The sequence below is a fragment of the Porticoccus sp. W117 genome (assembly GCF_030341905.1).
In the GTDB taxonomy this organism is placed as follows: domain Bacteria; phylum Pseudomonadota; class Gammaproteobacteria; order Pseudomonadales; family Porticoccaceae; genus SCSIO-12696.
In genome coordinates this window covers 115,343-164,929 of record NZ_JATAAF010000007.1, presented here as the reverse complement: position 1 = coordinate 164,929, position 49,587 = coordinate 115,343, and the positions used below count along the sequence as shown (strand labels likewise).

Below are 49,587 nucleotides of genomic sequence, written 5' to 3'. Positions count from 1 at the left end.
TGGTCGGCAGGAACTAGCTCGTCAATGCTGACGAACTCCATAGTGGACTGGGTTTGGGGGCGGTCTTTTAACATGCCCCATTATAAAAAGTCCCCGCACGAGGGCGAGGACTTTGTCAGCAGTCTGAGCGGAGCTCTATGCTCCGCTTTTTGATGCCGCCAGCGAGGTAAATTACATCATCGACTGCTGGTAATTCTGCAAGCCGACCCGGTCGATCAGCTCCAACTGGGTTTCCAGCCAATCCAGGTGCTCTTCCTCACTTTCCAAAATGCTTTCGAACAGTTCGCGGGAAACGTAATCGGAAACGGATTCGCAGTAAGCGATGGCTTCCCGCAACAGGGGGATAGCCAATTGCTCAATCTTCATATCCCCTTCAATCATTTCCTTGACGTCTTCGCCAATCATCAACTTGCCCAAATCCTGCAAGTTTGGCAGCCCTTCCAGGAACAGAATACGCTCGATCAGCTGATCGGCGTGCTTCATTTCATCGATGGACTCTTCGTATTCTTTCTCATTGAGCTTTTCCAGCCCCCAGTTTTTGTACATACGGGCGTGTAGAAAGTACTGATTGATGGCGGTCAGCTCGTTGGTCAATGCCTTGTTGAGGTATTCGATGACCTTTGCATCACCTTTCATGGGTGTCTCCTGAGTTTTTGGTTGTTGTTGCGCTGGAACTGATATCAGGCTCATTTGGCATTGATTATCAGCCACAAATAAGAAAAAATATCATTAAATATCAATAACTTGCGCAACAAACTATAGCAGAGAATTCACTCTGGGGTATAAAAAATCCGACATTTTTGCAAATGCCGGATTTTTTTGAATGGGGGTTGGGTATTCACCTTAAGCTGAAGGCTTTTTATCAGGCTGAGGGCTCTCTTTACGCTGAAGGCTCCCAGATAGCCGGGTCTTCCATGGGGCGGTTGGCAATGGCCTCGCGGATCACGCTGCGGGCGTGTTTGCTGCACTTGCCACATTGGGTGCCAACACCCAGGCGCTGCCCTACTTCGCGCATGGTAGAGGCGCCATGACTCACCTCTTGGCGAATCTGGTTATCGGTAACGGCACGGCAGATACAAACGTACATAAACTAACCCTTTGTTTAGCTGATGCGATTGTAAATCTAAATAAGAATTACTGTCAATTGCATTAGCACTCTCATTGGGGTGGTTTATCCTCTGTGATCAAACAGTTGTTTGCTGCAGCAAACGCCAGCAAGGCTGGCATGCGCTCTGAGGGAACACCAATAGCCATAACAACGTTCTTGCCATAGGCCACATTCTCCAAAACACCATTGTGCTGTTGCAGCCAATGGCGTACGGATTGTTCCCTGGAAAAATCGCATTCCAGTGTGGCGGCTGCCATCTCCCGCTGCTGCTGCACAGGCAGTATTTCCATTACCTGCTGTGTGGCTGTGGAATACGCCCTGACCAGGCCACCTGCTCCCAGCTTGATACCGCCAAAATAGCGCACAACCACCACCATCACATTGCCCACACCTTTGTGCTGCAGCACATTAAGAATTGGCTTGCCAGCCGTGCCGCTGGGCTCACCGTCATCAGACATGGCGGCACTCAAGGTGGATGGAGACTTTCCCAGCAAATAAGCCCAGCAATGGTGGCGGGCATCCGGGTATTGATCGCGCACTTGCTGCAAAAACGCCATGGCCTGTTCCCGGCTGCTGGCAGGCGCAGCGACAGCGATAAAGCGGCTTTTCTTGATTTCATAGGTGCATTCAGCGCGATCTGCCGGGGTAACAAACTCAGTCATTTCGAGTGTTCGGCTGAGCGCTGAAATCCGGCGCAGCATTCATATCCGCAGCAGACATTTTCGGCGGATGGCGGCGGTCTGACAGTTCTGCCACCAGCATGCCACCAATAATCAGGCCTGCTCCCAGCCAACCTGCTCCGCCCAGGCGTTCTCCCAATATCAAGGCAGCTGCGACATGGGTAAACAGCGGCTCAGTCGCAAAAATCAAACCCACTTTGTAAGGTTCCAGCAAGCGCTGAGATGCGGTTTGCGCCCAAAACGCCAGTGCAGTGGCCAATACGCCAGAGGTAATAATGGTGATCCAGACGATGGGGTGCTGGAATGCGGCCAGGGTGTTTTCCCCTATCGGCTCACTGACCACTGCAGCAATGGCGCTGTATAAACTGACCGCTGCCATCTGGATGGTGCACAGAGGGATCAGTGGCAAGTTGGGTGCCACTCGGCCTGTGACCACAATATGCAAAGCAAAGAAAACCGCTGCAATCAGCACCAGGCTGTCGCCGCGATTAAATGTCAGACTGTCCCCTACTGTCAGGAAATAAATCCCCACAGTGGTACAAAGCACGCCGAGCCAGGCAGCCGCTTTTACTTTTGCGCGAAACAGCAGCAACCCAATAATGGGTACCAGTGGCACGCACAAGCCGGTGATAAAGCCTGTGTTGGATACCGTGGTGTGCTGCATCCCCAAGGTCTGGGTGGCGAAACAGGTGAACATAATTAGTCCCAAACCCAACCCTGGCAGCAACAAGTCTTTTGACAGGCGAACGCCTTTCGCTTCTGGATCCAATTTCCACAAAGGCAGCAAGCAGAGGGCCGCAATGCCAAAACGGAAGGCGTGAAAGCTGTGTACGGGTAAGTGTTCGATGGTTTGGTCCACCAATACGAACATCAGCCCCCAAATCATGCAAACAAATATCAGTAGCCAAACGGCTTTTACGGGTGAGCTGATAGTCATACCACTTGCCCCGCTGCGTAACCGGACGCCCAGGCCCACTGAAAATTAAAGCCGCCCAGGTGACCGGTAACATCTACCACTTCACCGATAAAGTAGAGCCCCGACTGATGTTGGCTTTCCATGGTTTTGGATGACAGCCCGTCAGTACTGACACCGCCCATGGTCACCTCTGCTGTGCGATAGCCTTCGGTAGCTGCTGGTTTAAGCTGCCAGTTATTGAGTTTTTCGCCCATATTTTCTAACACCGAATCGGCCATTTCCGCCAAGGGTAATTGCGCCTGCGATTGCCACCAAAGGCATTCAAGTTGTTGTACCAGTTTGCGCGGTAAACGGTTAGCCAGCACCGTCCGCAACAGAGACTTGGGCTGCGCTTGCTTCTCATCCCGCAACCATTGGCTTGCATCGCAATCCGGCAGCAAATTGATGGCGATAGTATTGCCGGGCTGCCAATAACTGGATATTTGCAGAATCGCCGGCCCGCTTAACCCCCGATGGGTAAACAGAATATTTTCGCGAAAACTTTCACCATTGCAGCTGACGCCAGCATCTACCGACACCCCGGATAACTGCGTGCACAGTTCCTTGAGGCTATCGGTAAAGGTAAATGGCACCAGTGCCGCCTGCAGGGGCAATACCTTGTGGCCGTAATGGCGGGCAATATCGTAGCCCACACCGGAACCGCCCAATGTCGGGATCGACAAACCACCGGACGCCACCACCACAGAGCTGGCGGTGAACTCACCCATGCTGGTGCGGGCCACAAGACCATCACCGTCGGTATTTACAGCCTGCACATCACAGCTGGTTACCACTGTCACTCCCACTGTCGCACATTCATCCAGCAGCATTTGCACAATCTGTTTTGATGAACCATCGCAAAATAACTGCCCCAGGGTTTTCTCATGGTGGGCAATATCGTGTTTATTGACCAAATCGATAAAGTCCCACTGGGTGTAACGACTGAGAGCGGACTTGCAAAAATGTGGATTGGCGGACAGATAATTTTCCGGCTCCACATAGAGGTTGGTGAAGTTACAACGCCCACCTCCAGACATCAGAATTTTTTTGCCCACCTTGTTGGCGCGCTCCAACACAAGCACGGAACGCCCCCGCTGGCCAGCGGTAATGGCGCACATCAAACCGGCGGCACCGGCGCCGACCACAATAACGTCGTAATTTTTCAAATCAGCAATTCGCTCTATTCAGCGGAATGGTGGATGAGGCTTCGATAACCGGCTCTACGCTTGAGCCAGAGGTTGCTGGCAAAAACGGCACAGGTAGCGTGCACCTTTTCGCACAACCCTGTTATGGCGAATCAGTGACAGTTGATGTTGTCGGCACTGGCACCGATAGGCTACAGTCTTTACCTTGCGGCCAGGAATACCGGCCATATCAAACTGACAGGTGCGGGCACTGTCAGCGCCAAACAAATCCATCAGGTTCTTCCACTCCACCCCGTGAGGCTGCACTTTGCCAAACAACTGCTCAGCCACATAGTGCGCCACTTCATGGGGAATGGTGGTGGTGAAATTGTCATCCCAATACTTGGCAAACAACCAGGGGTTGTAGCGAATTACCCGCTGCACTTTTTTGCCCCGGCCAACCATGCGGTACATTCCCGCCACCTGCCCTTTTAAGTCGAACAAGACGGGAATGTCCTCAATAAGGCAATCCAGTTCGTGGTTAGCCAGCTGTATATAACGCTGGGTTTCGGTGACGACCTGGTGCTGCCGGGCGTCATCGATAGGGATAACAGGGTCGACGGGCATGCATTACCACATCAGGTCATCGGGGATTTCAAACTGGGCGTAATACTCGTCGTCAGAATCTGGTGAGGAAGTTTCTTCCTTGGGATTATTTAACAGAGCCACATAATCAGCATCCCGCTGGGCAACTTTCTCTGCCACCGGCGCGGCCACCAGTTCAAATTGATCGCCCAACACCACAACGGCCAGAATGCCCCGTTCCAGCTGCTTCTGCTGGCGGGCATCCACGTAGATTTTTTTGATTTTATTGTCGTGGGAGAAGCTGTAACCAATCTCGCCATTGCGCGGTTGGCGATTGCTTTCAATCAGCTGCTTGATCTGCGCGGCAATGGCTTTGTGCTCCGCTTCAGCCAAACGCTGACGATTCATCTCGCGGTCTTTATCGGCTTTTTCCCGTTGGGCTTGCTGCGCTGCCAACTTGGTTTCATCAACCGCTTGCACGCCGCTTTTGTGTTGCTGTTTGGTTTGTTTCTTTTTCTGACGCTGTACTTGCTTGGCTTTTTTGCTGTCTACCAAGCCTGCTTTCAGCAATTGATCCTGTAGAGAGTTTGCCACCTGAATTCCAACCCGCTGTAAAAAATGGCCATTATATCGCCTCAATCGTCTGAGGGCGTAGTTAAAGGAACCCCCATTTGGCTGCGAGGTGAACTGAATTGTGAGGCAGTTGCGCACTCCGCGACTTCCGACACTGGGGTCTTTTGGTGGCTGCACTGCAATTTATTCACTTGCCATAGCACCACAAGGAATGCGGCCGTTCCCCATACCAAGGCACCGGCCATCTCACCAGCGATAACACCCACAGCACCAAACCATTGGGAGCCTAGATACACCAGAGGTACCGTGCCTAAAAGCGCCCTAGCAAAGTTGAATACCGTAGCCTGGGTGGCTCGATTGAGATTGTTGGCGGCGGCATTGGCAATAAACAGTACACCGTTAAAGGCAAAGCCAATCACCAGCCAGGTGTTGTAAAAGCTGATCAGATAGGCCGCCTCGCCTTCTGCGCTGAACATACGAACAATGGAATCGCTGAGTAAAAACAGTACCGCCCACACCAACAGCACATAACCCAGGTTCACCATCATGGCGTTTAGCAGCGTTAGCCGCACTCGGTGGTACAAAGCAGCCCCCGCGTTCTGGCCAATAATGGGGCCGATGGCGCCGGACAACGCAAACACCAGTGCAAAGGCCACCGGCGTAATACGCCCAAGAATAGCCGCGCCAGCAACAGCGCTGTCGCCATAGGTAGCCATGGTTTTCAGCACATAACTGCCACCGATTGGGGTCGCCAGGTTAGTGAGCAATGCGGGCCCGGCAATAGGAATAATATTGCGCAGGTCAGCAACCATCTTGCTCCAACACAGCCCACAGCTGAGTTGGTGACGTTTGACCACGGCGTGCAAACCAATCATCAGTAGCGCCATTCGCGACAGCAGCGAGGCAACCGCTGCCCCCTCAATGCCCATTCCCAAAGCAAAGATAAAAATCGGGTCCAGCACCGCATTAACGATAGCCGCACCCATGGTGGTGTACATGGATCGGCGCGCATCCCCCACTGCCCGCAAGGCGGCGGCGCAGCACATCCCGCAAGCCAATATTGGCGTACTTGGCAGCAGAATATTGCTGTACTGCATGGCCAATTCCAGGGTCAAACCACTGGCGCCGAGAAAGACCAATAATTCTTCCAGAAAATACCAGGCGGGCAGCGTCACCAAGGCAGAGAACAGTGCACTGAACCACATCACACTGGCGCAATAGCGGCTCGCCAAATCGCGGTCGTGGCGCCCTTCGGCACGAGCTACCAAAGCCCCCATCGCAATCTGCAGGCCAATACCTACGGAGGTAAGAAAGAAGAGTAACGTGCCGGAAAAACCAATAGCCGCCGCTAACTCTTCCTGCCCCAACAGGCTGAGGAAATACATATCCACCAAGTCCACCAGAAACAGCGTCAGCAGCCCCACGGTACTGGCACCGGTCATTACCAGAATGTGGCGAAAGGTGGAGCCCTGAGTGAATACGGCGGTTTTAGACATGGTATGCCCGGTCAGGAAAACGCAACAGCATACTCCTGTTGGTTGGTGAGTAGATGGGGTTAACTTAACTTTACAGGGCCACTACGTCACCACGAGGTACAGGGCTTTTCAGACACGCTGTAAACACTTCCCTGTGCGCTCCTTGGCCGCTATCCCTGCGGCCAAAGGTCTGAAAAGCCCTGTACCTCATGGTGTAGAACCTTTGGCAGTAGCCCACTCAATATGTAAAAAATTTCAGATGGTGGATATGAAGGTCAAGAGCTGGTGGTGCTTTCCCAGACCTTCTGCGGCAAGGATGCCGCAGAGGAGCGTACAGGGATGTATTGACAGCGTGTCTGGGAAAGCACCACCAGCTCTTGACCGCCACCTCAATACAACAAATTCAACATCACCATCAGCACCACCAAAAACAGTACCGTCATGATGCCGCCGGCACGGACAAAATCAGCCACTTTATAACCCCCCGGCCCCATAATCAGAGCGTTCACCTGGTGGGTGGGGATCAGGAAGGAATTAGAGGTTGCCAGCGCAACGGTAAGTGCAAACACCGCTGGATTGGCACCGGCGGTTAACGCGATATTAATCGCCAGCGGGACGAGCAAAACTGTCGCCCCCACGTTGGACATAACCAGGGTAAACAGGGTTGCCAAAACCGCGATGGTCAACTGCAACACCCAGGGAGATGTTTCGCCGATAAACCCCAGCAGCCCATCTGCTATCCAGGCTGCCGTGCCGGTGGTTTCCACCGCTGCTCCTAAGGGAATCAGGCTGGCCAACAAGAACACCGTTTTCCAGCTCACCGAATGGTAGGCCTCCTCAGCACTGAGCACACCGCTGAGAATCATACCCAAGGCACCCACCAGCAGCGCCACTGACAGGCGCAAATCTGTGAACAACACCAGTGACAGCGCGATGGCAAGAAAAGCCAGTGCGTGGGTGGCCTTGTGGCTGCGCACTTCTTCGCGGGGGTAATAGCTGGTAACGATCATGTAGTTTTTATCTACATCCAAACGCTGCAAACTCTCCCAATCCGTGTACACCACCAAGGTATCGCCGGGCTCGAAGGGGCTATTGCGAACGTCTTCGCCTTCTCGCAGGGTGCCATCACTTCGGATAATGGCCAGGGTGGAAACGCCGTGTTCACTGCGCATACCCAAATCACGGGCAGATTGACCAACCATGGGTGAGGTGGGTGGAACCACCACTTCTGCAAGGCCAGCCTGACTGGGGGACAAGGCCTCGGCAAAGGACATCAGGCGGGGCCGCATCACCAGGTTCATTTCCTGGGCAAAATCGAACAGGGCTTTGGCGTCGCCAATCCAGGCAACCACATCGCCTTCTTCGATTTTCATATCCAGCAGCAAACCACCCTGCCCCATCCTCAGGCGTTTGCCAGAGGTTACCGCAATGGTTCTGACGCTATAGCGGGTTTCAAATTCATCCAGAGTAAGGCCAATCAACGGGCTGTTTGGTGGAACGCGCATTTCCCGGATGCTGTAATCAAGATCGTAGGTTTCCCTGAAATAACTGGCAGAGCGAGTGGCCTTGCGGCTCAGTTCCTTACCCGCAGGTAAAACATAGCGACCAAAAAACACAAAATACGCGATACCGGCAGCAATCATGGCAAGACCAATAGGCATCACGGAAAACAGTTCGAATGTCTCCATTTGCTGGTCTGCTGGCAGCTGCCGGTTTGAGTTATCAATCAGGTCATTGAGCAGGATCAGTGGGCTGGACCCAACCAACGTCAGCGTGCCACCGAGAATGGCGCAAAAGCCCATGGGCATCAGCAGGCGCGAAATGGGGATGGAAGAGCGGGAGGAAATACGCCCCACCGCTGGCAGGAACAGTGCCGCTGCCCCCACATTTTGCATAAACCCGGAAATCACCCCGACAGCGCCAGAGATCATCGGAATAATGCGTTTCTCAGTGCTGCCACCCAGCTTGAGCATGTGTTTGGCAGCAATATTCATAATGCCGGTTTTGTCCAGGCCAGCACCAATAATCATTACCGCAATAATGGACATCACCGCATTACTGGAAAAGCCCACAAACAGGTTGTTTATGTCTGTGAGCCCCGTAGATAGCCCCATCAATGGTGCAATCAGCGTGGTTAGCCCCAAAAACACCATCACCGTAATAGCGGCAATGTCGATGGGGATCACTTCAAAGGTAAACAGATAGACGGTAAGCAGCAGAATCGCCAGTACCCAGGCAATCTGAATGGTGGGGGCAACGCTGGCCAGATATAACCCCAGCAATGCAAATAACAGTGCCACAACACCCAGGGTTAGCGCGCGCTTTCTGGTTTCCACTCTACCTCCAATCCCAATGAACCACTCTGAACAACAAGACCGCAATAACCACACATAGTCTCAGGGTAACAGGCCGTTGTCGACATCGCATTAAGGGTATCAAGCGCCAATATGCACCAACACCTTGCGCCCGCCCGGCTGATGGCGGTGCTCCCACAGAAAGATGCCCTGCCAGGTTCCCAGTGCCAGCTGACCATTCATTATGGGTATCGACAGGCTGGTAGCCGTGAGTGCCGCTTTAATATGGGCGGGCATATCGTCCGGCCCTTCCATGGTGTGGGTGTAGAGCGGGTCGTTCTCGGGCACCAGGCGATTGAGCCAGTTTTCCAGGTCTACTCTGGCGGAAGGATCGTAATTTTCCTGAATCAACAAACTGGCAGAGGTGTGCTGGATGTACAGCGTACAAAGCCCCTCCGGCAATTCTGCGGAAGCTGCTGCGCGCTTTATATCAGGAGTAATATCGTGCAGCCCCTGACCGGAGACTGAAATCGCTACGGTTTTGATCATCTGCCGCCCTCAACTTTGGACCATGTACCTTACTGTATGCACCTTTACTGCATGCACCTTTATTAGATGGTGCCGTATAATGCCGCACCCCAGGCTCCCGTGCCAGACAAGAAAAAGTCATGCTAAACCATATTCATACCAGCCAATACCAGCAGCAGCTGGATGAGAAAATTGCCAGGCTCAGAGAAGACTTCTCTAATTTGGAACTGCCGGATGTGGCGGTGTACCCATCGCAGCCCAGCCACTTTCGCATGCGCGCCGAGTTCCGTATCTGGCACGAAGGCGAGCAATCCTTTTACGCCATGCACAAACCCGGTGGCAGCCGCCCTATTCCCATTGATGATTTCCCCATTGGCTCGGAAAAAATCAATCAATTGATGCCCGCCGTCATGGCGGGTATTCACGGCAATGAAGTGCTGCGCCGCAAACTCTACGTCGTGGAATTTCTCACCACCCTCAGTGGCGACGCGCTGGTTACACTGATCTATCACAAGCCTCTGGATGAGGCATGGCAAGCTGAGGCACGGCTACTCAGCGAAGCCATCGGAGCGCCCATCATTGGCCGCAGTAAAAAACAAAAAGTGGTGCTGGATCGCGACTATGTAACCGAAGAACTGACTGTGCTCGGCAGGCAATACAAATACAAACAGGTCGAAACTGGCTTTACCCAACCCAATGCCGGCGTGAACGAAAAAATGCTGGCATGGTCGGTAGGAAACAGCAAAGACAATGGCGGCGATTTGCTGGAGCTGTACTGTGGTAACGGCAACTTTACACTTCCCCTCGCGCAAAACTTCAATCGGGTGCTGGCGACGGAAATTTCAAAGGTATCGGTAAACTCGTCTCACTGGAGCATGGAGCAAAATGGCGTCAGTAATATTGATATTGTACGCATGTCCAGCGAAGATTTTACCGACGCCCTCAACAAGGTGCGCCCGTTTCGTCGCCTGAAAGACATCGATCTGGACAGCTACAGCTTTTCCACAGTATTTGTAGACCCGCCCCGTGCAGGGCTGGATGGCGGCGCCGTTGAGCTGGTGAAGCGCTTCGATCATATCCTCTATATTTCCTGCAATCCGGAAACACTGAAAAATAATCTGGAAGCATTGAGCGAAACCCACCGCATCGAAAAATTCGCCGCTTTCGATCAATTTCCCTACACCCACCATCTGGAGTGTGGGGCTTTGCTAACCAAAAAATAACCGGGCGTATAGGTGACAACAATGACAAAAACCCTGGCGGGCATTGTGGCAGCTGCCTTTACCCTGTTTGCCTTCGCAGACACGGACAAACACCTAACCACCGCTGAAGTGATGGCTTCGCTGAAACCGTCCGACTGGCGCGAACCAGACACTGCCAACCTGCTGTATATGCAAACCCGTAGCGGTGAAATCATTATTGAGCTGGCTCCTGGCTTTGCGCCCAAACACATCGCCAATATTCGCACTATGGTGAAAGAGCGTTACTTCGACGGCCTGGCGGTTATTCGCTCTCACGACAACTATGTGGCCCAATGGGGCGACCCAAATTTTGAAGATGCTGACAAAGCTAAAAGCCTGGGCACTGCAAAGACACCACTGAAAGCCGAAATATTTCAGCCCCTTTCAGACAACAACATTACCCCCATTGAGAGCCGAGATGCCTACGCTGACCATGTGGGGTTTAGTGAAGGATTCCCCGTCGGCCACGACGACACACAATTATGGATGTTGCATTGCTATGGAACAGTGGGTGTTGGCAGAGGCATGGATATCGACAGTGGCGATGGCTCATCACTGTATGCGGTCACCGGCCACGCTCCCCGCCATCTGGACAAAAACCTGACCGTTGTCGGGCGTGTTATCTGGGGCATGGAACACCTATCCAGCTTGCCCCGTGGCACGGGTAATTTGGGATTTTATGAAACTGCGGCAGAGCATGAACCGCTGTTGAGTGTTCGCCTGGGCAGCGAACTAAGCGATAAAGACAGAACCAGGCTGCGAGTGCTACGTACCGACACTCCAGCCTTCCAGCGCTGGGTACAGTCCTGCCGTTACCGCAACCATGAATTCTTTCACGACCCCACTGGCCGCATAGGGATTGGCAATATTATTCCGCCGGTGGAGAAGCTATAACGGGAGATGAAAGATGGGAGATGAGAGACGTAACCCGAGTTACGCTCTGACCTTCGTCTCACATCTCTCGTCTCACGTCTCCCTAAAAGCCCGCGCTGCGGGCTTTTTCACCCCAGCTTCTTCTCCCCAGCATCCACCGACTGCAGAATCAGGGTATTGATGGTCATCGGGCCAACACCGCCGGGCACTGGCGTGTAAGCCGCCACACGATCCACCAGCGGGCCCAGCTCAATATCACCGACACCGGGAGGGTGGTAACCCGCATCTACCACCACGGCACCGTCTTTAATCCACTCCGCCTTGATCAGCTCTGGTACACCCACGGCGCCAACAACAACATCCGCTTGCTTGACGTGTTCTGCCAGGTTCTGGGTGCGGGAATGGCAGATGGTTACCGTGGCGTTGGCGTTCAACAGCATAGCTGCCATGGGCTTGCCCAGGATCGGGCTACGCCCTACTACCACAGCGTGCTTGCCATTGAGGTCAATATCGTAGGCTGCCAGCAAGCGCATAATGCCTTGCGGAGTCGCAGAGCCGTAGGCTTCCTCGCCCATTGCCATGCGACCAAAGCCCAGGCACGTCACCCCATCCACATCTTTGTTCAGGGCAATGGCGTCAAAGCAGGTGCGCTCGTCAATTTGTGGCGGCACAGGGTGCTGCAGCAAAATGCCGTGGCAATTGGGGTTGTCGTTCAACTCGTGGATTGTTGCCAGCAGTTGCTCGGTGGTAGTTTCTTCCGGCAGCTCTACCGCAATGGATTCCATACCTACCCGCTTGCAGGCGTTTTGCTTCATGCGCACATAAGTCGCAGATGCCGGATCGGCACCCACCAGAATAGTGGCCAGTATGGGAGTGTCTCCACCTCTGGCTTTGAGTGCAGCAACCCGCTCACTGAGTTCAGCTTCGGTTTGCTTGGCAACGGCTTTACCGTCGAGAAGAATAGCGGTCATAGTGGCGTCCAGAATGTTACACAGGTGAATCGGACTGGCGATTTTCTCACGACAATCATGCCCTGTGAAGTAGCCGATTTGGTGCAACTTTGTGCCGTATAAAGGCCTGTTCTGGCCGTCAACTTCCTGTATAATTGCGCGCTATTTTGACCCGGGGCCAGCCTTTGTTACAGGTTCGGTCGCCCAACACAGTTTCATTAACAGCGCATTCGAGAATAGAAATGTCTGACTTATCCCTGTATCGCAACATCGGCATCTTCGCCCACGTAGACGCCGGTAAAACCACCACCACCGAGCGTATTCTCAAGCTCACCGGTAAAATCCACAAAACCGGTGAAGTACACGACGGTGCGGCCACCACTGACTTCATGGAGCAGGAAGCCGAGCGCGGTATTACCATCCAGTCCGCGGCTACCACCTGCTTCTGGAACGACCACCGCATGAACATCATCGACACCCCAGGGCACGTGGACTTCACCGTTGAGGTGTACCGTTCCTTGAAGGTTCTCGATGGTGGTGTTGGTGTTTTCTGTGGCTCCGGCGGTGTTGAGCCCCAGTCCGAAACCAACTGGCGCTACGCCAATGAATCCGAAGTGGCCCGTATTATCTTCGTGAACAAGCTGGACCGTATGGGTGCCGACTTCTACCGCGTTGTTGACCAGGTTAAGAAAGTACTGGGCGCCAACCCACTGGTAATGACCCTGCCTATCGGCATCGAAGACGACTTTAAAGGTGTTGTCGACGTACTGAGCCAGAAGGCCTACATCTGGGACGATTCCGGACAGCCTGAAAACTACGAAGTGACCGACATCCCTGCCGAAATGGTTGACGATGCCGCCATGTACCGCGAGCAGCTGATCGAAACTGCCGTGGAAATGGACGACGACCTGATGATGGCCTACATGGAAGGTGAAGAACCTTCCATCGACGACATCAAGCGCTGCATCCGCGAAGGCACCCGCACCCTGGCCTTCTTCCCAACTTACTGTGGTTCCGCCTTTAAAAACAAAGGCATACAGCTGGTTCTTGATGCAGTTGTTGACTATCTGCCAAGCCCCACCGAAGTAGACCCACAGCCTCTGACCGACGAAGAAGGCGAACCTACTGGTGAAGTGGCCCTGGTATCCAAGGAGGAGCCCCTGCGCGCCCTGGCGTTCAAAATTATGGACGACCGTTTCGGCGCCCTGACCTTTATCCGCATCTACTCCGGTGTGATGAACAAAGGCGACACCGTGCTGAACAGCTTCACCGGCAAAACCGAACGTATCGGCCGCATGGTGGAAATGCACGCCGACGACCGCACCGAACTGAGCACTGCTCAAGCCGGTGACATTATTGCCGTTGTGGGCATGAAGAACGTACAAACCGGCCACACCCTGTGTGACCCGAAAGCCCCTTGTACTCTGGAACCCATGGTATTCCCGGATCCGGTAATCTCCATCGCGGTATCTCCGAAAGACAAGAGCTCTACCGAGAAGATGGGCGTTGCCATCGGTAAAATGGTTGCCGAAGACCCCTCCTTCCAGGTTGAGACTGACGAAGATTCCGGTGAAACCATCCTGAAAGGTATGGGTGAACTGCACCTGGACATTAAAGTCGACATCCTCAAGCGCACTTACGGCGTTGAACTGGAAGTGGGTCAGCCACAGGTTGCCTACCGCGAAACCATCACCACCCCAATCGAAGACAGCTACACCCACAAGAAGCAGTCTGGTGGTTCTGGTCAGTTCGGTAAGATCGACTACCGCATCAAGCCCGGCGAGCCCGGTTCCGGCTTCAAGTTCGAATCCACTGTTGTGGGCGGTAACGTACCTAAGGAATTCTTCCCGGCCATTGAGAAAGGCTTTAAAGGCATGATGGAAACCGGCCCGCTGGCCAGCTTCCCGGTTCTGGACGTTGAAATCGAACTGTACGACGGTGGCTTCCACGCCGTTGACTCCTCGGCAGTTGCGTTCGAAATCGCCGCCAAAGGCGCTTTCCGCCAGTCCATGCCCAAAGCCGGCCCACAGCTGATCGAGCCGATCATGAAAGTGGACGTGTTCACTCCGGAAGATCACGTGGGTGACGTGATCGGTGACCTGAACCGTCGTCGCGGCATGATCAAAGACCAGGAGCCCGGCACCACCGGCGTTCGCATCAAAGCCGACGTACCTCTGGCGGAGATGTTTGGCTACATTGGCCACCTGCGCACCATGACCTCTGGCCGCGGCCAGTTCTCCATGGAATTCAGCCACTACCTGCCCTGCCCGCAGAACGTAGCTGAAGAAGTGATCGCCAAAGAGAAAGAGCGTCAGGAAGCCAAGAAGTAAACCTTCTTAAATCCTGAAACGCAAAACCCCGGCAGTGAAAGCTGCCGGGGTTTTTGTTTGCTTCTAAGAAACGCCAAATCTGCTGTGCCCTGTTTGACTCTATTGGATATAATGGCGGCAAATAATATTTCTGCATTTTCTCTTATCAGCACAATTTACAAGGAGGTAACTAAATGTCCGAACCTGACTATAACTTTGATCCTTTTAACGGATACTGGATAAAATTTGAATATGCCAAAGCATTTCTAAACTCTTTAAACGACTTGACCTGCCCATGCTGCAGATCAGCCAATATTGAGCCCATAGAAACGCGAACAAAAGTGCACATAGTCGATGGGGAGCATACACCTGAAATCAAGCATGCTGTTGTGGTACCCCTGCCAGAACACGCACCCATGACAGAAAGTTTTTTCCAGCTGCCATTCCTCTACACCATGCCAACAATCTGTAACAACTGCGGATATATGCCGTTATTTTCGTTAGGCAAAGTCTTGAATTTCATAAAGGGAGAGGTTGATAATGGACAGAAGTAACGTTGAGCGTGGCCCCTGGGAGGGGTCAGAGCCAATTAGCGGAGGCGAACCCCCAATGAGCACACTGGAACAACGAGTAGGTGAACTCGAAAAAACCGTTGCTGTGATGGACAATAAAATCGACAGCCTCACTAAACACTCCGCCACAAAGGAAGATATTGCCAAATTGGGCACAAAAATTTCAGATAGCAAAATCTGGATGTTTGCGGCTATAGGCGTTATGGCTGGCGTTATTAAAATACTGGATCAATTCTTTTGAGTCTCGCCAAAGAGAAAGAGCACCAGGAAGCCAAGAAATAAGCCTTCTTAAATCCTGAAACGCAAAGCCCCGGCAGTGAAAACTGTCGGGGTTTTTATTTGCTGACAGACTAGAGTCCAGGATTGTGATTCCTGTTGCCTGAACTAACTCGCCACGCGCTTTTCCTCCCAGCCGTAAACCACATTCAGTTGCTGATCCAGCCATTGCCGCAACCGCCAGGGCTCGCTGAGGCTACAGTTAATGTGGCCCATTTTTCGCCCTGGCTTTAAGGCTTTGTGGTAATCATACACATGCGCCCTTTCGCCCACTAAATGCACTTGCCCAGGGGTGACGCCCAGCAAGTTAACCATTGCTGTGGGAGCCAGTAGCTCTGTAGAACCAAGGGGCATGCCTGTAATGGCGCGCAGGTGATTTTCAAATTGGTTGGTGGCACTGCCCGTCAGCGTCCAGTGGCCACTGTTGTGTACTCGCGGCGCCAGTTCGTTGATCAGCAGGCCCTTGTCGGTGACAAAGCACTCCATGGCCATCACACCAACGTAATTACCGCTGGACATCAGCGCCCTGAGGTAATTCTGCGCATCCCCTGCCAATTTATCGGGCAATGCATTGATACCCACTTCGGAGCTGACCAAAACCCCGTTTTGGTGGTAATTTTCAGCCAGAGGATAAAAGCGAGTATCCCCATGGGCATTGCGCACACCGATCAGTGACACTTCCTTTTGAAAGCTCACTTGTTTTTCAACAATGGCTTCCGTTTTAACGATCTGCTCCCAGCACGACTCCAGGGTGTTCAAGTCATTTAAACGCCACTGGTTCTTGCCGTCGTAGCCGGATTCACAGCTTTTCGCGATCAGCGGGAATTTCAATGTTTCAGCCGCTTCAAACAACGAACGCCCATCGTCGCAGTAAAGATAATCCGCAGTCGGCAAGTTCAACTGGTGAGCCACCCAGTACTTTTCCTTCAGGCGATGCTGAGTCAGTTCAATAATTTCAGGAGCCGGGTCAACGGAGCAAAACGCCTGCAAAGATTTCAGCAAATCAATATCTACTGACTCACGGTCCACCGTAATAACATCGGGCCGCCCCAGGTCGCGATAAAGCCCCACTGCCGTGCGCGTGGGTGTGGCCGTCACTACACGGCCAAGCCCATCGACACTGGAATAATCATCGTCACCCAGCCTCAAGAACGACACATCCAGTTTTAACGAATGAGCGGCCAGTGCCATCAACCTTGCCAACTGACCGGTACCAACTATTGATATACGCATTACTCTACCTCCAGTTCTACAGAATCGGTTTGTGCCTGACGCCATGCCACAAGGCGGTCACGCAGCTGTGGATCTTCCAGTGCCAACATCTGGGCAGCCATCAAGCCCGCGTTAAAAGCACCGGACTCGCCAATGGCCATGGTCGCTGTGCTGACTCCTTTGGGCATTTGCACGATGGATAACAAACTGTCCAGGCCATTGAGGTGCCGACTCGCCACCGGCACGCCGATCACCGGCAGCCAGGTTTCTGCCGCCAACATGCCCGGCAAATGAGCGGCACCGCCGGCACCGGCAATAATGACTTTTGTGCCCTCGTCAGCGGCCTGGTTGGCAAACGCCACCAGCCGCGCCGGAGTTCGATGAGCCGACACCACGGATGCGTGAAAAGGCACCTGCAACACCTCCAATACCTCTGTGGCTTTGCGCATGGTGGGCCAGTCTGACTTTGAGCCCATCACAACGTTGACCGTTGAAAATTTCATGATTTTTCCTATGTAAGTCGTTGAGCCAATGCCAGGTAGACAGGGATACCAACCAGCACATTGAACGGAAAAGTAACCGCCAGGGATGCGGTCAACGGTAAACTGAGATTGGCCTGAGGCAGTGCCACACCCAGCGCAGCGGGTACCGCTATGTAAGAAGCACTGGCTCCCAGAGTCGCCAATAGCGCCACGCCACCAGCAGAAAGCCCCAGCAACAACGCCAAGGCACCACCAAACAGCGCACCAATCAATGGCATGGCAATAGCAAAGCTAACCAGAAACAGCCCCTGGCGACGCAGCTCGGAAAACTGCTCGGCAGCCAGACGCCCCATTTGCAACAGGAACAGCGCCAATACACCGTGAAATAACGTGGAGAACAACGGCATGATGTTGCGGGTGTTGTCCCCTGCCCACCAACCAATCAGCAAACCACCGAGTAACAGCACCACGCCCTGGTTGCCAAACAATTCGTGAAACAACTGGCGTCGGCTGGTGTTAGAGGCACGTTCGCCGCGTTTGGCCAGCCACAGTCCTACGGCAATAGCGGGCACCTCCAAAACCACCACAAACAACAGGAAGTACGGCTCGTAAAACAGGTTTTGCGCCTCTATCACCGCCACTGCCACTGCAAAAGTGGCCACGCTGACAGAGCCGTAGTGAGCCGCTGTGGATGCGGAATCCAGCCGCGACCAGCCACCAAAACGTTTGAGTAACGGGTAGGCAATCAGCGGTAAAATCAAACCCAGTGTCACTACCACCAAAGATTGCCCCAGCAACTCAATACCAATATGGTCGCCGAGGGCCATGCCCCCTTTCAGGCCAATAGCCAGCAGCAAAAACAACGTTAGAAACTGGTAAAGCCCTTTGGGAAAATCGATTTTTGTACCCAGCAAGGTGGCTACCATGCCGAGCACGAAAAAGGCGACAACAACGTCAATCTGCATGACGCTTATTTACTCTCGATCAGGTAAACAGGCATCTGTACCCGAACTGATGGATTGTTGATTCGCTGATAGCACCAGGCCACGCCATTGCAGACTGCTACCGTTGCACCCACCAAAGCAAGCGCCCAACCAATAATGCCTTGCTGCGCCAGCAACGCCGCCACGGCAGTAATTAACAAGCCGGCACAAACACCAAAGTAGATTTGAGACAGGTTCATTGACACCTCTGTGAGTTGAGAACTAGTTGGGCGCCATTCTGAACAAAACTTGACATAACTAAAAATAGATATTATCTAGTTAATACATTTATATTTATCTATGTATTTACTTATAGCTGGAAAGCCATGAAAACTCGCCTGCACGCCCATATCGGCACGTTGCGTCAGTTGGAAATACTGCTGGCCGTGGCCCACCACGGCAGCGTAACCGCTGCCGCCAAAGCGCTGCATCTGACCCAACCTACGGTATCGATGCAGCTGAAAAAACTCAGTGAAGCCATCGGCAGCCCACTTTTTTACCAAGTGGGCCGAGACTTAAAACTCACAGAAGTTGGCGAAGTCACCACGGAAAGCGCCCGCGAAGTACTGCTGTGCTTTGAGCGCCTGGATATGAAACTGACCAAACTGCGCGGGCTAACGTCAGGCACACTGCGGCTGGCAGTGGTGACCACGGCAAAGTATTTTATGCCCCACTTGCTGGGAGACTTCTGCCGGCAGTTTCCCGATATTGACGTAGATATGACCATTGGCAACCGGGCGCAGATCGTAAAGCGCCTGGCGGAAGGTGAAGACGACTTTTGTGTATTCAGCCACCCACCCACCAATGACGATTACCAATTAGCCGAATTCTTACCCAACAGGCTGGTGGCCATTGCCCATCAGGAACACCCCCTCTGCCAGCGCAAGCGCATCAGCCTGAAAGAATTTGCCAGTCAGCCCTACATCATGCGCGAAAATGGTTCCGGTACCCGCTACGCCATTGAACAACATATGACAAGGCACAACTGCGAACTGAATGTACGCATGACCATTGAAAGCAACGAAGCCATCAAACACATGGTGATGTCGGGAATGGGCGTGTCGATACTGTCTGAGCACACCCTCACCTTTGGCGGCAGTGCCGGGCTGTCTATACTCAACGTCGGCAAACTGCCGATCAAAACCAACTGGTACCTGGTGAGTTTGAAAAGCCGGCCTGCTTCGCCAATAGCAACGGCGTTGTTGGAGTTTGCGCAGAAGAATAACCGCTTGCAGTTGTTGGAGGATTTAGAGCGTTAAAATAAATTAATAATGGCTAGCATACCTGCTGGAATACTTTAAACTACGCGCCATTCTAGATATCGGATTACAGCCATGAACAGTGCTTTAATCGCTTTAGCGATTTTGGCTTTCTTGTTGATCGTCCTTGAAGATGTTATCCATCTCAATAAAGCTAAAACTACGTTGTTTTTGGGCACTTTGGCATGGCTGATGATTTTCCTGTTTCCCGAAGCCAATCAAACACAGCAAATGCTTCAGGGAGAGCTCAACGAAAACCTATTGGAAATCGCCAGTCTATGGCTTTTCCTTTTGGCAGCCATGACATTTGTGGCATTTCTTAATCATAAGGGTTTAATCAAGGCAATTATTTACCGAATTCTGCCTTCGCAGATTGGCGAGAAGCAGATGCTGTTTTTAGTGGCTATCTTCGCCTTTGTGTTTTCTTCGTTGTCAGACAACATCACCGCCACCCTGATATCTATTGCATTGGTGCTGTCACTAAAACTGCCAGCAGCCAAGACGCTGAAGTTTGCCGTTATTGTGGTGTTCGCAGTTAACTCCGGCGGTGTCTCGTTGATAACTGGTGATGTGACAACCCTGATGATATTTCTGGACGGTAAGGTAAATATTCAAAACCTTCTATGGTTGATAATTCCTTCCTTTGTTAGTGTAATGCTGCTAGCCGTACTACTATCGATTGGCTTGCGTGGCAAGATCGCTATTGCTGACGCCGAAAGCAGCTATGATCGGGTTGGTATTGTCGTATCGGTGATATTTCTTTGCACCATCCTCGCCACCATTGCATTCAATGTTATTGCCGGAGTGCCGCCAGTTTTGACGTTCCTGTTCGGCCTGTCAGTGATGTTCCTGATAGGACGTTTCTGTTATCGGGATGACAAACGGGAAAGTTTGCTGGACTATATTCGCGTTATTGAATTCGACACCTTGCTTTTTTTCCTGGGAATTCTTCTGCTGATGGGCATGTTGAAAGAAATTGGCGCTCTGGATAGCCTTACCGACATTTATCAGACCATGCACCCACTGGAAGCAAACTACGTAATGGGGTTGTTATCTTCGTTGGTAGACAACGTGCCCCTTACTGCTGCTCTGCTGAAAGCCGATCTGGAGATAACCTCCGCCAACTGGCTGTCACTGACTTATGGTGTTGGTGTAGGCGGGTCACTGCTGGTTATCGGTTCTGCGGCTGGTATTGTTGCTATGAGTAAAGTGAAAGAAATCACTTTTGTCAGCTATATGAAATACAGCCTCTTTCTGCTGCTTGCCTATACCGTTGGCTATGCCGGCAGTTACGGAGTTGGTCTGGTTTTATTCCGCTAACAGAAGGGATGCTATTTACAGGTAAGCATTACTCCGCGAGCTTATTAACAAGTTCTTTGATCTTGTTCGAATCAAAGTCGGTAATTTGAATAATGCCCTTCTCGTCTAACACAAAGAATGTCGGATACTTATTCACCGCCCATTCGGTCAGAATCGGGCTGTCCGGGCCTATATGCCAGTTTACCCAAGGCATGGGCTGTTCACTGTTTTCCTTGAAGGCAATGGCATCTTCCACTTCGTCGTCAACATTGATGGAAATGACCTCAAATGGCTTGCCCGCCAGTTCCTTTTTCAGTTGTGCGATTGCAGGAAAGGTAGCAATGCAGGGCCCGCACCATGTAGCCCAGAAGTCCACCAACACCACTTTTCCTCGGTAGTTGCTGAGTTGATCCAGCTTTCCTTTCAGAGTTTTTGCCTCAACATCGGGCAGCTCTTTACCAGCAACCAGAGCATCCAAAGCAAATAGCCTGCCTCCCATAATTTCTCTAGCCGTTTTACCGTTTCGCACCACCACATCGCCATACTCGTTAATAGACATATTCGAGTAAGTAGCAACATCTATTTTCGCCTGGCGCTTCAGTTCTTCTGGTAACCCCGAAATCTGGGTAAACTTGATGGCGTAATCTGCCATCAAATAAGCTGCGGTTCCCTTTACAGAGCGGTGCTCACTGCCTTCTATAATTTTGCTCCAAACAGACTTCTGGTAATCATAGACAGCCTCGATGTTATATGTCGGCAAACTTGTAAGATAAAAAGCTGGCCTGCCAACAACCTCAATCAGGTTCGGATTATCAATATGCTCGGACAATGCCTTATCAATCAGTCGGGTAAAGACCTCCCCCAATTGAACAGGATTCAGTGACGGCATATCTCCTTGGTTGCCGTTTGGAAGTATGGCGGGGTATTGCCTGCTAATTAATTTCATAGCAAGGAACCCTGCTTCACCGGAAGCGTCTTTATCCATCAGTTCGATGGCCTGCCAAACGTACCGAGGCATATCAAAAGCGTCGATCTCTGCATCCAGAGTCTTTTTTTGCGCCTTATATAATTTTGGGTATTTATTTCTTAAAACACTAATTGCCTTATACCGTGCCTTGAATACATCGGATAATACGAGGGCTTTTGCAACCTGTTGTTCAGCTATCTTGCGCTCCAAATCCGACGCCAGCACACTCAAAGACAGCCAGAAGCTCAGGCCAGCCACAAGTACTTTTCTCATCTCTCCTCCTATAAATACAACATGAGTCTCAAATGGAATATCTGTAAACTACAAATACAAAAATTAAAAGATACTACGCCGTCTCACATTATTGAGGCAGCACACTCTATATTCACTCGTTGCGTTTAAATAGTCAGACTCGACCAGATACAAAAAAGCAGACCCTTACAAAAAAACAGCAAAGGCCTGCCAAAGTTGTTTACATCAAGTTAAAACTCAAAGTCCTTACTCACGTCCAGGTAGATAACCCTGCCCCTAGCATTGTTGCGATTGGCCGCATAGCCAATTCCGTTATCAACAAAGCGGAATTCGGGTTTGAACAGGTTCTGCGCCCCCAGAGTGAACCTCATGCCTTGCAACCAGCCAGAGGCGTCTTGGGGCTGGTAGGCAAACTGCAAATCAACCGTGGTGGTAGAACCGGAACGCTCAATTTCGGGCTCATCAGCATTGGTGATCGCTGGGAACAGTACTCTGTGATCAGAGCTGTAATTGGCGGAAACAACCGCACTGTAATCACCGTAATTCCACAGAACTGACATATCTGCGCCCCACTTGCTGGGTCCAAATTCGCTGTCATTAAAACTGAACACCGGTGAGGCCGCAGTGAACTGTTCTTCAAGGCGCAGGCTTCGCTGGGCATTCAGCGTGACTCCCCAACTACCCAAATCCGTCTCAAAGTCATAATTCACCAGAATATCGACAGTTTCCGACAACCTGCTGGCAAGGTTGGCTGAACGTCGATCCACCAGCAGTATGGATCTGTCTGCATTGAAGGTAAAAATTTCGGGGAACGAGTCCGGGTCTGAAGCAAAAACCGCGAAGTCTCTGGAACGGGACCCAGGAGGCGAGCCAATAAAGTTCGCAAATTTTGCCCGACTGTAGGTGACAGACAGATTCAGGCCATCGACAGCACTGGGAGCGTAATCGAAGCCCCAGTTAAGAGTCCGGGCAATCTGGGGCTGTAAAGCCGGATTGCTGCCTGTAACACTGGCCGCACTAAGGCCGGCAAACTCCGGGCTGGTGCTTAATTCCGTGCCTTGGTAACCTTCACTAGGACGAACAAAAGGCGGAGCCCCTCTTATAGAAGCGGTATGGGCGTTCAGGAATATGGCTCCAAATTGCTGACCGGGGGTTGGTGCCTGAAACGACTCGCCCCATCTGCCGCGCAACTTAAACTCATCGTTCACCTGCCAACTGAGAGATACACTGGGGCTGGTATTGTCGAACTCAAACACTTCAGACCGTTCATTAAGATTGGGGCCTCCTGCCACTGGAAACTCAGTCAAGCCAATAACATCCACAGGGTCAAACTCACTCAAATCGATTTCTACAAAGCCAAAACTAGGGAAGAATACAAAATCTCGTGCAGTATTCTGTACTGTCAAATCGCCGTTCTGCTTAAAGCTCTCGCGACGCGTGGCCAGAGTCAGTGACATTTCCTGGATAAGGGGCAGGTCTTTCAGCAGGGGCACACCCAGCTCAACAAAGTACGCTTGCGCCTCCCGTTCAGCCTGCCAAACGATATCGGAAATTATCTGGCGAAACCGACTTTGGTCAATTTCATCTTCGCGTAACTGGAAGCCAACTGCCATCTGCACATTACCCGCTGGCAGGGCGAAAAGGTCGCCACTTATGGAGCCATCAAGGGATTTCAATTCGGATTCAAATTCACTGGAATCGGTATTAATTGTGGCCCTCAACAGCTCGGCATTGGCATCAATTACCGAGCTGTCACTGCCATCGGTAAACAGATTAAAGCCATTGAGTGCATCATTCAGCTCCGTTTCAAAACCTTCACCACGGAGGGCAAACTTGGTGTTCATTCCCGATGAGTCTTGCTTGCTGTAGCCATAGCTGACGTCGAAATCCCAGCCTTCCAGAAACGGCAAGTCACCCCTGAGTCCGATAGTCATCTGATCGGAACCTGTCTGACGGGCCTCACTGAATGAGATTTGCTGCAATTCACGGCGGAAGGTATATCCAACGGCAACCCCTTCACTAAACCCTGGGCCAGTGAATACCGCCGGAATATTAGGGTTTGAACTGGGCACAAAAGTCAGAGACCTTACTGCCGACAAACCAGATGAGCCACTCCAGGCATTGGGCGTATAGACCCGGCCATCATCCCGTCGGTTGGCAGAGGCATCCAGATAAGCCGTAACAGAGTCAGTCAGCTCCTGTTCTACACTAATACGCAAAGCGCGCCCCTCTTCCGCCGGCCCCAAATCTGATAATCGATAAAGGCTGGGCAGGTCGCCGGTGTAGAGAGAGCCATCCTGGTTAAACGGTGTATCAGAGACTAGTGGCAGACCATTTCGGGGATCCAACCCATCAACGCCAAAAACCAACGCCGGCTCACCGAGACCTAATGTACGAGTATTCGCCCCTCCAAGGTCTCTGAAGTCGCCCAACCCCTGGGGGCCAGCGGAACGTACAAATTTATCTCTGTTGGCGCTTTTTCTCTCATTCAGGTCAAGGCCCAGTGTCAGGCGACCTCCGTCCCAGGATGTGGTGTAACCGACACTGGCTCGCGACAGGTCGCCCCCTGCATTGGAACTTTCATGGCGCACGTCCAGCTGGAGCCCCTGATAGTCTTTGCGCAGGATAATGTTAACAACGCCACCTACTGCGTCGGCACCATAAATGGCAGAAGCGCCATCGTTCAGGATTTCGATACGCTCCACCTGTGACAGCGGAATATCAGAAATATCGGTAAAACTGCCGCCACCAATAGGAGACGTGGTGCGACGACGACCATCAACCAACACCAGTGTGGCGCCGACACCAAGACCCCGCAGGTTGATACCCGATGCCCCAAGCCCCCTCATCTCTATAGCTGGTATGTTGCCGAAATTGACGTTAAATTCTAGCTGTTCCGCATCCAAAGCCTCTCCCGTGGTAGAACTGAGGTTCTGTGGCAATCGGCGAAAAACATCTTCCAGGCTGGTGTAACCGCCTTTTTCCAGTTTATCTCGATCCAGGGAAATTACATGGGCGGCAGGGCTGTAACCTTTCAGGCGGGTGCCGGTAATCAGCACTTCTTCATCTGGCTCTCTGGTCTGATCTTTATTTGCTTGAGGTACTTCACTTGTAACCTCTTTTACAACAACAGAGTTATCCGAAACAAACTCATAGACGAGATTGGTTCCCTTAAGCAATATATTCAGCGCTTCATCGACTGAATATTCCCCTCTCAACTCAGACAGTTTTAAATCTTCACCAGCCTTTCCTTTCAGCACTATTTGGTAACCGGTTTGTGTTGCCAAATCCAGGATCGCTTTATTCGTCTGCTGCGCTTCAATATTGATGCTGACCCTTTCCATATCCGCCATGGCGCCCATAGAAAACAATACGGCGGCAACGCCCATAGCCAGTTTTTTTCGACCAAATTTTTGATTATTTCTCATGAAATCAACCCATCCCCGGAAAATATAATAGTTAGGTATTTGTTGCAGGTTTCTCTTGCACCTTAAACACACCTGACTACTTATTTACCCTCCGATCGATGGATAATTATTTGATTGAAGTCGTGAACGACTTCGATTGGAAGTGCATAAGACAGTATATTTAATGCATCACTTACATCGGAAACCACGACTGCAGCATTTACTTTTTCATCCAACAGAGAGGCATCTTTAACCAGAATTTTCTTTGCTGAATAGCGGTTTAATGCAAGTATCACTTCATGAAAATCAATATCTTCGAAACGTAAGACACCTGTGGTCCAGCCAATCAAATGCTCTACATTTTTGGGGCGACTTGCCACAATGGTATTGGTGTCCGTCTTGTAATAAGCAACCAATCCCGCAGTGAACAGCCACTGTTTATTGGCATTCATTGACTGTTCCGCACCGACTGGCAGGTTCACGGATTGCCTGTTAAATGAGGGCTCGTCGTGTTCTCTGTGAACGGCCACCTTGCCCTCAGTAACTGCCAGAAAAAAACCATCTCCGGTGCGATGGATATTGAATGCCGTACCCAGAACAGTCACCTCTCTGCCCCCCAAGCTGACAACAAAGGGTGTTTTGGGGTCAGAGGCGACATCAAAAAAGGCTTCTCCCCTGTCAAGCCTGATCAAACGGCGATCTGTACTGAACTCGACTTGCAGCTGCGTGCCAGTATTCATCGTAACCTGTGTGCCATCAGCAAGATCAACCTGACGCTGTTCCCCTATCCGCGTTACATAACGTTTGGCATCCACTTTTTGGCTGTCTATCGGCCCAGAGTTCCAAACAACAGCAGTGGCTACCAACAATACAGACGCCACTAATGACCAGGAAAGCAGTGATTTGCGTTTGTTGCCACTTTGTTTACTTTGAGGTTGCGCTGATAAGTCCAGGCTATGTTCTAACTTGGCAACGAATTCAGTGTCCTCAAGCGCCGACTCCATGCAGTCATCCGCTTCAGCCAATTGCTCAAACAACTGGTTGTATTCAGGGTCTTCTTTGGCGCGCGTTATTCGCTGAACAGATTCTTCACTCAATTCGCCCGATAGCATATCCAGCCAATCGGATGCCGCTTTCTGCTCGCTAAATTCCCGTTTCATCTTGTCTTTCATTGTTCTGTCCTCCGCGCCTTTTCCATGGCCCTGCGCACCACAATCAACGCCTGCTTTATAAATTTCTCAACCTGCTTGACCGTTACGCCCATATTCTGTGCCACTTCTGTATAGGTCATTTGCTTGTATCGATTCAGATAAAATGCGTGGCGCCAGGTGGGTTTCATGTTAAGGAGCGCCTGTTGAACATGCCTCAGTTCTTCGCGAGTGGCCAACTGATCTTCAGGGCTTTGTGATTGTTGTGCGTCATCGCCACCTGCCGAGCTTCTCTCTTGCTCAAGATAGCGATGTCGCACAGAAATATGACGCTTCTGGTTGATCACCAGATTGTTGGCTATACGGCATATGTAAGCGTAATTCTGTGGGTGTTCAGGAGGAAGAATCGTGGTTAATTTACTGAGTTTGGCCAATTTCGCGAATACTTCCTGTACCACATCATCCAATTCCTGCTGCCCCAGGGTCATTCTGGCCTTTAAAAATTTGCGCAAAGGAATATTGTGCTCTCGGTACAAACGATCGAGAGCAGATTGATGGCTTTCTAACGGTCTGCCTTTTATATCTACCACTTTCAAACGTGGATTCAACGGGTAACCTTTACTAAGTTAAATTGAGGGCACGCCTTAAGCACACTCTGAGTTGGGGTTTACCCTCCTTTTCAGCAAAATTATTTTGCCAATACGTTGGCTCAACCAATAACCGACAACTCTATAGTGGCCGGTTACAGCATTTCACCAGCCACTCTTTAAACTGAATCAATGGCTTATAGTCTTTCTGGTCGTCGGGGAAAATCAGGTAGTAAGCGGGGATTTCTGTTTTATCCAGAGTCTTTACCGGCTCTCCATCAACCGGCACCTCAATCAGGTCGCCGGCTTTCAGCTCGGTCTGTACCAGGAATTTCGGCATTAATGCCACACCCAGGTTGGCAGTGGCGGCCTGGGTCATGATGTAAAATTGCTCAAACTGCATCACTGGCGGTTCGCTGTAAGGCAAGCCGTAGCTGGCAAACCAGTTGGACCAATCGCTGGGCCTGGATTCCAGGTGCAACAGCGGCAAGGCCATTAAATCTTCCACAGACTGACTGTTGTCTTGCCGGAAAATGTTTTGCCGGAAAAACTCGGCAGAGCACACGGGTACAGTCTGCTCTGCCATCAGATATTCTTCGCTGCAATTTGGCCAATCCGGCAAACCGTAATGAATCGCCGCATGGATATTTTCCTGCGCCAAATCGAAGCGCTCCAGCTTGCTGATAAAGTTCATGGTGATGCTGGGGTATTGAGTCAAAAACTCCGACAGGCGCGGGATAAGCCACTTGGTGCCAAACGTGGGCAGTATGGCAAGGTTCAGCAGCTGGTTATCTGTCTGGGTAACCGCTTTCAACGTCACCCTGCGCAACTCCCGCAATATATCGTGTACATCCCTGGCGTAGCTGCTACCCACCTCGGTCAGAGTGATGGTTTTGTGCTGGCGGTTAAACAGGCGTACACCCAGCTGGCTTTCCAGGGCAGACACCTGCCGGCTCACCGCTCCCTGAGTCTGATGCAACTCATGGGCGGCCTTGGTAAAGCTGCCCAGACGGGCAGCGGTGTCAAAGGCCAGCAGCATGCTGGTACTGGGAATCATACGGCGGGAATCGGCATTTACGTGATCTTTAGACATTCATCAAAGCCTGAAATACGCATATATCCATATTTAGCATGATCTATTCGCATTAATCTACTGATTTTTTCTCCCTTTAGCTCCGTTGGAAAAAACCCTTTAATGGCGCCCGTTTTATTCACCTTAAGAAGATTAGCCATGAAAAACCCACAGGTAGTATCCAGCGACTCCCTGAGAACACAGTTTGTCGCAGCCATGTCGGCCATGTACCGCAGCGAAGTCCCCCAGTACGAGTCACTGGTGGATTTAGTGGAACAGGTCAATGAGCAAGAGCTATTGAACAACCCCACTCTGGAACAGTCCCTGCGCCACAGCAACAGTCTGGAGCGTATGGCGGAAGAGCGCCACGGTGCCATTCGCCTTGGCAAAGCCGAAGAGCTGTTCAATGTTCGTCGTCTGTTCGCCCTGCTCGGCATGCAGCCCGTTGGCTATTACGACCTGGCCGTAGCGGGTATTCCCGTGCACTCTACCGCCTTCCGGCCGGTACAGTCCTCTGCCCTCGCCGTGAATGCATTTCGCGTATTTACCTCACTGCTGCGCACAGACCTGATCGAGGATCAGGATTTGCGTCAGCGAGCTGAAGCGGTCTTGAGTTCACGCCATATCTTTTCACCGCAACTGCTTCAACTGATGGACGAGGCAGAACAAAACGGTGGCATCACAGCGGATCAAAGTGCGACCTTTATTGAACTGGCCGTGGGTATTTTTCGCTGGCAGGACGAAGCCCTGGTGGACACAGAGCTGTATCAGCAGCTGCACGACAGCCACAGGCTGATCGCTGACGTGGTTTCGTTCAAAGGGCCACACATTAACCACCTGACCCCCACGACCGTGAACATCGACCGGGTTCAAACTCTGATGCCTGAAAAGGGGATTACACCAAAAGCCGTTATCGAAGGCCCACCGCGTAGAAACTGCCCTATTTTGCTGCGGCAAACCTCCTTTAAAGCGCTGCAAGAGCCGGTAAAGTTCGCCAATCAACAAGGTGACTTTGAAGTGGGTTCACACACTGCCCGCTTTGGAGAAATCGAGCAACGGGGCATTGCCCTCACCGAAAAAGGGCAAGCACTGTACAACCAGTTGCTCAACAAGGTGAGAGAGCAAATTACGCCGAATCCAGACGGTTCCAATGCCGCCGAGTACAGTGCTGTTTTGGAGAGTGTATTTAGCGCATTCCCAGACAGTTATTGCGAGCTGCGAGAACAACAGCTAGCGTTTTTTAACTACTCGGTACGCCAGGATGCCATTGTCGATGTGGCGGCAAACCAGGACAAAACCATCGAGGAGTTGATTGGCTTGAATCTGGTGCGCTTTGATCCGGTGATTTACGAAGATTTTCTGCCCGTCAGCGCAGCAGGTATTTTCCAGTCCAACCTTGGTGATACTGCCAACAACGCAACAGCCGGCGCAACCAGCAATCAGTCGTTATTTGAAAGCCAGCTCGGCGCACAGGTAAGCGATTACTTTGCGTTGTACGAGCAACAGCAGCAGGTGTCTATCGATAACTGCCTGAGCGCCTTCCAGCAAGTGAAAAGCGCAGCGCAGCAATCTTTGGCGAAAGCTGTCTAGGCTTTTTTTACAATAGCAAGCCACATTAGTTGACAGCAAAAAGGCGAACCTTATCTGAGGTTCGCCTTTTTGCTTTTTAAGGTCGAGGTTGTAGTGGCCCGGTTACTGCCAGTATTTCCGCTTGCTGGTTTTGCCAATGCCGGGGTTAAAGGAATTCGTGGGGTCGCATTCCCGATAAAATGCCTTCAATTCCGCTTTGGCATGGTACTCGTGGCCAACGTTGTGCTCTGCCGGGTACTCCGCGCCACGGGCATCAAACAACGCCAGTATTTTTGCTTTTAACGCTTTGGCATCCACGCCTTTTTTCAAAATGTAGTTTTGGTGCATTACGTGGCAAAACAAGTGGCCGTAGTAAAACTTGGCGGCAATTTGTTCTTCCAGTTCTGCCGGCAACACTTCCAACCAATCGCGCTCGTTTCTTCGCAAAGCGACATCGATGGTCATCATCGCGCCAGAGATTTTCGGATTCATGGTGTGGTAGCGACCGACGGCGCCCGCAGCAACAAAGCGATGCAAAATGGCTTTATCTGCCTCCTCGTCGGTGCAGGCGAAATAACCGCCCTGCTCTTTTTCAAAAAACGCTTCCAGGTAGTTTTGCGCTTCATCCACGCCAGCGTTTTCTGTTTCCAGAATAAGGTGGTGCTGATACCGGCTGCGATAGTCTTCCATTCTGGGTGGCAAGTGGTTTGGCCAGATGGCACTGAGGCTCTGCATAAAGCGGTCAGAAAACTTGCCGGGCAAAAACGAAAATTTGCCCGCGACCCGGTCCACTGCACGCTTCATGGCAAACATTTTCGGTATAAATTTGGAGCCCAGCTTGTCGATCACCACGAAGGTATCTTTGCCGTATTTTTTGCTGGCGTCGTAACAATCCCGATGCAGGTACTCCGCTGATACTGGCAGATTTTCAAAGCTTGACAGCATGTCGCGGCGAATTTTGCCCAGCACCAGGGAGTCATTGGTACCGATATAAAACACCTGCTTCTTTTTCGCGATGGGAAAAGTATCCATGCGCACAGCAAACACGGCCAGTTTGCCCGCGCAACCAGACGCTTCGTAAAGGCGGCGACCATCGTTGTTATAGCGGGACGGCGTATCGGAATCCACTTCCCGAACCCGCTTGTGGTATTCGTTGTCGGAAGCCCGTTTTTGTGGGTATTGAACGTCCGCTTCGGCGTAGTTTTTCCGTTCCAGGTTGGCGAGAATTTCTTCAGGTTCGCTACCCAGGTCAATGCCCAGATTATTGACCAGAGACAAGCGCCCCTGCTCATCCACCTGCGCATAGAGCGATAGCTCTGTATAGGCGGGGCCGCGCTGAATAAGCGCCCCGCCCGAGTTATTGCAAATACCACCGACAATGGAGGCGCCGATACAAGATGAACCGATCACCGAATGGGGTTCCCGGCCATAAGGGCGCAGTACATCTTCCAGACCAAACAAGGTGCTGCCAGCAAGACCAACGATTTGTCTGCCACTATCCAATAACTGAATGCCATCGATTCGCATGGTGCTGATGATGACAATGGGGCGATCGTACTCCTTGCCATCCGGTGTAGAACCGCCGGTCAAACCGGTGTTGGCAGCCTGCAAAATCACAATCACATCCGCCTTGTGGCAGGCCTCCAATACCTGCCACATTTCCACCAGAGTACCGGGTCGGGCCACCGCCATCGCCTCACCGGCGCCAAAGCGAAAACCCTTGCAGTACGGCTCCATTTTTGCCCCGTCGGTGATGGTGAACGATGGTCCAATAAGGGTTTTAACGGTATTGATCAGGTGATCTTTTGAGGGTTGCTCGGTCATGTTTATCTCAACGGAAGCGGCTCTGTGCACCAGTGTTTCGCACATAAAAGTTTCGCCACATAAAATTGCTGGGCAACATAAACCAAAACCGCAGGCAATGCGACACAGGCAAACCGACAATAGCTCACCGCTGCATTCTGAAATGGCATGAATATGACTGTGGCTATCTATTCTGTCGAAGTGCTCAACACCTGGAAAATGGCGGCACTAAAGCAACAGATTCAATATATTCAGCAAAGATATTCGAATAAAGACAAGAGAAGATGGGGTGGCTGACGGGGATCGAACCCGCGACAACAGGAATCACAATCCTGGACTCTACCAACTGAGCTACAGCCACCATAGGTTCACTTACTTTAGACAAAGTAAATGGCACGCCCGGCAGGATTCGAACCTGCGACCATCCGCTTAGAAGGCGGATGCTCTATCCAGCTGAGCTACGGGCGCTCAACACGTTTACTGCCGGACATTCCCAAAGGAATGAAGTGGTCGGGGTAGAGAGATTCGAACTCCCGACATCCTGCTCCCAAAGCAGGCGCGCTACCAGACTGCGCTATACCCCGACTGACCTTCCACACCCACAGATTAAAGGTCATCCGGGGCTGTTTCAGGAAGGTGCGCATAATACTGACGCAACTACCCCTCGTCAATCAAATTATTGGCGTTTGGTGGTGTCTATGTAACAACACATTTACTGCCACAACAACGCCTTGCTGGTACCATAAAGCACATCACAAGGAACGCCTATGTTAAGCCATAGATTGGTTGCTCATCGCGGTTTTCAACATCTTTACCCTGAGAATACTCTGGCCTCAATTCAGGGTGCTATCACTGCTGGCGCCCTGAATATTGAGCTGGATGTGCTGTTCAGCAGCGACGGCGAAGCCATCATCTATCACGACAAAGACCTGCAACGGGTCAGTGGCCTGGACAAAGAGGTTCAGCACCTGCCGCTGGAGCAATTAGTAAAGCTGCCCGCCAACGAACAGAGCCGATTGGGCGACCAATTCCCGGAAGAGCGAATTGCCCCCCTGTCCGCCCTGCTGCCAATTATAGAAGCCCACCCACAAGTTCGATTTTTTGTCGAGGCCAAGCGCAGTGGCCTGGAGTTTATAGGGCTTGAGGCCGCGCTGGATAAGCTGACCACCCTGCTTGCCCCGGTAAAAGACCAGGTAATTTTGATCAGTTTTCATAAAGAGTTTGCCGCTGCTGCCCGCCAACAGGGCTGGCTGGCAGGCGCCGTGCTGGAAAGCTGGAATGACCTGCAGCACCCATTGGTGCAAGCGACAGCTTTGGACTACGTGTTTTGTAACCAGCGGCACATTCCGGAAACCGCCAACCTCAACCAGTTGCAAAGTATTCTGGTGGTATACGAGATAGGCGACCCCAAAGGGGCTATTGACTGGTTTCGGAGGGGGGCAGATATGGTGGAAACCTTTAATATTGGCCACCTGCTAACGGAGCTGAATCGCAACAGCCTATGAAAACACCGGAATCCCTTTTGCCGCAAAACAGCCTATTCGATGTCGCCATTATCGGTGGCGGGATACAGGGCGCAGGCGTGGCCCAGGCGGCAGCGGCAGCCGGTTACTCCGTATTGCTGTTGGAACGGGGCGACATTGGCGAAGGCACATCCAGCAAATCCAGTAAATTGATCCACGGCGGTTTGCGTTATCTGGAAAGCGGCCAGGTTCGTCTTGTCTGGGAAAGCCTGAAAGAGCGCGAATTATTGCTAAAGCTGGCCCCGGATCTGGTGTACCGGCAACATTTTCACATCCCCCTGTACCGTTCTTCCAAGCGCAAAAGCTGGCAGTTGCGTCTTGGGTTATCCCTCTATTACCTGCTGGCCGGTGGTGGTAGTGACAATCGCTTTCGCCACAATTCTTCGGAAAGCCTCAATAACCGTTTTGGCGAGCTGAACCAGGACGATCTAACTGCCATCTACCGTTACAGCGACGCACAAACCGATGACCAGGCACTCACTCAGGCGGTCGCCTACTCCGCCCAACAGCTTGGCGCCAGCCTGCTTTGCCAAGCGCAACTGCGCAAGGCTCAATGGCACGACGGTACGTATCTGATTGATGCACAGGTTGAGGGGGTAAACCGGCGTTTTAAAAGCCGCTGCCTGGTCAATACCGCCGGCCCCTGGGTTAATCTGGTGGCCAGTCGTATTCAGCCAAAGCCTCCGGCACAAGATGTGGAATTGGTACAAGGTACCCACCTGCTCTATTCAACCCCGATCAGCGAGCATTGCTATTACCTGGAAGCGCCACAAGATGGCCGCGTGGTATTTGTACTGCCCTGGCAGGGTCAGACGTTGGTCGGCACTACCGAAACCCTGTATCGGGGGCATCCGGACGATTGTCAGCCGTTAGAGGAAGAGGTTGCCTATCTCAAGGCAGTAGTCACCCACTATTTTCCCGACAACACCCAGGAGCCCAGCGCCCAGTTTGCAGGCTTGCGGGTACTGCCCAAAGCAGAGGGTTCCGCGTTCTCAAGAAGCCGGGAAGTCCAGCTGGTGACCAAGGGCAATTACCTGGCCCTGTACGGCGGCAAGCTCACTGGCTACCGCGCCACAGCGCAACGGGTAATTCCACATTTGGAACGTATGGTGGGGTTGCGAAACCGAGTGGCCGATACGTCTGAATTGCCTTTAGTGCCAGCAGAGTCAGCCTTTACTTCAACACCTTAGCAAGCAACTGAATGGCGCTGTCCACAATTAACGGCTGTTGCTGCAAGTGAGTAAAGTGGCCGGATTTTTTCAGACGTACAACCGTTAAGTTGGGATTATGCGCCTGCACCTGTTCAATAAAATCCGTGTTTTTGTGGCTGACCAGGCCATCTTTGCGCCCCTGAACCACTGTCACCGGAATGGTGATTTCCTGCCAGCGCTCACTCATTTCAGCCAACTGCTTATCCAACACCAGCATCTCCTGATTGGCTTTGCGCAGTGGTTCGCCAATCAACGGTTTTATCAGGCGCCACTCGCCAACCCGATGATGGCGGCGAGGCTTGCCCAGCTCTGGACTGTGAGTACCAGATAACAGTAACAAGCCATCCACCAGCTGAGGAAAGTCAGCGGCAATCCGCGGAGCAATGGAAGCGCCCAGAGAATGGCCGGCAACGACAATTGGCCGCTCCGGGCTGTGTTGTCGTAATTGCTGTAGCAACAACGCCACCTGACTGGCCTGGTAGGAAAATTCCAGCGGAGAATTATTTTCACCCACAGTGGATTGCCCCCACCCCGGACGATCAATGGATATCACCTGAAAATGACTGCGCAGTTGCGGCTCAATCAACAACGCTGACATATCGCTCCAGCTGCCTGGGGTGCCGTGAATCAGCACCAGCGCGGGCAGCTGCGAATCACCGGCACTGGCGTAGTGAAGCACCCCGTCGGGGCCGTGAATGCGATGAAAGTGGATATCGTCGTTACCGGCGACATGCTGATTAAAGAACTGACGGTGCTCGCGAAACACCTGAGATGTGGAGCAGGCGGTTACCAATACAGCCAAAGCTAATAATGCACAGATCGGTAACAGATATTTCTTCATAGCGATTCATGTAGCTTGGCCGTCATTGCGAGCGCAGCGAAGCAGTCTCAAGACAGGCACTCCGATACCGGGAGATTGCCACGGCCTTCAGGCTGACTCGTGCCATCCATGGCACTCGGCCCTATAGGCCGCCAAGGCGCCTAAATCGGCTATCCTGCCGATTTGTCGCAATGACAGGTATTTTTTCAACACTGCTCAGGAGTAAAAACGATTACCACTGAGCTTTTGCCACCAACGCAACAAGCCCCGTTCTACACCCTGCTCTGCCGCCAAACCCAGCTTTTCCTGAATATTTTTCTTCTGCACAAAGGACACTTCAAACAAATCAGCATCCGTCATTTGCCCAGTCAGGTATTCATCGCTGGTGAGCACATCGTCCACCAAGCCAAGCTCCTGAGCGCGGCTGCCCAACCACACTTCGCCAGTAGCCACCTGTTCAATATCCAGACTCGGGCGGCGCTCTGCCACATAGGCCTTAAACTGCTGGTGAATTTCTTCCAAATCCTGGCGGAACTTCTGCCGATCTTCATCAGTGTTTTCACCCAGCATCGTCAAGGTGCGTTTGAAATCACCGGCGGTGTGTTGCTCAAATTCGACATCGTGTTTTTTGAGAAGTTTATTAAAGTTGGGTAATTGTCCGATCACACCGATAGAGCCAATCATGGCAAAGGGGGCGCTGAGGATGCGGTCGCCCACACAGGCCATCATGTAGCCCCCACTGGCGGCCACCTGATCCACACAGATAGTCAGCGGAATGGATTTCTTGCGAATGCGATCCAGCTGACTGGCTGCCAGACCGTAGCTATGAACCGCACCGCCAGGGCTTTGCAGCTTCACCACCACTTCGTCTTTATCGCTGGCTTCTGCCAGCACTGCGGTAATGCACTGGCGCAACTGAGAAACCGCCGACGCCTGAATATCACCATCGAAGTTCAGCACAAACACTCGCTTGCGTTGCTCTTCTTTATCTTCGGAGTCAGTATCGGAGTCTTTTTTACTGGCAGCGGCTTTTTTCTGCTGTTTCTGCTTTTCTTTTTCTTCCTGCTTTTGCTTTTTGCGCTCGGCTTTTTGCTGGTGCTCATCCAGCACCGCTTCTTTCACCGCTTCATGCATTTGCTCGGAAAATTCATTGAGAGGCAAAACTTCGATATGCCCTTTGTCACCTTTGCGTTGACGCTGGCCCAGATTGCTGACAATACCCACGATAATGGCAACCACCACAACAAAGGTCACCGCCTTGGCCAGAAACAGGCCGTATTCCATCAAAAATTCCAACACACTTCTCCAAAAAGCTCTGTACAAACAAGCGGCGCAGTATAGCCTATTTACTGTAACGGCTGACAAAGCCTCGAATCAGCTGCCCGGACAATGTGTATTCGTTGGGGTGTGGCGGCAGGTCGCTGTAGTGGTACCAATCTGCTTCAATAATTTCGACGCCATCCGGAGCCAGTTCACCGCTGTCGTAGTCCGCGTAAAAACCCAGCATTAACTGGCCGGGGAAAGGCCAGTACTGGCTGGCAACGTATTTGGGTGCATTTACTGACACACCGACCTCTTCGTATACCTCTCTGCGCACCGTGCTCTCTACTGTCTCGCCGGGCTCAACAAAACCCGCAAGACAGGTAAAGTAATCACCGCGGCCGCCATGACGCGCCAGCAGGCATTGCTCACCGCGGGTCACCAGCATAATGGCGCAGGGTGACAGCCGGGGATAATAAGAGTGGTTACAGGGTGAGCAGTGCATTGCTGTTTCACCAGCGAGCGGCTCTGTAGCTCCACCGCAGCGCCCACAGAAGCGGTACTCCTTATAACTGTCGAGCAGTTGCGTACAGCGGCCAGCAAAGGCAAACAGGTCTTCGCCCCACGGCATCAGTGACCTTAACGGCACAGACTCGGCACCGGCCTCCTCCATCTGTTGGGCAACATCTGCCGACACGGCTACTGCCTCGCAGGGCGCATCCCGAAACGCTCCCACATTTGCGCTGCGTTGCTCAGCTCGCGCCAACCAGGAGGCCGCCTGTGAGGCAGACCAAAACAGCGCCTGCACGGCAGACTCCGGCACAAGAACTTGGCCATCAGAAATAAAAACATACTGCTTATCAGACATTATTTAACTCATATAAATACATTGAAGCCGATTTATTGGGACATTATTTTATTCGACACCCCTTTAAAAGTATTTTTCCAGCGAAGCGGTAGCCGTCACATAGGGGGGTCGCTATAATCGGCCGCTGCTCGAATTACCCTAACAATAAATCGTCACCAGGTCTCCACCATGAAAGCTCTCCTGACTCTTTTTATAGCTCTGCTGTTCCCTGGCTTTGCTATAGCCTCTGCCGGTGAAGCGCCGCCCTCTCTGGGTGTCACTTCGCACTGGGTAGGTTATACATCCATTGCCATTTTCGCTGTGGCCTATATCTTTGTGATTTTTGAGGAGCAGCTGCACCTTAGAAAATCGAAGCCAGTTCTGGCGGCTGCCGGTTTAATCTGGATACTGATTGCCGCCTACTGCTACTACGGCCTTGGCGACCACCACATCGCCTCCGTTGCTATCCGCCACAACTTCCTTGAGTACGCGGAACTGTTTTTCTTCCTGTTGGTGGCCATGACCTACATTAACGCCATGATGGAGCGCAATGTCTTTGACGCTCTGCGTGACTGGCTGGTGGTCAAGGGCTTCTCTTATAAGGCACTGTTCTGGCTCACCGGTGGGCTGGCGTTTGTTATCTCCCCCATCGCTGACAACCTGACCACCGCCTTGATTATGTGTGCGGTGGTACTGGCTGTGGGTCAAGGCCAACCCAAATTTGTCGGTATTGCCTGTATTAATATTGTGGTGGCAGCCAACGCCGGGGGTGCATTCAGCCCATTTGGTGACATCACTACACTGATGGTTTGGCAGAAAGGCATTGTTCCCTTCGAACAATTCTTCTACCTGGTCATCCCCTCCATTGTTAACTTTGTGATTCCTGCGGGCATCATGCACTTTGCCCTGCCCAATGGCAGCCCAGAGCCAACACAAGCCGGTATTACGCCCATCAAGTTTGGCGGCACTCGTATCTGTGTACTCTTTATTATCACCATTGCCACGGCCGTGTGTTTCCACAACTACCTGGAACTGCCACCGGTTTACGGCATGATGTTCGGTTTGGGCTACCTGAAGCTGTTTGGCTTCTACATCAAGAAGAAAGAACACTCTGATATTGATATCACCAATACTCCGGAAGTACACGAAGACGAAGAGCCCGACCCCAACAGAGGCAACCGCGGCTTTGACGTATTCAAAAAAGTTTCCGGCGCCGAGTGGGATACGCTGTTCTTCTTCTACGGCGTGATCCTGGCTGTTGGTGGCTTGGGCTATATCGGTTACCTGGCGATGGCCTCAGAATTCTTCTACAACGACCTGGGCCCCACTACCGCCAACATATTGGTAGGTTTTGCTTCCGCTATTGTGGATAACATCCCGGTTATGTTTGCGGTACTGACCATGTTGCCGGAAATGGACCTGTTCCAGTGGTTGCTGGTAACACTGACCGCCGGGGTAGGCGGCAGTATGCTGTCGGTAGGCTCCGCTGCCGGTGTGGCGCTGATGGGGCAGGCTCGTGGCAAGTACACCTTCTTCGGTCACCTGAAGTGGGCCTGGGTCATTGCACTGGGCTACGCCGCCAGTATCTGGGTGCACTTCCTGGTTAACAGCGGCCTGGAAGGCATGCCGGTTAGCTATTAATTAGGCAGTGAAACCTAATTAGCCCGTAAAACAAAAAGCCCGGACTGCCAACAGTCCGGGCTTTTTTGTGGGTAAATTTTCTGTATTTATTACTGCACTCTGTCAGGTGCAAGCCACAAGCAATTGTCGCCACTGGCTTTGTGAATTTCCTGCAGCTTGCGTTGGTGTTCCTCAAGTTCTGCATCTGAAGCAGCAATCACCTTTAACGCCGGGCGATTGCTGTCCAGCCGCCGTATTTGTTGTTGCTCCGATTGAGCAGCACTGCCTCCCCTGCCCCCCAAGCCCAGTGTGACCTGGCCACCAGTCATGGCCAGATACACTTCCGCCAGAATCTCCGCATCCAGCAGTGCGCCGTGCAGCTCCCGGTGGGCGTTGTTGATGTGGTAGCGCTTACATAGGGCATCCAGATTGTTCTTTTGCCCCGGATGCTTCTGGCGCGCCATCACCAGGGTGTCCACCACCGTGCAGTAATCGCGAGTTTTCTTGTACTTGCCGCTCAGTTTGCCGAACTCGTGGTCCATAAAGCCCACATCAAAGGGCGCGTTATGAATAATCAGCTCGGCACCGTCGATAAATTCCAGAAACTCCTGAGCCACTTGGGCATACAGCGGTTTGTCCGCCAGAAATTCATTGGAAATACCATGGACTTCAAATGCCCCCTGATCCACCTCTCGCTCGGGATTGATGTACTGGTGGTAATGCTTGCCAGTGAGTTTGCGGTCCACCAATTCCACGCAGCCAATTTCAATAATGCGGTGGTCCTGGGAAATTTCGATACCGGTGGTTTCGGTATCCAGTACGACTTGCCTCATGTAAAAAATTCCTTTGGTAAGAATAGAGTCATCGCGAGCGAAGCGCGGCGATCTCCAGCAGCCCACTTCGATGTCAGGAGATTGCCGCAGTCGCTACGCTCCCTCGCAATGACGAGCCTTAATTACAACCACTGACTACAACTCATCAATGCCGCGATTGGCCAGTTGATCGGCTATTTCATTTTCCCGATGGCCACTGTGCCCTTTCACCCAGCGCCAATCTACGTTGTGTCGCCCCGCCTGATCATCAAGCAGTTGCCACAAATCCTGATTTTTTACCGGCTGCTTACTGGCGGTTTTCCAGCCCTTGCGTTTCCAGCCTTCCAACCAGCTGGTAATGCCCTGGCGCACGTACTGGGAGTCTGTGGTCAACACCACATCGCAGGAACGGCTCAGGGCCTCCAGGCCGCGAATGGCCGCCATCAGCTCCATACGGTTGTTGGTGGTATCCGGCTCGCCACCGTAAAGCTCTTTCTCCACATCGCCATAGCGCAACAATACACCCCAGCCACCGGGGCCGGGGTTGCCGCGACAAGCACCATCGGTAAACACTTCAACTTTCTTCATAACTTTCTACAACTGCAGTGCGATGCTCTGGCATTGGCACAGTGTGCTGTTGCCAAGCCAGGTTCGGCACTTTGAGGTTTTTTAACAAATCCGCTTTTGGTGGAATGACCTTGGCCACTTGTTTTCGGGCCACGATGGTATAAAAAGCGCCCCCGGGAAGCCCCAGCCCATAGCCCCAACGGCGCAGCCAGGAATCGTCACTCTGTTCCTGCAACGGCCCAAAACCACCTCGCTTTACCACAACCGGTTTAAAACTGAGCAGACGCAACCAGTCGATCGCCCTACCCAGTCGCAGGGAGTGATGGCGATAATGGGGTGATTTTCTGAACAGCGCCGCTGGCCACTTCAGCAGCCCCTGCACGCTGAATGGGTTGAGCACAAACAGCACAATATGGCCACCGGGCGCTACTACCCTGGCGATTTCATTAAGTACCATGTGCGGTTTGGGGGAAAATTCCAGAACGTGGTGAGCAATCACCGTTTCAATGGTATCGCTGGGCAGTGGTAACGCTGTCAACTCTGCTACAGCACCCGTGTTAGCCTCGCTTGCCGTCGGCCCCAAAGTAAAACGATGCAGGTTATCAAATTGTTCCAGAAGGCTGCCTTCAGGGGACAAACCCACCTCCATCAGATGGTATCCGTGCATACCGGGCAGGCAGCTGAGTATTTCCCGCTCCTTTCCCAAAAGGTACTGCCCAGACGGAGTGGCCAGCCATTGTTGCAACGACGATTGGGCCTCAGCCAACGGATAGGGGCGGAAATATTTCGCTAGCTGCCTTTGCACGAAGCTCTCTATGACTCAGCGGAAACGGGCTGATAAACTACCATTTTTGCCAGTAGCTGTTAACTTATGTTTGATATTCACCCCATTTCCGCCTTTGACGACAACTACATCTGGGCCGTCAAGCCCGAAAACAGCGATGCAGTGGCGGTGGTAGACCCTGGGGACGCACAACCGGTGTTGCAGTATCTGCAATCCCGGCAGTTAAATCTGGCGGCGATTTTTATCACCCATCACCACTGGGATCACACCGGCGGCATCGACGCCCTGCTCAGCTACTACCCGGTTCCGGTTTATGGCCCAAACAACCCCAAAATCTCTCAAGTCAGCCAGCCTCTTACAAGCGGCGACCAGGTAAACTTTGGCAGCGGCAGTTTTCAAGTGATTGAAGTACCGGGGCACACGCTAGACCATATCGCCTACTTTCTCGATGATTCCAGGCCGCTACTGTTTTGTGGCGATACCCTGTTTGCCGCCGGTTGCGGTCGCCTGTTTGAAGGCAGCCCGCAACAAATGTACAGTTCGCTTCAGAAATTGCTGGCATTGCCTGAACAAACTCAGGTGTATTGCACCCATGAATACACTCTGGCCAATCTGGCTTTTGCCCTGGCCGCTGAACCGGAAAACAGTCAGTTGCACAAGCGGCTGAAAGACTGCCAGCAACTGCGCCAACAAGGTCGGCCTACTCTGCCGACCACCATTGGTCTGGAAAAGCTTACCAACCCGTTTTTGCGCTGTAATGTAAATGCCCTTCAGCAGCGGGTTCGGGAGCACAGCAATACGGAAATAAGGGGGGAAGTGGAAACATTTGCGCTACTTCGCAAATGGAAGGATGGATTCGTGACTTAAAGGCTCAATGTGCTATAACAGCCCGCACAGTAGCCATAAAAACAAAAACTTACGGATTTTTTCTCATAATGCGCATTAAGCCTATTGCACTGCTTATTCCAGTGACAGTTATCGCCGCGGCACTCAGCACCGGCTGCGGCCAGCTCAACCCGAATAAACAGGCGCAAACGCCTGTGGAACCCACCCTGCCCCAGGCCATTTCCCTTATTGAACTGGTACCCACCTTAACCCAGCCACAACCCGTTATCGTGGAAGCAGAAGCGGCAAGCGAAGTGCCAGTGGCAGAAGTTGATTTGCTGGCTCGTTTGCGGGCTGGTATGACGATGGTAGAAAAGCACCATGACCCGCGTATCGACAAGCAGGAAAAATGGTACGCCTCCCACCCCTCGTATTTTGACCGCGTGCTGAAACGCTCGAAGCGTTACCTGTACCACATTGTCGGTGAGGTAGAAGCCCGCGATATGCCCATGGAGCTGGCACTGCTGCCTGCAGTGGAAAGCGCCTTTGACCCCTTCGCCTACTCCCACAGCCACGCCGCCGGGTTGTGGCAGTTTATTCCCGGCACCGCCAAGCGCTTTGGCCTGCAGCGGGACTGGTGGCAGGATGGCCGCCGGGACGTCACCGAATCCACTCGCGCTGCCCTTGAGTACCTTGAGTACCTCAACGGTTTGTTTGACGGCGATTGGCTGCTGGCACTGGCGGCTTACAACAGTGGTGAAGGTACAGTAAAACGGGCCATCAAACGCAATGCCAGAGCCGGTAAAGGTACCGACTTCTGGTCTCTGAAACTGCCACGTGAAACTCGCGCTTACGTGCCTCAGCTGCTGGCCCTGTCGCGAATTATTGCCCACCCTGAAGCGCACAAGCTGACATTGGTTGAAATCGCCAACCAGCCTTACTTTGGTGAAGTCAGCTTTGATGCCCAGATGGATTTGGAACAGGCCGCTTTGATGGCCGGCATTGACAGCGAAGAACTGTACCGCCTCAACCCGGCCTTTAACCGTCTCAGTACGGCCCCAGGCAATAAACAGAAGTTGCTGTTGCCCGTTGCCGCTGTCGAGCGCTTTGAGGAGGCAATCGCCAGTGTGCCGAAGGAACAGTGGCTGGCCAGCCGTGAATACCGGGTAAAATCCGGGGATTTTCTCGGGCGCATCGCCAAAAAGCACAAAGTGACCGTGGCTGACCTGAAGCGGGAAAACAACCTGAAATCCGACCTGCTCAGCATCGGCCAGGTATTGCGGATTCCCGGCGCTGGGGTGACCCCTATCCAGACTCGCCACAGTTACTACACCGTAGCCTCTGGCGACTCTCTGTGGGAAATTGCCCGCAACCACAAGGTCACCGTCAAAAACCTGCGCGCCTGGAATAACCTGGCCCCGAACGAGTACTTAAAGCCGGGTCAACAGCTGCAAGTCAGCACCTATAAGCCGGTAATGCGCACCACCAACCGCAAATTAAACTATCGGGTAAAACGCGGTGATTCCCTGTCACGTATTGCCAGCCACTTTAATGTGCGTGTTAAAGATATTCTTTCCTGGAACAACCTGAACCCCGGCAAATACCTACAGCCCGGACAGAAGCTCACATTGTTTGTGGATATTCGGGGTATTTAAAAATACCGAACCAATAAAAAACCCGCTAACTGCTTAGCGGGTTTTTTATTGCCGGATAACAAATCAGAATCAGTCGTTTAGCTGATCCAGTATCCATTTCTGATAGGCGGCAAAACCGCGATTGGATGAAGCCTGCTCCAGAGAATTACTCACTGACTGGCGCTGGGTCGCGGGCAGTTTGCTTACGTCCGCATAATGGATGGCATTCAACTGCACCAGAATGTAATCGCCATTGCCACTGGTGACACTGTCCACTCTGCTGTCACCATCACCGGGAGCTGCCATGGTAAAGACGTGGTTGCGTGCGGTAGCGTCCACATTGCCACCGGAGCGCGGTGTCTTCAGGCCCACCTGCCATTCCAGTTGCTCGGCCTTGGCAACGTCTTCGATACTTTCACCAGCGATCACACGAGCCTTCAGGGCGTCACCACGGGATTTAACCTGTTCACTGGCACGCTCCTGTTTCAACTCCGCCAGCAGTTGATCTTTCACTTCTTCCAAATCCTGGGTGCGGGCGGATATTTTCTCTTTGAGTTTTACGACCACAGCGCGTTCGCCGGGAACCAGTTCTTGTACGTCGCTGCTAAAGCCGTCTTTATAGACAGGGTCAGCAAAGGCCGCAGAGGCTATTGCCGGTTCAGCAGCGATACCGTTGCCACCACTGCGGGCAAACGGCTCTGAAAGCTCCATTTCCAGGCCTAATTCGGTGGCCACTTTTTGCAGGCTGTCTTCTTTCCACAGCTCGCTGGCTCCGTCTTTCAATTTACTCAATAGATTGGCAAATTCAATTTCTGCCTGCTCTCGCTTGATGTCATCGGCAATGCGCTGTTGCTGCGCTTCAAAAGTAGGCAGCTCAACCTGTTGCAGATCGGTGACCGTTACCAGATGATACCCCATATCGGTTTTTACCGGTGCAGATACCTGATTCAATTCCAGGTCTGCCGCCGCAGCGGACAGTTCAGCGGGCAATACAGCAGGGTCAATAAAGCCCAAATCGCCACCGAGATTGGCGCTACCGGCATCCTGAGATTGAGCCTTGGCCAATTCTTCAAACGCCTCACCGGCATCCAGCTTGCCTTTAAGCTCGGCAATCAATTGCTGCTGTTCTTCATCACTGCCCTGGTTGATCAGAATATGGGAAAGTCGACGCTGTTGATCATCGCTATTGCCGGCCTGTGCAACTTCTTCTTCAAAGCGCTGGCGCACTTCGTCTTCTGGAGCAGACTGTTTGGCAGCCAGATCGCTGAGGTTTAACTCGATGTATTCAACCACCAGCTGCTCAGGTATTTGCAGCTGTTCTTTGGATGCTTCATAGCGCTGTTGCAGACTGTCCTGGTCAATTTCAATGCTGTCCAGAGTCGCTGCCACAGGCACTGTCAGGTAGTAAAAATCGCGGGTTTGTTCCGATACCGCTGCGCCCTCTTCCACCTCAAGTGGGCTGACAAAGTCGCTGTTTACAAGGCCTTCTACAAATTGCCCTGTCAGCAACTGTCGTTCACGATCTTCCACGAAAGACGACGGTGTCCAGCCGGCACGCTGCAATACGGAAACATATTGATCGGAATCAAACTTGCCATCCAGCTGGAAGGCAGGCTCGTTACGCAGAATGTCGTTAATGGTTTTGCGCGATACCACCATGCCGCTTTCCTGAGCGGCATTCTGAATGCCAATACGGGTGACAATAGAGTTCAGCGCTTGTTGTTGGAACAGCTGGCGTACTCCTTCACCCATAGTGTCCAACTGCTGAGGGTTGATACCCAGACGTTGCAGCTCACGAGCCACATCGCCACTGGTAATGGCCGTGCCATTGACTTCGGCCACCTGGGGCTCTTTGGAGCCGGAGGTGAAAAATTGCTCCGCACCGGTAAACACGAAGGGGATGGAAATAATGACCACAATAATCAGGCCAAAACTTTTCAGGTTGTCGCGCATATTTTGCAGCATGGCGGGCTCTTAATACTCTTTTCCTGGTGGCTACGGACCCTGGTGTCTACAGAAAAATCCAGGCTCTGTAATGTAAAAAAGGTGCACCCTATGGGTACACCTTGTCAAAGCAGTTGCGGCGGCAATGTTGTCTGAGCCGAGTGACTGCCTTTAGTACTATTTGCTTTTAGTTAACGGCGTCTTTCAGCGCCTTACCGGCTTTGAAGCTGGGCACATTGGCAGCGGCGATTTGGATTTCAGCGCCGGTTTGCGGGTTGCGGCCAGTGCGGGCAGCACGGTGTTTAACAGAGAAAGTGCCAAAACCTACCAGGGAAACCTGGTCGCCTTTTTTCAAAGCACCTGCTACAGCGCCAGTAGCAGCATCCAGCGCGCGGCTGGCGGAGGCTTTAGAAATGTCTGCCTCGGCGGCGATGGCTTCAATCAGTTCAGCTTTATTCACAAGAGTTACCCCTATATTTTATGGAACGTTTTATGAAAGTTATGAAATTTTGTGAAAAATTTTATTTCTTCATACTTCTTGGTTAAAGGCTCACCAGCGAGTGAGCCCGGTTATATTTTCTACAATCCTGTGGAGGGTCTGTATACGAGTTTACAGCCATCGGCAGTAGGCGGAAATTTATACCAATAGTGGGTAGGTCGGTCAAGCACATGCTGCATTTAATGTGTGCTAATACGTCCCTCAGAGCCCTTATTTTTACTGGTTACCTGATCGCTGGCGGCAAATTCCTCATCACTCAATGGCGTAGGTGCCGACTGCAGGGCAATCTCCAAAACCTGGTCTACCCACTTCACCGGATGGATATCGAGATCCGCCTTGATATTGTCTGGAATCTCTTTCAAATCCCGCTCATTGTCATGGGGAATAATCACGGTCTTGATGCCGCCCCGGTGAGCTGCCAACAGCTTCTCTTTAAGGCCACCGATTCTAAGCACTTGACCGCGCAGGGTAATTTCCCCGGTCATGGCCACATCAGCGCGCACTGGAATCGCCGTTAGCACCGACACAAAAGCCGTGCACATGGCAACACCAGCACTGGGACCGTCCTTCGGGGTAGCCCCTTCCGGAACGTGAATGTGCAGGTCATTCTTCTGGTGAAAGTCCTTTTTGATGCCCAACGCCTGGGCGCGACTACGCACTACGGTAAGCGCCGCCTGGATGGATTCCTGCATCACATCGCCCAGCGAACCGGTTTTTATTACACCGCCTTTTCCGGGAACCGCAGATGACTCAATGGTCAGCAATTCTCCGCCCACCGAGGTCCACGCCAGGCCAGTGACCTGACCAACCTGACTTTCCTCTTCGGCGCGGCCAAAGTCGAACTTGCGCACACCCAACAATTCTTCCAGCTGTTCCGGGCCGACATTGGTGGACAGCTCTTTACCTTTCTTGGCTTTTACATGCTCGGTAACCACCTTGCGGCACACCTTCGCCAGTTCCCGTTCCAGGCCGCGAACACCGGCCTCGCGGGTGTAGTAACGCACGATGTCTTGTAAGGCCTCTTCGCCAATATCCAGCTCGCTGTCTTTGAGGCCATTGGCCTTGCGCTGCTTGGGTTCCAGGTAGCGCTTGGCGATGTTGATTTTTTCATCCTCGGTGTAACCGGGTATGCGAATCACTTCCATACGATCCAACAATGGCTCGGGGATATTCATGGAGTTGGAGGTACAGATAAACATCACTTCGGAAAGATCGTAGTCCACCTCCAGGTAGTGATCGTTAAAGTTGTGATTCTGGGCCGGGTCGAGCACTTCCAGCAACGCCGAAGCGGGATCACCACGGTGATCCATACCCATTTTGTCGATTTCATCCAACAGGAATAGCGGGTTTTTTACTTCCGCTTTGGACATTTTCTGGATCATCTTGCCCGGCATAGAGCCAATATAGGTACGGCGGTGGCCGCGAATTTCCGCTTCGTCACGCACCCCACCCAAAGCCATACGCACAAATTTGCGGCCGGTGGCGCGGGCGATGGATTCACCCAGAGAGGTCTTGCCCACCCCCGGCGGCCCCACCAGGCAAAGTACTGGCCCTTTGAGTTTTTTGACGCGTTTCTGTACCGCGAGGAATTCCAGAATACGCTCTTTAACTTCTTCCAGGCCATAGTGGTCTTCATTGAGAATACGCTCTGCCCTGGCCAAATCGTGGCGCACCTTGCTGCGCTTTTTCCAGGGCACACTGATCATCCAATCGATGTAGCCGCGCAGCACTGAGGCTTCAGCAGACATGGGCGACATCAACTTCAGTTTGTTCAGCTCCGCCTCGGTTTTTTCCAGCGCCGCTTTCGGCATGCCCGCCTGTTTGATTTTTTCTTCGAGCTCTTCCAGCTCGCTGCTGCCATCGTCCATGTCGCCCAGTTCTTTCTGGATGGCCTTCATCTGCTCGTTGAGGTAGTACTCCCGCTGGCTCTTTTCCATCTGCTTCTTCACCCGACCACGGATGCGCTGCTCGATCTGGAACAGATCCACTTCCGATTCCATCAACGCCATCAGGTGTTCTATGCGGGCTTTCTCGTCAGCGATTTCCAGCACTTCCTGCTTTTGCTCCAGCGCCAGGGTCATGTGGGCGGCAATGGTATCAGCCAGGCGGCCAGCATCCTCGATGCCGGCCAGGGTAGTCACCACTTCCGAGGGAATTTTTTTACTCTGGTTGACGTACTGTTCAAACTGATTAATCACCGAACGCATCAGTACGTCCGCTTCGCGCTCATCCATGGCGCCGGTATCCATGGGGGTTACCCGAGCCTGGAAGTAGTTATCTTGTTCCTGAACATCGTCTACGGCCACCCGCTCGCCGCCTTCTACCAACACCTTGACGGTGCCATCCGGCAGTTTCAGCAATTGCAGTACAGTGGAGACAGTGCCTACCCGATAAATATCATCGGCACTGGGGTCGTCATCAGCGGCCTCTTTCTGGGCCACAAGGAGAATTTGTTTCTGAGATGCCATCGCCTGCTCAAGAGCAACAATGGACTTTTCACGCCCCACAAACAGGGGGATAACCATGTGGGGATACACCACCACATCGCGAAGCGGCAACAGTGGAAGTACGTTGTTATCCGCTGGCGTATCAACTGATTCGTAAGTTTCCTGTCCCATCACTTAACCTCTACTGCACATGCTATGCAATATGGGGATTTTGCAGGGTTATATCAACCGGCTTCTAAAGATTTTTTGGAAGTATTCTTGCCGTAGTCGTCGCCACCACCCCTTAGCCACCTTCTGTGACACGCCGTAAATCCATCCGTGGAGGCTCGTCGCCAGCATCCCTGCTGGCCACGGTCACAGAAGGTGGCTAAGAGCCGATAGCTTATATCGAGGAGAATCGATACATTTCGGCACAGCCTGCCCATGCTCGGCTCCAAAACAGAGAGATATAAAAAATGCCAGCCGCTTTCGCTGACTGGCATTTTCGATTGCTTGCGGAGTAGCTTTATTCTTCGCTACCTGCCGCCTTGGGTTGCTCTACAGTCTCGTAAACCAACAACGGTTCAGACTCACCAGAAATCACCGCCGCATCAATGACCACTTTGCGCACATTCTCTTTGGAGGGAATGTCGTACATGGTTTCCAGCAGGGTGTTTTCCATAATGGAGCGCAGGCCACGGGCGCCAGTTTTGCGTTCCAGGGCTTTCTCTGCGATGGCTTCCAGAGCGTCGGCACGAATATCCAGCTCCACCCCTTCCATCTCAAACAGCGCACCGTATTGCTTGCTGAGAGAATTCTTGGGTTCCACCAGAATGCTGACCAGAGCGTCTTTATCCAGCTCTTCCAGAGTGGCAGTTACTGGCAGGCGACCAACAAACTCAGGGATCAAACCAAAGCGCACCAGATCGTCTGGCTCCACATCTGCCAGAGTTGCTCCGATGCTCGCCTGCTCATCTTTCGACTTCACTTCAGCACTAAAGCCGATACCACCTTTCTCCGAGCGTTCGCGAATTACCTTTTCCAGGCCGGCAAAAGCGCCACCACAAATAAACAGGATATTGGAAGTGTCCACCTGCAGGAATTCCTGCTGAGGATGCTTGCGGCCGCCCTGAGGAGGAACCGAAGCAACGGTACCTTCAATCAGTTTCAACAGCGCCTGCTGAACGCCTTCGCCAGAAACGTCACGGGTAATAGATGGGTTGTCTGACTTG

44 protein-coding genes and 3 tRNA genes (1 of these 47 running past the window's edge) are annotated in these 49,587 nt (G+C 52.3%); 13 read left to right on the top strand and 34 right to left on the bottom strand.

The annotated features are described in order from the left end of the window. Positions 1–171 precede the first annotated feature (171 nt). The 10 genes from bfr to QSV34_RS07570 form a co-directional block, all read right to left on the bottom strand. Positions 172–636: a bacterioferritin gene (gene bfr, locus QSV34_RS07615; protein ID WP_289153408.1), complete on the bottom strand. Its 465-nt coding sequence runs from the start codon at positions 634–636 to the stop codon at positions 172–174. Positions 637–880: 244 nt separating this feature from the next. Continuing rightward, on the bottom strand, positions 881–1,087 hold the full coding sequence (locus QSV34_RS07610) for a bacterioferritin-associated ferredoxin (protein ID WP_289153406.1): 207 nt from the start codon (positions 1,085–1,087) through the stop codon (positions 881–883). 71 nt (positions 1,088–1,158) lie between these two features. Beyond that, a complete protein-coding gene (locus tag QSV34_RS07605) occupies positions 1,159–1,770 on the bottom strand; it encodes a YigZ family protein (protein ID WP_289153403.1) in 612 nt (203 codons plus the stop codon). After that, positions 1,763–2,725, bottom strand: a complete 963-nt coding sequence (locus tag QSV34_RS07600) for a DMT family transporter (protein ID WP_289153401.1) — start codon at positions 2,723–2,725, stop codon at positions 1,763–1,765. Before QSV34_RS07600 ends, QSV34_RS07605 begins: the two co-directional genes overlap by 8 nt. After that, positions 2,722–3,909: a BaiN/RdsA family NAD(P)/FAD-dependent oxidoreductase gene (locus QSV34_RS07595; RefSeq protein WP_289153399.1), complete on the bottom strand. Its 1,188-nt coding sequence runs from the start codon at positions 3,907–3,909 to the stop codon at positions 2,722–2,724. Before QSV34_RS07595 ends, QSV34_RS07600 begins: the two co-directional genes overlap by 4 nt. Before the next feature lie 54 nt (positions 3,910–3,963). Then, on the bottom strand, positions 3,964–4,494 hold the full coding sequence (locus QSV34_RS07590) for a SprT family zinc-dependent metalloprotease (RefSeq protein ID WP_289153398.1): 531 nt from the start codon (positions 4,492–4,494) through the stop codon (positions 3,964–3,966). 3 nt (positions 4,495–4,497) lie between these two features. Then, positions 4,498–5,046, bottom strand: a complete 549-nt coding sequence (locus QSV34_RS07585; protein ID WP_289153396.1) for a DUF2058 domain-containing protein — start codon at positions 5,044–5,046, stop codon at positions 4,498–4,500. A 41-nt stretch (positions 5,047–5,087) separates the two neighbouring features. Then, on the bottom strand, positions 5,088–6,521 hold the full coding sequence (locus QSV34_RS07580; RefSeq protein WP_289153394.1) for an MATE family efflux transporter: 1,434 nt from the start codon (positions 6,519–6,521) through the stop codon (positions 5,088–5,090). Positions 6,522–6,889: 368 nt separating this feature from the next. After that, a complete protein-coding gene (locus QSV34_RS07575) occupies positions 6,890–8,836 on the bottom strand; it encodes an SLC13 family permease (protein WP_289153392.1) in 1,947 nt (648 codons plus the stop codon). A gap of 99 nt (positions 8,837–8,935) precedes the next feature. Further along, entirely contained in the window at positions 8,936–9,343 is a 408-nt protein-coding gene (locus QSV34_RS07570; protein WP_289153390.1) for a secondary thiamine-phosphate synthase enzyme YjbQ, read from the bottom strand. A gap of 119 nt (positions 9,344–9,462) precedes the next feature. On the opposite strand from QSV34_RS07570, the gene trmA reads away from it, so the two are divergent. Both trmA and QSV34_RS07560 read left to right on the top strand, forming a co-directional pair. Continuing rightward, the gene (gene trmA, locus QSV34_RS07565) at positions 9,463–10,545 is read left to right on the top strand and encodes a tRNA (uridine(54)-C5)-methyltransferase TrmA (RefSeq protein ID WP_289153388.1); all 1,083 of its coding nucleotides are present in this window, start codon (positions 9,463–9,465) and stop codon (positions 10,543–10,545) included. A gap of 21 nt (positions 10,546–10,566) precedes the next feature. Beyond that, positions 10,567–11,457, top strand: a complete 891-nt coding sequence (locus QSV34_RS07560; protein ID WP_289153387.1) for a peptidylprolyl isomerase — start codon at positions 10,567–10,569, stop codon at positions 11,455–11,457. 107 nt (positions 11,458–11,564) lie between these two features. Here the strand turns inward: QSV34_RS07560 and folD are convergent, their stop codons facing one another. After that, positions 11,565–12,407, bottom strand: a complete 843-nt coding sequence (folD, locus tag QSV34_RS07555; protein ID WP_289153385.1) for a bifunctional methylenetetrahydrofolate dehydrogenase/methenyltetrahydrofolate cyclohydrolase FolD — start codon at positions 12,405–12,407, stop codon at positions 11,565–11,567. Positions 12,408–12,628: 221 nt separating this feature from the next. Here folD and fusA point away from each other — a divergent pair, with 221 nt between their 5' ends. From fusA to QSV34_RS07540, 3 genes are all read left to right on the top strand, one after another. Then, positions 12,629–14,716 carry an elongation factor G gene (gene fusA, locus QSV34_RS07550; RefSeq protein ID WP_289153384.1) on the top strand — a complete coding sequence of 696 codons (2,088 nt, stop codon included), beginning with the start codon at positions 12,629–12,631 and terminating at the stop codon, positions 14,714–14,716. 173 nt (positions 14,717–14,889) lie between these two features. Beyond that, entirely contained in the window at positions 14,890–15,249 is a 360-nt protein-coding gene (locus QSV34_RS07545; RefSeq protein WP_289153382.1) for a hypothetical protein, read from the top strand. 55 nt (positions 15,250–15,304) lie between these two features. Further along, positions 15,305–15,508, top strand: a complete 204-nt coding sequence (locus QSV34_RS07540) for a hypothetical protein (protein ID WP_289153381.1) — start codon at positions 15,305–15,307, stop codon at positions 15,506–15,508. A 143-nt stretch (positions 15,509–15,651) separates the two neighbouring features. On the opposite strand, the gene QSV34_RS07535 is transcribed toward QSV34_RS07540, so the two are convergent. Genes QSV34_RS07535 through QSV34_RS07520 form a run of 4 tightly spaced genes read right to left on the bottom strand, consistent with a single transcriptional unit; the run spans position 15,652 to position 18,420 of the window. Beyond that, positions 15,652–16,776 (bottom strand): 5-(carboxyamino)imidazole ribonucleotide synthase, encoded by a 1,125-nt coding sequence (locus tag QSV34_RS07535; RefSeq protein ID WP_289153379.1) that lies wholly within the window; start codon positions 16,774–16,776, stop codon positions 15,652–15,654. Further along, positions 16,776–17,258 carry a 5-(carboxyamino)imidazole ribonucleotide mutase gene (gene purE, locus QSV34_RS07530; RefSeq protein ID WP_289153377.1) on the bottom strand — a complete coding sequence of 161 codons (483 nt, stop codon included), beginning with the start codon at positions 17,256–17,258 and terminating at the stop codon, positions 16,776–16,778. Before purE ends, QSV34_RS07535 begins: the two co-directional genes overlap by 1 nt. 8 nt (positions 17,259–17,266) lie before the next feature. Beyond that, positions 17,267–18,202 carry a sodium-dependent bicarbonate transport family permease gene (locus QSV34_RS07525; protein WP_289153376.1) on the bottom strand — a complete coding sequence of 312 codons (936 nt, stop codon included), beginning with the start codon at positions 18,200–18,202 and terminating at the stop codon, positions 17,267–17,269. Between the two features lie 5 nt (positions 18,203–18,207). After that, entirely contained in the window at positions 18,208–18,420 is a 213-nt protein-coding gene (locus tag QSV34_RS07520; RefSeq protein ID WP_289153375.1) for a hypothetical protein, read from the bottom strand. 126 nt (positions 18,421–18,546) lie between these two features. Between QSV34_RS07520 and QSV34_RS07515 the strand changes: the two genes are divergently transcribed. Together QSV34_RS07515 and nhaD (QSV34_RS07510) are read left to right on the top strand one after the other, a co-directional pair. Further along, entirely contained in the window at positions 18,547–19,479 is a 933-nt protein-coding gene (locus QSV34_RS07515) for a LysR family transcriptional regulator (RefSeq protein WP_289153373.1), read from the top strand. Positions 19,480–19,554: 75 nt separating this feature from the next. After that, the gene (gene nhaD / locus QSV34_RS07510) at positions 19,555–20,799 is read left to right on the top strand and encodes a sodium:proton antiporter NhaD (protein ID WP_289153371.1); all 1,245 of its coding nucleotides are present in this window, start codon (positions 19,555–19,557) and stop codon (positions 20,797–20,799) included. 28 nt (positions 20,800–20,827) lie between these two features. Here the strand turns inward: nhaD (QSV34_RS07510) and QSV34_RS07505 are convergent, their stop codons facing one another. The 5 genes from QSV34_RS07505 to QSV34_RS07485 form a co-directional block, all read right to left on the bottom strand. Further along, on the bottom strand, positions 20,828–22,018 hold the full coding sequence (locus QSV34_RS07505) for a TlpA family protein disulfide reductase (protein WP_289153369.1): 1,191 nt from the start codon (positions 22,016–22,018) through the stop codon (positions 20,828–20,830). Positions 22,019–22,227: 209 nt separating this feature from the next. After that, positions 22,228–25,425 carry a TonB-dependent receptor gene (locus QSV34_RS07500; protein ID WP_289153366.1) on the bottom strand — a complete coding sequence of 1,066 codons (3,198 nt, stop codon included), beginning with the start codon at positions 25,423–25,425 and terminating at the stop codon, positions 22,228–22,230. Positions 25,426–25,505: 80 nt separating this feature from the next. Beyond that, the gene (locus QSV34_RS07495; protein WP_289153364.1) at positions 25,506–26,576 is read right to left on the bottom strand and encodes a FecR family protein; all 1,071 of its coding nucleotides are present in this window, start codon (positions 26,574–26,576) and stop codon (positions 25,506–25,508) included. Continuing rightward, positions 26,573–27,160 carry an RNA polymerase sigma factor gene (locus QSV34_RS07490; protein ID WP_289153362.1) on the bottom strand — a complete coding sequence of 196 codons (588 nt, stop codon included), beginning with the start codon at positions 27,158–27,160 and terminating at the stop codon, positions 26,573–26,575. Before QSV34_RS07490 ends, QSV34_RS07495 begins: the two co-directional genes overlap by 4 nt. Before the next feature lie 121 nt (positions 27,161–27,281). Continuing rightward, positions 27,282–28,232, bottom strand: a complete 951-nt coding sequence (locus tag QSV34_RS07485; protein ID WP_289153360.1) for a LysR substrate-binding domain-containing protein — start codon at positions 28,230–28,232, stop codon at positions 27,282–27,284. A 138-nt stretch (positions 28,233–28,370) separates the two neighbouring features. Between QSV34_RS07485 and hglS the strand changes: the two genes are divergently transcribed. Beyond that, a complete protein-coding gene (gene hglS / locus QSV34_RS07480) occupies positions 28,371–29,801 on the top strand; it encodes a 2-oxoadipate dioxygenase/decarboxylase HglS (RefSeq protein ID WP_289153358.1) in 1,431 nt (476 codons plus the stop codon). A 102-nt stretch (positions 29,802–29,903) separates the two neighbouring features. Here the strand turns inward: hglS and dld are convergent, their stop codons facing one another. The 4 genes from dld to QSV34_RS07460 form a co-directional block, all read right to left on the bottom strand. Continuing rightward, a complete protein-coding gene (gene dld / locus QSV34_RS07475; RefSeq protein ID WP_289153357.1) occupies positions 29,904–31,604 on the bottom strand; it encodes a D-lactate dehydrogenase in 1,701 nt (566 codons plus the stop codon). A 264-nt stretch (positions 31,605–31,868) separates the two neighbouring features. Beyond that, a tRNA-His gene (locus QSV34_RS07470) sits at positions 31,869–31,944 on the bottom strand. Positions 31,945–31,974: 30 nt separating this feature from the next. Beyond that, positions 31,975–32,051 (bottom strand) — tRNA-Arg (locus QSV34_RS07465). Positions 32,052–32,090: 39 nt separating this feature from the next. Continuing rightward, positions 32,091–32,167: transfer RNA gene (locus QSV34_RS07460), tRNA-Pro, on the bottom strand. A gap of 183 nt (positions 32,168–32,350) precedes the next feature. Here QSV34_RS07460 and QSV34_RS07455 point away from each other — a divergent pair. Both QSV34_RS07455 and QSV34_RS07450 read left to right on the top strand, forming a co-directional pair. After that, the gene (locus QSV34_RS07455) at positions 32,351–33,088 is read left to right on the top strand and encodes a glycerophosphodiester phosphodiesterase family protein (protein WP_289153356.1); all 738 of its coding nucleotides are present in this window, start codon (positions 32,351–32,353) and stop codon (positions 33,086–33,088) included. After that, the gene (locus QSV34_RS07450) at positions 33,085–34,296 is read left to right on the top strand and encodes a glycerol-3-phosphate dehydrogenase/oxidase (RefSeq protein WP_289153354.1); all 1,212 of its coding nucleotides are present in this window, start codon (positions 33,085–33,087) and stop codon (positions 34,294–34,296) included. The genes QSV34_RS07455 and QSV34_RS07450 overlap by 4 nt, the downstream gene beginning before the upstream one ends. Here the strand turns inward: QSV34_RS07450 and QSV34_RS07445 are convergent. The 3 genes from QSV34_RS07445 to nudC form a co-directional block, all read right to left on the bottom strand. Further along, positions 34,280–35,158, bottom strand: coding sequence for an alpha/beta fold hydrolase (locus QSV34_RS07445; protein WP_289153352.1), 879 nt, complete (start codon positions 35,156–35,158; stop codon positions 34,280–34,282). The two genes, QSV34_RS07450 and QSV34_RS07445, sit on opposite strands and share 17 nt — an antisense overlap. Before the next feature lie 195 nt (positions 35,159–35,353). After that, positions 35,354–36,433 (bottom strand): protease SohB, encoded by a 1,080-nt coding sequence (sohB, locus tag QSV34_RS07440; RefSeq protein ID WP_289153351.1) that lies wholly within the window; start codon positions 36,431–36,433, stop codon positions 35,354–35,356. 46 nt (positions 36,434–36,479) lie between these two features. Beyond that, positions 36,480–37,265, bottom strand: coding sequence for an NAD(+) diphosphatase (gene nudC, locus QSV34_RS07435; protein ID WP_289153350.1), 786 nt, complete (start codon positions 37,263–37,265; stop codon positions 36,480–36,482). 168 nt (positions 37,266–37,433) lie between these two features. On the opposite strand from nudC, the gene nhaD (QSV34_RS07430) reads away from it, so the two are divergent. After that, the gene (nhaD, locus tag QSV34_RS07430) at positions 37,434–38,885 is read left to right on the top strand and encodes a sodium:proton antiporter NhaD (RefSeq protein ID WP_289153348.1); all 1,452 of its coding nucleotides are present in this window, start codon (positions 37,434–37,436) and stop codon (positions 38,883–38,885) included. A gap of 89 nt (positions 38,886–38,974) precedes the next feature. Here nhaD (QSV34_RS07430) and dnaQ read toward each other — a convergent pair whose 3' ends face one another. From dnaQ to QSV34_RS07415, 3 genes are all read right to left on the bottom strand, one after another. Then, on the bottom strand, positions 38,975–39,697 hold the full coding sequence (gene dnaQ / locus QSV34_RS07425; RefSeq protein ID WP_289153346.1) for a DNA polymerase III subunit epsilon: 723 nt from the start codon (positions 39,695–39,697) through the stop codon (positions 38,975–38,977). Between the two features lie 135 nt (positions 39,698–39,832). After that, positions 39,833–40,264 (bottom strand): ribonuclease HI, encoded by a 432-nt coding sequence (gene rnhA, locus QSV34_RS07420; RefSeq protein ID WP_289153344.1) that lies wholly within the window; start codon positions 40,262–40,264, stop codon positions 39,833–39,835. After that, positions 40,251–41,048 (bottom strand): class I SAM-dependent methyltransferase, encoded by a 798-nt coding sequence (locus tag QSV34_RS07415; protein WP_289153343.1) that lies wholly within the window; start codon positions 41,046–41,048, stop codon positions 40,251–40,253. The genes rnhA and QSV34_RS07415 overlap by 14 nt, the downstream gene beginning before the upstream one ends. A 66-nt stretch (positions 41,049–41,114) precedes the next feature. Between QSV34_RS07415 and gloB the strand changes: the two genes are divergently transcribed. Both gloB and QSV34_RS07405 read left to right on the top strand, forming a co-directional pair. Then, positions 41,115–41,894: a hydroxyacylglutathione hydrolase gene (gene gloB / locus QSV34_RS07410; protein ID WP_289153341.1), complete on the top strand. Its 780-nt coding sequence runs from the start codon at positions 41,115–41,117 to the stop codon at positions 41,892–41,894. Between the two features lie 68 nt (positions 41,895–41,962). Further along, the gene (locus QSV34_RS07405) at positions 41,963–43,507 is read left to right on the top strand and encodes a LysM peptidoglycan-binding domain-containing protein (RefSeq protein ID WP_289153339.1); all 1,545 of its coding nucleotides are present in this window, start codon (positions 41,963–41,965) and stop codon (positions 43,505–43,507) included. A 69-nt stretch (positions 43,508–43,576) separates the two neighbouring features. On the opposite strand, the gene QSV34_RS07400 is transcribed toward QSV34_RS07405, so the two are convergent. The 4 genes from QSV34_RS07400 to clpX form a co-directional block, all read right to left on the bottom strand. Next, positions 43,577–45,451 (bottom strand): SurA N-terminal domain-containing protein, encoded by a 1,875-nt coding sequence (locus tag QSV34_RS07400; RefSeq protein ID WP_289153337.1) that lies wholly within the window; start codon positions 45,449–45,451, stop codon positions 43,577–43,579. Between the two features lie 166 nt (positions 45,452–45,617). Beyond that, complete coding sequence (locus QSV34_RS07395) at positions 45,618–45,890, bottom strand: HU family DNA-binding protein (protein WP_289153335.1); 273 nt, start codon at positions 45,888–45,890, stop codon at positions 45,618–45,620. 218 nt (positions 45,891–46,108) lie between these two features. Then, the gene (lon, locus tag QSV34_RS07390) at positions 46,109–48,547 is read right to left on the bottom strand and encodes an endopeptidase La (protein WP_289153334.1); all 2,439 of its coding nucleotides are present in this window, start codon (positions 48,545–48,547) and stop codon (positions 46,109–46,111) included. A gap of 334 nt (positions 48,548–48,881) precedes the next feature. Further along, on the bottom strand, positions 48,882–49,587 hold the 3' portion of the coding sequence (clpX, locus tag QSV34_RS07385) for an ATP-dependent Clp protease ATP-binding subunit ClpX (RefSeq protein ID WP_289153333.1). 584 nt of this gene lie beyond the right edge of the window; 706 of the gene's 1,290 nt are visible here — the last part of the coding sequence; its start codon lies off the right edge, out of view — the gene reads right to left on this strand; it ends in the stop codon at positions 48,882–48,884.

Bases quoted from the DNA above. Each gene is read 5' to 3' on its own strand.
- purE (WP_289153377.1), bottom strand. From the start codon at position 17,258: ATGAAATTTTCAACGGTCAACGTTGTGATGGGCTCAAAGTCAGACTGG.
- nhaD (WP_289153371.1), top strand. From the start codon at position 19,555: ATGAACAGTGCTTTAATCGCTTTAGCGATTTTGGCTTTCTTGTTGATC.
- QSV34_RS07605 (WP_289153403.1), bottom strand. From the start codon at position 1,770: ATGACTGAGTTTGTTACCCCGGCAGATCGCGCTGAATGCACCTATGAA.
- QSV34_RS07515 (WP_289153373.1), top strand. From the start codon at position 18,547: ATGAAAACTCGCCTGCACGCCCATATCGGCACGTTGCGTCAGTTGGAA.
- hglS (WP_289153358.1), top strand. From the start codon at position 28,371: ATGAAAAACCCACAGGTAGTATCCAGCGACTCCCTGAGAACACAGTTT.
- folD (WP_289153385.1), bottom strand. From the start codon at position 12,407: ATGACCGCTATTCTTCTCGACGGTAAAGCCGTTGCCAAGCAAACCGAA.
- dnaQ (WP_289153346.1), bottom strand. From the start codon at position 39,697: ATGAGGCAAGTCGTACTGGATACCGAAACCACCGGTATCGAAATTTCC.
- QSV34_RS07590 (WP_289153398.1), bottom strand. From the start codon at position 4,494: ATGCCCGTCGACCCTGTTATCCCTATCGATGACGCCCGGCAGCACCAG.
- QSV34_RS07500 (WP_289153366.1), bottom strand. From the start codon at position 25,425: ATGAGAAATAATCAAAAATTTGGTCGAAAAAAACTGGCTATGGGCGTT.
- QSV34_RS07525 (WP_289153376.1), bottom strand. From the start codon at position 18,202: ATGCAGATTGACGTTGTTGTCGCCTTTTTCGTGCTCGGCATGGTAGCC.
- QSV34_RS07545 (WP_289153382.1), top strand. From the start codon at position 14,890: ATGTCCGAACCTGACTATAACTTTGATCCTTTTAACGGATACTGGATA.
- gloB (WP_289153341.1), top strand. From the start codon at position 41,115: ATGTTTGATATTCACCCCATTTCCGCCTTTGACGACAACTACATCTGG.
- QSV34_RS07570 (WP_289153390.1), bottom strand. From the start codon at position 9,343: ATGATCAAAACCGTAGCGATTTCAGTCTCCGGTCAGGGGCTGCACGAT.
- QSV34_RS07445 (WP_289153352.1), bottom strand. From the start codon at position 35,158: ATGAAGAAATATCTGTTACCGATCTGTGCATTATTAGCTTTGGCTGTA.
- rnhA (WP_289153344.1), bottom strand. From the start codon at position 40,264: ATGAAGAAAGTTGAAGTGTTTACCGATGGTGCTTGTCGCGGCAACCCC.
- QSV34_RS07540 (WP_289153381.1), top strand. From the start codon at position 15,305: ATGAGCACACTGGAACAACGAGTAGGTGAACTCGAAAAAACCGTTGCT.
- fusA (WP_289153384.1), top strand. From the start codon at position 12,629: ATGTCTGACTTATCCCTGTATCGCAACATCGGCATCTTCGCCCACGTA.
- QSV34_RS07560 (WP_289153387.1), top strand. From the start codon at position 10,567: ATGACAAAAACCCTGGCGGGCATTGTGGCAGCTGCCTTTACCCTGTTT.
- QSV34_RS07455 (WP_289153356.1), top strand. From the start codon at position 32,351: ATGTTAAGCCATAGATTGGTTGCTCATCGCGGTTTTCAACATCTTTAC.
- nhaD (WP_289153348.1), top strand. From the start codon at position 37,434: ATGAAAGCTCTCCTGACTCTTTTTATAGCTCTGCTGTTCCCTGGCTTT.
- QSV34_RS07580 (WP_289153394.1), bottom strand. From the start codon at position 6,521: ATGTCTAAAACCGCCGTATTCACTCAGGGCTCCACCTTTCGCCACATT.
- trmA (WP_289153388.1), top strand. From the start codon at position 9,463: ATGCTAAACCATATTCATACCAGCCAATACCAGCAGCAGCTGGATGAG.
- nudC (WP_289153350.1), bottom strand. From the start codon at position 37,265: ATGTCTGATAAGCAGTATGTTTTTATTTCTGATGGCCAAGTTCTTGTG.
- QSV34_RS07485 (WP_289153360.1), bottom strand. From the start codon at position 28,232: ATGTCTAAAGATCACGTAAATGCCGATTCCCGCCGTATGATTCCCAGT.
- QSV34_RS07400 (WP_289153337.1), bottom strand. From the start codon at position 45,451: ATGCTGCAAAATATGCGCGACAACCTGAAAAGTTTTGGCCTGATTATT.
- bfr (WP_289153408.1), bottom strand. From the start codon at position 636: ATGAAAGGTGATGCAAAGGTCATCGAATACCTCAACAAGGCATTGACC.
- QSV34_RS07505 (WP_289153369.1), bottom strand. From the start codon at position 22,018: ATGAGAAAAGTACTTGTGGCTGGCCTGAGCTTCTGGCTGTCTTTGAGT.
- dld (WP_289153357.1), bottom strand. From the start codon at position 31,604: ATGACCGAGCAACCCTCAAAAGATCACCTGATCAATACCGTTAAAACC.
- QSV34_RS07495 (WP_289153364.1), bottom strand. From the start codon at position 26,576: ATGAAAGACAAGATGAAACGGGAATTTAGCGAGCAGAAAGCGGCATCC.
- QSV34_RS07520 (WP_289153375.1), bottom strand. From the start codon at position 18,420: ATGAACCTGTCTCAAATCTACTTTGGTGTTTGTGCCGGCTTGTTAATT.
- QSV34_RS07405 (WP_289153339.1), top strand. From the start codon at position 41,963: ATGCGCATTAAGCCTATTGCACTGCTTATTCCAGTGACAGTTATCGCC.
- lon (WP_289153334.1), bottom strand. From the start codon at position 48,547: ATGGGACAGGAAACTTACGAATCAGTTGATACGCCAGCGGATAACAAC.
- QSV34_RS07450 (WP_289153354.1), top strand. From the start codon at position 33,085: ATGAAAACACCGGAATCCCTTTTGCCGCAAAACAGCCTATTCGATGTC.
- QSV34_RS07535 (WP_289153379.1), bottom strand. From the start codon at position 16,776: ATGCGTATATCAATAGTTGGTACCGGTCAGTTGGCAAGGTTGATGGCA.
- QSV34_RS07610 (WP_289153406.1), bottom strand. From the start codon at position 1,087: ATGTACGTTTGTATCTGCCGTGCCGTTACCGATAACCAGATTCGCCAA.
- QSV34_RS07600 (WP_289153401.1), bottom strand. From the start codon at position 2,725: ATGACTATCAGCTCACCCGTAAAAGCCGTTTGGCTACTGATATTTGTT.